Source organism: Pseudomonas fluorescens group sp. (assembly GCF_020093335.1).
GTDB lineage: Bacteria > Pseudomonadota > Gammaproteobacteria > Pseudomonadales > Pseudomonadaceae > Aquipseudomonas > Aquipseudomonas petroselini.
The window spans coordinates 167,836-225,506 of record NZ_JAIOKW010000007.1 but is presented as its reverse complement, the minus strand read 5'-3'; the positions used below and the strand labels follow the sequence as shown (position 1 = coordinate 225,506).

Here is a 57,671-nt window from a genome sequence, read left to right as displayed (position 1 = left end):
GAAAAAGGCGAACGCGGCGAGCCGATCGAATTACCGACCGAGGCCTTCGAACTGAACCCGGCGCGCGGCACCCTCACCTACGATCTCAACCTGTTTCCAGAAAACCCGGCGTATGTGGTGGGTTCGATTCCGCTGTTCCTGGCGACCATCGAGAAAGCCGAGATAGACGTGGCCAAGTTGCCTAAAGGACTGTCGCTCAAGGACAACGCGCTGGTCGTCGACCAAAAGGAATTCCCTGCCGACAGCTGGCGCTTCTACGCCAAGGACGCCAGCGGCAACTACCTCAAGGAAATCCTCGGTGTGAGCCACCGCGCCGAGGAGTACGGTACGGCGATGTTTGACGTGCATTACTTCTACGGCCAGCCGACGACCCTGGAAAGTTACCAGCGCACCGACCTGAGCACCGTGCAATACGGCTTCGAAGTCAAACTGGACAAGCCCGAGAGCAAGTAACCGGCGCCTACAGGGCCAGTTGGTCATGCCCACCGTTGAGTTGGCGCAGATGGGCCTGCATGTGCAGGCACCAGATCTGCGGATCGCCCGCCAGCTCATAGCCGTGCAGGGTCAGGCTGTCCACGATGGATTCGAGAATATTTTCCGCCACGAAAGGCCCTGGAAACGGGCCTTGGGACTTGATGGTGGACGGCTGTTCACCGGTCATTCCGGCGGCAAACAACAAGGTCCACATCCCGTTATCCCCCGCAAGAGGGCGAATGGAACATTCAATACGGGTGACCAGGCCAAAGCACTGGCGGGTGAGGCAGAGGTTGCGCGACATGGCGGCGGCCCTCGGTAGATCGGTGTTCAACCTGCGCCTGGGGCGAGGCTGTTTCTATCCAGCGACTCCTGTGGATATCCCTTGAGCTCAGAATAGAAGAAAACCACGACAAACCAAGGTTGTAGAGACCAACGGGCGTTAGCTCTACAGACCCCAGTCAATTTTTTGGCTAAGACACCCTCCGTAGTGAGCGGGCTTGCCCCGCGCTGGGCTGCGCAGCAGCCCCGAACCCAAACCACGCAACCTGTCGGACACTGAGCAGCGGTCCTATTAGGGCTGCTTTGCAGCCCAGCGCGGGGCAAGCCCGCTCACTACACAGGTCAAGTCGGCTTGGCTTCCGCCAGCGCCTGTTGTGCCAACTCTTTCTCCGCTTCTTTCAAGTCCTCTTCGCTGATCATCTCGGCAATTGCCCGCAGACGCTCTACCACGCGCGCATTGACCGTGCCTTCCGGGAACTGACCTTCTGCATCCGGCTCACCGGCATCCTCGCCCACCAGCAGGCTCAATGCCTCATCCGCCTGGCGCACCGCATAGATATGGAACTGCCCGGCACGCACGGCCTGCAGCACCTTCTCATCGAGCATCAGCGTGGCGACGTTGGCCTGGGGAATGATCGCGCCCTGCTCCCCGGTCAAACCGCGCGCTTCACACAGGCGGAAGAAGCCTTCGATCTTCTCGTTGACCCCGCCCACCGCCTGCACTTCACCAAACTGATTGATGGAACCGGTGATGGCAAAGCACTGCTTGAGCGGGGTTTTCGACAAGGCCGAAATCAAGGTGCACGCCTCGCCGAGGGACGCACTGTCGCCGTCCACGTAGCCGTAGGACTGCTCCAGCGCGATGCTCGCGGAGATCGCCAGCGGGAATTCCTGCGCATAACGGCTGCCCAGATAGCCGGTGAGGATCATCACGCCCTTGGAGTGAATCGGCTGGCCGAGGTTGACCTCACGCTCGATGTCGACAATACCGCTGCCGCCGGGGTACACCGTGGCGGAAATCCGCGCCGGCACGCCAAAGGCCGAGTCACCGACTTCCAGCACCGTCAGCCCGTTGCACTTGCCCACCGCCGCACCGGCGGTGTCGATCAGGATGACCCCGGCGAGCATGTCGTCGAGAATCCGCGCCGAGACTCGCCCAGTGCGCGTGGCCTTGGCCTTGAGTGCGCGCTCGATATGGCCGGCGTCGGTCATCTCGTCACCCGCCAGGTGGCGAATGAAATCCGCCTCGCTGACCAGCTGGAACAAGTCCCCAATGCGCGCCGACAAGCGCCCCTGGTGTTCCGCCAAGCGTGCGCTGTAAGTGGCCAGCCGTGCCACCGCATCCGAGGTCAGCGGCGCCATGCCTTCTTCCGAGGTGCGGGTTTTGAGCAACTGGGCGAACTGCTCCAGGCTTTCGTCGACCATCGGGATGTCTTCGTCGAAGTCCACCAGCACCCGGAACATCTCCTGGAAGTCTGGGTCGGCGTCCTGCAACGCGTAGTACAGCTGGCGGGAGCCGATGATGATGACCTTGACCTGCAACGGGATCATCTGCGGGTTGAGGGTCACGGTGGCCAGGCGGCCCAGCTCGCCCAATGGCGATTCCATCTTCAGCTTGCGCGACTGCAGGGAGCGCTTGAGGGCGTCCCAGACAAACGGCTCACTGAGCATTTTTTCGGCTTCAAGAATCAGGAAACCGCCGTTGGCACGGTGCAGCGCACCTGGGCGCAACTGACGATAAGTGGTGTAGAGCGCGCCCTGGTCGGTGCTGTACTCGATACGGCCGAACAGGTTGTCGTAGGTCGGGTGCGGTTCAAACACCACCGGTGCGCCACCGTTGACCGGATGGCCGACCACCAGGCTCGGGCAGTACTGTTCTTCAAGCAGCTTGCGCGCCTGGGCGTCGGTCTTGGCGTCGTCAACCAGTTGCTCGACCACGGTCTTGAGCAGGTACACCTGCATGGCTTGCAGGTAACCGCAGACAGCCGCATTTTCCGCGTACTTTTCCGACAGCGGTGCGAGCAATGGCTGCAGGGCCAGGGTGATGGTTTCTTCGTTGAACTGGCGCAGTTGGTTGTTGGACTCACGCTTCCACTGCGGCAGGCTGGCCAGTTCTTCGTTGAGGCGCTCTTCCAGCTCGGAAATATCCGTGTGGAAACGCTCACGGTCGGCTTCCGGCAACTGCGAGAACTCGGCCTCGTCCAGCGCCTTGCCGTCGAGCATCGGCGTGAACGCGATGTTGGTGCTGTCACGGTACAGCGCCACGTCCTTTTCCAGGGCCAGGCGTTCGATCACGTCCAGCGCCTTGTCGTAGCGCTGGTTGAACGCACGGTCGATGGCGCTTTTGCGTTGTTGATACGTCGGGTGCTCGAAGACCGCCGGGAAAGTGGCCACCAGGTTGTCGACCAGGCCGTTGATATCGCTGATGAACGCCGCTGCGCCGCCGCCCGGTAATTCCAGGGCACGCGGTTCGCGAGGCTCATCGAAATTGTTCACATAGACCCAGTCCGCCGGGGTCTGCAGGCGCTTGCCTTCGGCCTTCAGGTAGCGTTTGACGAACGAAAAGCGGCCGGTACCCGGCTCGCCCATGACAAACACGTTGTAACCAGGGCGTGGCATGGCCACACCGAACTGCAAGGCTTCAACCGCACGTTCCTGGCCAAGCACACCGCGAAAGGGCTCCAAATCATTGGTGGTCGAGAAGCTGAACTGTTCAGCGGAGAAAGGGCGAGTCAGCGCTTCGGGCGCTAGACGCAAGCTGGCAGCAACAGGATCAGGCATCGGGCTTCCTTACATCAGGCGGGGCAGATGACGGCATTCTGGCTCCCGCTTACGCGCTCTGGCAAGGCGCGCTTGAGGGAAAGCCGTAGACGCGGGATGCGTCCTGCAAAAAAAACACGACATCGCGAATTGTTTTATAAAAACACACGGAACCCTTGGAACGTGCCTAAACTCCAAACTGCGCGGGTTGGACTAATAACCGATCCCTAGGGCGCTATGAAGTGCCTGAACCCTTGTCCATTGGTTTGCACACAATAGAGAACAAAGCTATGAAACGGATCCTTCTCGGTACTCTCTTCACCGTCGTCTCCCTCAATGCAATGGCAGAAGCACCAGGTGGCCCGAACTGCGGTTGGGGCAACATGTTGTTCGAAGGCCAGCGCGGTACTCCAGCTCACTTCCTGGCTTCCACCACCAACGGTACTTCGGGTAACGCCACCTTCGGCATGACCTCGGGCACCAACGGTTGCAGCACCAACAGCGCCCTGACTTACGGCGGCAAATCGTGGATTGCCATGAATGGCATGATGAACGAGCTGTCCGAAGACATGGCCAAGGGTAACGGCGAAGCGCTGACCACCTACGCTGTGGTACTGGGCGTTGCGCCTGAAGATCGCGAGCACTTTGCTGCCGTGACCCACGAGCACTTCCAGCAGATCTTCAGCAAGGCTGACGTGACCGCTGACGACGTGCACAACAACACCATTGCTGTACTGAAAAGCGATGCCCGTCTGGCGAAATACGCTACCCAGGCTTAAGCTCGATCCGCCCGCGTCTTTCGAGGCGCGGGTTTTATTTTTTCGACCTGTCCCCCTTGGGTCTTTTTTTTATTCCGACTTAAGTAGCCCCCATGCTCAAACGCCTCGCTTGCCTGGCTCTCTTCGCCTGCGCCCCGCTGCATGCGGCCCCGCACCTCGATGATCAACGTTTGCAGCAACTGGCCAACGACCCTTTCTGGTTGTCTTTGGGCCACTACGAAGCCGGAAAAATCAGTGGCTGGCGCAGCTATGTCAGCGACAAAAAGTTTTTCCTCGCCGCTGACGGCGCCCACCACCCGGACGCCGAACTCAAGGCCACGGTCGACGCCCTCTACGCCCCGGCCAGCCTGGGTGAAAAACACGCCCAATGCGTTTACCCCGCGCGCACCCGCTGGCTCAAGGACCAGTTGCACCTGGCCGACCTGCCCGCTGTCGACTGCAAAGAATTCAAGCAGTGGTTCAAGGACGTTGCGCCCCACAGCGCGGTGATGATCTTCCCGGCGGCCTACCTCAACAGCCCGTCGTCGATGTTCGGCCATACCCTGCTGCGCATCGACCAGGCCGACGTGCAAAGCAACAACACCGCCTTGCTCAGCTACGCGATCAACTTCGGCGCCTACATCGAAGGCTCCGACAACAGCATCCTCTACGCCTGGAAAGGCCTGATGGGCGGTTATCCCGGCCTGTTCGCGCTGGTGCCTTATCAGGAGAAGTTGTCGGAATACCGCAGCCTCGAAAACCGCGACCTGTGGGAATACCGCCTCAACCTCACCCAGGTCGAGACCGAACGCATGGTCGAACACGTGTGGGAACTCAAGCAGATCCAGTTCGACTACTTCTTCTTCGACGAAAACTGCTCCTATCGCCTGCTGGAACTGCTGCAAGTGGCCCGCCCCGGCCTGCGCCTGACCGAACAATTCCCGCTGACCGCCATCCCCACCGACACGGTAAAAGCCGTGAAGGACGCCGGCCTGGTCGAGAAAATCGACTATCGCCCCTCCCGTGAACGCGAGTTGCTGGAACGCGCCAAGCCGTTGGACAGCGACGAGCAACAATGGGTATTGAAGGTCAGCGACGACCAGAAGCAACTGCAGGAGCCGGCGTTCAAAGCCCTGCCCCGCGAACGCCAGGCCCTGATCATCGACGCCGCCTACCGCCTCGGCCGCTACCGCGCGAATGGCTTGGAACGCGACACCGAACGCTCCCAACGCAGCTTCGAACTGCTGCGCGCCATCAACCAGAACCCCGCGCCTGACCTGAAGATCACGCCCCCAGGCCTGCCGGAAAACGGTCACGAATCGCGCACCTGGCAAGCCGGCATCGGCACCCGTGGCGACAAAGCCTTTGGCGAATACGGCCTGCGCATGGCCTACCATGACCTCAACGACAACGCCGAAGGCTTCCCGCTGGGCGCGCAGATCGAAATCCTGCAAATGGAACTGCGCCAGTACGAAGGCAACCACTGGCAACTGCAGCAACTGGACCTGGCCACCATCCGCTCCCTGACCCCGCGCAACGCCCTGTTGCAGCCGTGGTCATGGCAAGTCACCGGCGGCCTGGAGCGAGTACCGGGCAAGCACGACGACGAAACCCTGGTCGCCCACGTCAACGGCGGCGCCGGCGGCACCTGGCAACTGCGCGACGACATGCTCGGCTTCGCCCTTGGCACCGTACGCGTGGAACACAACAACGACTTCAACGAAGCCATCTCCCCGGCGGCCGGGTTCAACACCGGTGTGCTGTGGAAGAATCCGCTGGGCAACCTGAGCCTGGAAGCCAAAGGGGACTTCTTCACCAACGGCGAAGTGCGGCGCAGCATCAGCCTGAACCAGCAGTGGGAATTGTCCCGCAACCTGGGCCTGCGCCTGAGTGCACAGCGCGAGTACAGCCATTTATCAACGCCGGTGAATGAAGTGATGCTTGAAGTGAAGTGGTATCACTACTGATCGGTAAGACCCGGCGAAGATCCAATGTGGGAGGGGGCTTGCTCCCGATGGCGGTGTGTCAGTTAAGTATCCAGTGACTGACATACCGCTATCGGGAGCAAGCCCCCTCCCACATTTGGTTTGGTGTTGAGCTGAAAGCACTGTGCGGCACGCTCACAACACCTTTCTCACGCGCCTTTCACACCTCCTCGACAAATCCCCTTCTAGACTCTCCCTATCAGCCGTGAAACGGCCAGGGAGTACGCCATGTGGCGGTCTGCGGTATTGCTGTGTGTGTGGGTGGGGCTGTCGGGTTGCCAATCGACCCATCAGGATTTACTGGCCAAAGGTTACCCACCGGCCTTTGCTGATGGTTTTGACGATGGCTGCAGCAGTGGTCGCCAGGCGGCTGGCGTCATCAGCGGGGAGTTTCGCAAGAACGTGCCGCGTTATCTCAAAAACCGCGAATACGCCGAAGGCTGGGAAGATGGTTTTCGCCAGTGCAAAGCCATGCGTGAGAATGAAGAGCTGCGTGACTACAAAGACAATCACTGGGACGACCGCGACCGCGCCTGGCAGCACGAGAAAGACCGCGACGCAGCCCGGGCCTATCGCTCGCAATAGGTCGTTTTCAGACATCCATCGAAACTAAAGCGCGGCGACCATGGCCCAAGCTCCATAGAGGGAGAACGTCATGAGCCGAGCTTTTGTAAACGAAGACAACGCCGCCGCCCAGGCCGACCAGCCGGTGGAGCGCCAGGTCAGTGAGCAGCCCAACCGCCTCACCGCGCAAGGGCTGGCGCAGTTGCAGGCCAAGGTTGCGCAGTTGCAGCACGCATACAGCATCGAATCCGCCAAGGGCGATAAACAGCGCCAGGCTGACCTTGAACGGGATTTGCGTTACTTCAACCAGCGGCTGCAAAGCGCCCAGGTCGTGGCACCGGCCACCTCCACCGACAAGGTGCAGATCGGCAGTTGGGTGACCTTCGCCAACGAACAGGACGAGCAGCAGCGCATCCAGTTGGTTGGCGAAGACCAGGCCGATGCCAACGCCGGCTTGATCAACTGGGGCTCACCCCTGGGCCGCGCATTGCTGGGCGCTCAGGTGGGCGACGAGGTGCTGTGGAAGCGCCCCGTCGGCGATCAGTTGATCGAAGTGCTGCGCATCGAGCCCGAGGTTTAGACGATGCCTTGGGCCAACATCGCGTCGGCGACTTTCACAAAGCCCGCGATGTTCGCGCCTTTGACGTAGTTGACCCGGCCGTTTTCCTCACCGTAGTGCACGCAGGCATGGTGGATCGATTGCATGATGTTGTGCAGCTTGCTGTCCACTTCACCCGCGGTCCATAGCAGGCGCATGGCGTTCTGCGACATTTCCAGGCCACTCACGGCCACGCCGCCGGCGTTGGATGCTTTGCCGGGCGCGAACAGAATGCCCGCGTCGATAAAGATATCCACAGCCTCCAACGTAGTCGGCATGTTGGCGCCTTCGGCCACGCAGACGCAACCGTTGCGCAGCAGGGTGCGGGCGGCTTCGGCGTCGAGTTCGTTCTGGGTGGCGCAAGGCAGCGCGATATCACAGGCCAATTCCCACGGGGTTTTACCGGCGCGGAATTCCAGGCCATAACGCGCGGCCAATTCGCTGATGCGACCACGCTGGACGTTTTTCAACGCCAGCAGGGCTGACCATTGCTCCTCGGTCAAACCGCTTTCGGCGTACAGGGTGCCTTCGGAGTCGGAGAGGGAGATCACTTTGCCACCCAGGTCCATGACCTTACGCGCCGCGTACTGCGCGACGTTGCCGGAGCCGGATACCGCCACGCGCTTGCCTTCCACCCGCTGGCCATTGCGCTTGAGCATTTCTTCGGCGAAGTACACGCAGCCGAAACCCGTGGCTTCGGGCCGAATCAGGCTGCCGCCGTAGGTCATGCCCTTGCCGGTCAGTACGGAGGTGAACTGGTTGCTCAAGCGTTTGTACTGGCCGAACAAAAAGCCGATCTCGCGCGCGCCCACACCGATATCGCCGGCCGGTACGTCCACATCTGCGCCGATATGCCGGTACAGCTCGCTCATGAACGCCTGGCAAAAGCGCATGACTTCGGCGTCGCTCTTGCCCTTGGGGTCGAAGTCGGAGCCGCCTTTGCCGCCGCCCATCGGCAGTGAGGTCAGGGAATTCTTGAAGGTTTGCTCGAAGGCGAGGAACTTCAACACGCCCAGGTTCACCGATGGGTGGAAGCGCAGGCCGCCTTTGTACGGACCAATGGCGCTGTTCATCTGGATACGGAAACCGCGATTGACCTGGACCTTGCCGTGATCATCCACCCAAGACACCCGAAAGGTGATCGCGCGTTCCGGCTCGCAGAGGCGCTCCAGGATGCCCGAGGTCAGGTAGTGGGGGTTGGCTTCAAGAAAAGGCCACAGACTACGTAGGACTTCTTCTACGGCCTGGTGGAATTCTGGCTGGTCAGGGTCGCGTTTCTTGAGGCGGGCAAGGAAAGATTCCACGGATTCGATCATGAAAAGTCTCGGCAGATTGATTGTTTTTAAATGAGATTGAGCCGGACCTTAGCAACTCGAATCGCACCTGAAAAGCGCAAAATGTCGCCTTTGTGAATTTAAATGGTGCATTGGATATAAATAAACGCGCTTACTCGCACCAAAAAAGGGATTTCATCTCAGGATGCGTACCAATAGTTAAACCACCTCGGTCTTCCAGAAAAGACGCAAAAAAAAGCGGAGCCCGAAGGCTCCGCTCTTTCACACCACCCACCCAGATCAGGCGAGTTTTTTGTGGCGTACACGGTGCGGCTGGGCAGCGGCTTCGCCCAAACGCTTTTTACGGTCCGCTTCGTACTCGGTGTAGTTACCTTCGAAGAACACCGCTTGGGAGTCGTCTTCGTACGCCAGGATGTGGGTCGCGACGCGGTCAAGGAACCACCGATCGTGAGAGATCACAATGGCAGCGCCCGGGAAGTCCAGCAGGGCTTCTTCCAGGGAACGCAGGGTTTCAACGTCGAGGTCGTTGGACGGTTCGTCGAGCAGCAGCACGTTGCCGCCCTCTTTCAGGGTCAGGGCCAGGTGCAAGCGACCTCGCTCACCACCGGACAGGTCCTTGACGAACTTCTGCTGGTCGCCGCCCTTGAAGTTGAAACGGCCGACATAGGTACGCGACGGGATTTCATAGTTGCCGATACGGATCTGGTCGGAACCTTCGGAAATCTGCTGGAACACTGTCTTGCTGCCGTCCAGGTCTTCACGGCTCTGGTCCACACAGGCGAGCTGCACGGTTTCGCCGACTTCGATAGTGCCTGAATCCGGCGTTTCCTTACCCATCAGCATGCGGAACAGGGTGGATTTACCCGCACCGTTACCACCAATAACGCCGACGATCGCGCCTTTTGGCATGGAGAACGACAGATTGTCGATCAACACGCGGTCGCCATAGCCTTTGGAAACGTTCTTGAATTCGATGACCTTGTCACCCAGGCGCGGGCCGGCCGGGATGTAGATCTCGTTGGTCTCGCTGCGCTTTTGGAATTCCTGCGATTGCATTTCTTCGAAGCGTTGCAGACGGGCCTTGGATTTGGACTGGCGGGCCTTGGCGCCTTTGCGCACCCACTCCAGTTCTTCCTTCATGGCTTTTTCATGCGCCGATTGTTGCTTGGATTCGGCAGCCAGACGGTCGGACTTGGCTTCCAGCCAACCGGAGTAGTTGCCCTCGTAAGGGATACCGGCGCCGCGGTCGAGCTCGAGGATCCAACCGGCAACGTTGTCCAGGAAGTACCGGTCGTGCGTGATCGCAACCACGGTGCCCGGGAAGTCGTGAAGGAAATGTTCCAGCCAGGCGACGGAATCGGCGTCCAAGTGGTTGGTAGGCTCATCGAGCAGCAGCATGTCGGGAGCCGACAGCAGCAGGCGGCACAGGGCCACACGACGTTTTTCACCCCCCGACAGGAATTCGACCTTGGCGTCCCAGGCCGGCAGGCGCAGCGCGTCGGCGGCGACTTCCAGCTGGCGCTCCAGGTTGTGACCGTCGCCGGCCTGCAGGATGGCTTCAAGCTTGGCCTGTTCCGCTGCCAGCTTGTCGAAGTCGGCATCCGGTTCGGCGTAGGCGGCATAGACTTCATCCAGGCGCGCCTGGGCGTCCTTGATGACGCTGACGGCCTCTTCGACCACTTCACGTACGGTCTTGGTCGGATCCAGGATGGGTTCCTGTGGCAGGTAGCCGATGTTCAGGTCGGGCATCGGGCGGGCTTCGCCTTCGAACTCAGTGTCGACGCCGGCCATGATTTTCAGCAGCGTGGACTTACCCGAACCGTTGAGGCCGAGCACGCCGATCTTGGCGCCTGGGAAAAAGGACAACGAAATATTTTTCAGGATTTCCCGCTTCGGAGGGACAACTTTACCCAGCCGATGCATGGTGAAGACGTATTGAGCCAAAATGTGGACCTCATGAAAAAGTGAGAACAGGCCTACGTAGCGTCATGGCGCGGTACATAGCATTGCGAATCCTCAAGGTTAACCTAAGTGACCGAGCGTATCGAAATCTATCTGTTAGATTAGCCGGCCATCCCCCCCTCAGCGGTTTCAGGAAACAACCTTCATGCTCAGCGTCATGTCTGCACTCGCGTTGCTGCTGTTAATGCCGGGGCCCACCAACACATTGCTATTGCGCTCGGGATTACTCACCGGGTTCAGGCGCGCCTGGCCACTGAGCCTGCTGGAATGCCTGGCGTACCTGGTGCAAATATCCTTTTGGGGCTACCTGCTCAGCCATCTGGGCGACAGCGCGCCATGGGGGCTCAAGCTCGTGCAGTTCGCTTCGGTCTGTTATTTGATCAGGACTTCCTACCTGCTGTGGTGCAATCCCGACGAAACACTCAACTCCGCGCCTGCAGCACGCGTATCCAAACTGCATTTCTTTTTGCTGACGCTGATTAACCCCAAGGGCTTGCTGATCGTCTCGTTCATCGTCCCGATGCAGACGTTTGCCGACGTGAACCTGTATGTGCAGTTCGTCGCACAATTCACGCTGGTGGTGATACCGGTGGGCTGCACCTGGGTACTGTTCGGTGCCCGCATCAAACGAGGCGGATACGCCTGGTTGACGCCCCACACCATCAACCGCGCAGCCTCTGTGGTGATCAGCCTCTTCACGCTGGCGATCCTGACCCGGCTGGCAGACAGCCTGATCCATACCGGCAGCGCGCTTTAGTCCCCGCCAAGCGGGGCTGGCACTTTGCCACAAGTCAAGGCATGCTAGCCGCCCTCCGGGCGTCCGGCTTATAGTGCACGTCGCGCGCCAGTCCAGCCAAACCGCAGGATCACAGCTTGTCCAAAGTCACGCCGCCAACTCCCCTGCGCGCCGCTCATATTGCGCCGGGAGCGCCCCTGCACGGCACCCTCAAAGGCGCATTGGCGACGCTCGTCCTCATGCTGCTCGCTTTATTGTTCTGGCAACTGCTGGACCAGCTGCAGCAAAACCAGAAGAACCAGCAGCAATACACCATCGACTACAGCGCCGACCTGGCGGAACAGATCAGCCTGAACATGGCCCTGAGCGCAAAAATCGCCCTGAACCTGCTGCCGATGATCGAACCACCGCGCGACAGCGAACAGCAACAGGCGTTGATGCGCACCCTGCAGCGCTCGCTGCCGGAGCTGCGCAGCCTCGCCCTGCTCGCCCCCAGCGGCGCGGTGATCAGTGACAGCGCCAGTGACAGCCAGGACAGCGCCTTGCTCGAGGAGTTGGTGCAGCGCAGCCACGGCCAGTCCTACTACCTGAGCAACAGCAACGACGGCACCCTCATCTATTTATTGCTGCACCAGCCCAGCGGTGGCTCGAGGGTTTACTGGGCGCTGCGCCTGTCGCCCAATTACCTGGCAAACCTCACACGCCAGGACGGTCAGGGCCTGCGCCCCATGTGGGCCATCGAGAATCGCCTCAACCACCGCGTCATCAGCCGCGACAGTGGTATGCCGGCGCAGTGGACGTCCGCCCTCACCCCGGACGAATTGAATAAAAGCGTACTGGTCACGCCCCTGAGCAAAAGCGACTGGCAGCTGCGCGGGTTGTTCGACCGCACCGCCGTGCTGGAACAACTGCTGCCGGCGTTCATCGGCAAATGCCTGCTGGGCCTGGCCTTCTCGCTGATCCCGGTAATCGTGCTGCTGAACATGCGCCGTCGCCAGCGCCAGGTGCATGAAGGGCGGCGACGCTACCAGGATATTTTCGAAGGCACCGGCGTGGCCCTTTGCGTGCTTGACCTGTCAGGCCTGAACGCCTTCTTCCAAAGGACCCCACTGGAGACTCGCGAGCAACTGCACACCTGGCTGCAGGACAACCCCGATGAGCGTCAGCAACTGCTCAAGGAACTGCGCATCACCGAGGTCAACCAAGTGGCGGTGCGCTTGCTCAACGTAGGCTCTTGCGAGGAGGCCTGGGAGCGCCTGATCGATGACTGCCCGCGCAACGCCACCTCCATCGGCTACCAGATCCTCGAAGCCGTGCTGACCCAACAGCACCAGTTGGAGCTGGAAATCCAGCTCAAGGACATTGCCGGTAACGAGCAGTACCTGTGGCTGGTGATGCGCCTGCCGGAGCAGCAGGACGACTCCAAGGCCGTGATCCTCAGCATCAGTGATATCACCAGCCGCAAGCTGATCGAATTGTCGTTGGTGGAGCGCGAAAGCTTCTGGTCGGACGTGGTGCGCACCGTCCCCGATCACCTGTACGTGCAGGACGTGATCAGCCAGCGCATGATTTTCAGCAACCACCATTTGGGCCACACCCTCGGCTATAACAAAGCCGAACTGCAGCAAATGGGCGAATACTTCTGGGAAATCCTGCTGCACCCCGAGGACGCCGAGCACTACCACGACTTGCGCCAGCAACAACGCCAGGTCGGCTACACCACCCAATTGCAATGCCAGTTGCGCTTTCGCCATCGCAACAACCAATGGCGGCGTTTTGACATACGCGAACAGGCCCTGGCCCGCGACAAGTCTGCGCAGATCACCCGCATCATCGGCGTGGCCAAGGACATCACCGATCAGATCGAAGCCAGCGAATCCCTGCGCGACAGCGAACAGCGCTACCGCATGCTCGCCGAAAGCATCAGCGACGTGATCTGCTCCACCGACAGCCAGTTGGCCCTCAATTACATCAGCCCTTCGGTCAACGCCGTGCTGGGCTATGACGTGGATTGGGTGTTCAAGAACGGCTGGCAGTCGATCATCGCCAACCCGCAGCAACTGACCGGCATTTATAGCCTGGTGGAACAGGTCAGCCGCGCCTTGGGCGATATCGAAGCACTGAATAAGCTGCGCGATGAGATTCAAACCCAACTGTTCCTGTTCGACTGCCTACGCGCTGACGGTCGCAAAGTGCCGATCGAGTTACGCCTGGTGCTGGTGTGGGACGAACACGGCGCCTTCGAAGGCATCCTTGGCGTGGGCCGCGATATCAGCCAGCAACGCCGTGCCGAGAAAGACCTGCGCATGGCGGCCACGGTCTTCGAACACTCCACCTCGGCGATCCTGATCACCGACCCCGCCGGTTACATCGTGCAAGCCAACGAGGCGTTCAGCCGGGTCAGCGGCTATGAGGTCAGCGATGTACTCGACCAGTTGCCGAACATGCTCACCGTCGACGAACAGCAGGAAGCCCACCTGCGCTACGTGCTCAAACAGTTGCACCAGCACAGCACCTGGGAAGGCGAAGTGTGGCTCAAGCGCCGCAACGGCGAGCATTACCCGGCCTGGGTCGGCATTACCGCCGTGTTCGACGACGAAGGCGACCTGGCCAGCTATGTGTGCTTCTTCAGTGATATCAGCGAGCGCAAGGCCAGCGAGCAGCGCATCCACCGCCTGGCCTACTACGACGCCCTGACCCACCTGCCTAACCGCACGCTGTTCCAGGACCGCCTGCACACTGCGTTGCAGTCGGCCGAACGGCAGAAGTCGTGGGTGGTGTTGATGTTCCTCGACCTCGACCGCTTCAAGCCGATCAACGACTCCCTGGGCCACGCCGCCGGCGACCGCATGCTCAAGGAAATGGCCACGCGCCTGCTGGGCTGCGTGGCCGAAGACGATACCGTGGCGCGCATGGGTGGCGACGAGTTCACCTTGCTCCTGCAACCGCGCATCAGCCGCGAAATGGCGCTCAACCGTGCGATCCATGTGGCCGAGCAGATCCTCGCCAGCCTGGTGAAACCGTTCGTACTGGAAGGCCGCGAGTTCTTTGTGACGGCCAGTATCGGCATCGCCCTCAGCCCGCAGGACGGCAACGAGCTGAGCCAGTTGATGAAAAACGCCGACACCGCGATGTATCACGCCAAGGAACGCGGCAAGAACAATTTCCAGTTTTACCAGGCCGACATGAACGCCAGCGCCCTGGAGCGCCTGGAGCTGGAAAGCGACCTGCGCCACGCCCTGGACCAGAACGAATTCGTGCTCTATTACCAACCGCAGTTCAGCGGCGACGGCAAACGCCTGACCGGCGCCGAAGCCTTGCTGCGCTGGCGTCATCCGCGACGTGGCCTGGTGCCGCCGGGGGATTTCATCCCGGTGCTGGAAGAATTGGGCCTGGTGGTGGACGTGGGCGACTGGGTGATCAGCGAAGCCTGTCGCCAGCTCAAGACCTGGCACCAGAACAAGGTCCGCGTGCCGAAAGTCTCGGTGAACATCTCCGCCCGACAGTTCTCCGACGGGCAGTTAGGCACGCGCATCGCCACCATTCTCAAGGACACCGGCCTGCCGCCGGCGTGCCTGGAGCTGGAGCTGACCGAAAGTATCCTGATGCGCGAAGTCAACGAAGCCCTGCATATCCTCGACAGCCTGAAAAACCTGGGCCTGAGCATTGCGGTCGACGACTTCGGCACGGGTTATTCGTCGCTCAACTACCTCAAGCAATTCCCCATCGATGTGTTGAAGATCGACCGCACCTTCGTCGACGGCCTACCGTCCGGCGAACAGGACGCGCAGATCGCCCGCGCGATTATCGCCATGGCGCACAGCCTGAACCTGGCCGTGATCGCCGAGGGCGTGGAAACCCATGAGCAGCTGGACTTCCTGCGTGAGCATGGGTGTGACGAGGTGCAGGGCTACTTGTTCGGGCGGCCGATGCCGGCGAATCGGTTCGAGGCGCAGTTCAGCAATGATGCGCTGTTCATGTTCGACTGAAATTCTGCGGTGAGGCTACTGGCCTAATCGGGGGCAAGCCCCCTCCCACATTCTGATCTGTGAACACATTCAACTGTGGGAGGGGGCTTGCCCCCGATTAGGCACTCACAGCCACCGCCTATCCCAGATGAGCCCCGCTTGTCCGCGACATGATGTCCTTTCATATGCCATCTAAAACCCATTGGGTTAGAATGCCCTCCTTTTCTGCCCCCGATCCTTGAGGACCGCCATGTTCAGCCGTGATTTGACTATTGCCAAGTACGACGCCGATCTCTTCGCCGCCATGGAGCAAGAAGCCGTGCGCCAGGAAGAGCACATTGAGCTGATCGCTTCGGAAAACTACACCAGCCCTGCGGTGATGGAGGCTCAAGGTTCGGTTCTGACCAACAAGTACGCCGAAGGCTACCCAGGCAAGCGCTACTACGGTGGTTGCGAGTACGTCGACGTGGTTGAGCAGTTGGCCATCGACCGTGCAAAAGAACTGTTCGGCGCCGATTACGCCAACGTCCAGCCGCACGCCGGTTCCCAAGCCAACAGCGCCGTGTACCTGGCCCTGCTGCAAGGCGGCGACACCATCCTGGGCATGAGCCTGGCCCACGGCGGTCACCTGACCCACGGCGCCAGCGTTTCGTCCTCCGGCAAGCTGTACAACGCCGTTCAATACGGTATCGATGCCAACGGCCTGATCGACTACGACGAAGTCGAGCGCCTGGCGGTCGAGCACAAGCCAAAAATGATCGTGGCCGGTTTCTCTGCCTACTCGCAGATCCTGGATTTCCCACGCTTCCGCGCCATCGCCGACAAGGTGGGCGCGTACCTGTTCGTTGACATGGCTCACGTAGCCGGTCTGGTCGCCGCTGGCGTCTACCCGAACCCGGTGCCTTACGCTGACGTAGTGACCACGACTACCCACAAGACCCTGCGCGGTCCACGTGGCGGCCTGATCCTGGCACGCGCCAACGCCGAGATCGAGAAGAAGCTGAACTCCGCCGTATTCCCTGGCGCCCAAGGTGGCCCGCTGGAGCACGTCATCGCCGCCAAAGCGATCTGCTTCAAGGAAGCGCTGCAGCCTGAGTTCAAGACTTACCAGCAACAAGTGGTGAAAAACGCCCAGACCATGGCCAGCGTGTTTATCGAGCGCGGCTTTGACGTGGTGTCCGGCGGTACTGAGAACCACCTGTTCCTGCTGTCGCTGATCAAGCAGGACATTTCCGGTAAAGATGCTGACGCTGCCCTGGGCAAAGCCTTCATCACCGTGAACAAGAACTCTGTGCCGAACGACCCACGTTCGCCGTTCGTGACTTCGGGCCTGCGCTTCGGCACCCCGGCGGTGACCACTCGCGGCTTCAAGGAAGCGGAGTGCAAGGAACTGGCTGGCTGGATCTGCGACATCCTGGCTGACCTGAACAACGAAGCCGTGATCGACGCGGTGCGTGAGAAGGTCAAGGCCATCTGCAAGAAGCTGCCGGTGTACGGCGCTTGATTGCAGTTGCTTGACTAAAAAGCCCGGCGCTTGAGCCGGGCTTTTTTATGCTTGAAAACACTGCATTCTCAACCTGTGCAAGACCCCTCCCCCATTTTTGACTGTGTTTCAGGTCAAGTCAGGGTTGATAGACCTTTGCAAACCCTTCGCGAATCTTGTCTTCCGGCAATTCGTCGGCAATAAACACAATCACACTCTCCCGTGCCTCGCCTTCGGCCCACTCGGTATCCCAATCGAAACCGTAGAGCTTAAGCACACCCTGGAACACCATGCGCCGGTCTTCCCCGGCGATGTTCAACACGCCCTTGTAACGCAGCAATTGCTTGCCATGGTCTTCCAGCAGTTCGTTCATGAACTCACTGAGCCGGTCGATATCCAGCGGTTCCTCGGTACGCAGCACCAGGCTGGAAATACGGTCGACGGACGGCGCGGCGCTCACCGGGCGCAGGCTCATGCCGGCGTTGAGGTTGAAACCGCGCACATCGAGCAGTTCAGCCAGGTCAATGATGCCATGGTCCACCACGCGTATCGGCGCACGGCGGTTGATGCGCGTGAGGCGTTCGCTGAGCGCATCGAAGGTGGCGTCATCCACCAGGTCGCGTTTGCTCACCAGCAGGCGGTCGGCAAAACCGATCTGGGCCTGGGCAATGGTCTGGGTCAGGTGATGTTCAGCGTGGGCGGCGTCCACCAAGGTGATGATGCCATCGAGGATGTAGCGCTCGCGCAGTTCCTCGTCGATGAAAAAGGTCTGGGCCACGGGGGCGGGGTCGGCGAGGCCGGTGCACTCGATCACCAGGCGGTCGAAGGCGATCTCGCCGCTGTCCAGGCGCTCGAGCAGCAGGTACAGGGCTTTGGTCAGGTCGGTGTGGATGGTGCAGCACACGCAGCCGTTGGACAGGGTCATGACTTGCACCGGTTCGGCGCCCAAGAGCTGGGTGTCGATACCGGCGTCACTGAATTCATTTTCGATCACGGCGATTTTAAGGCCATGCTCGGCCTTGAGCAGGTGGCGCAGCAAGGTGGTCTTGCCGGCCCCGAGGAAGCCGCTGAGGATGGTTACTGGAATGGGAGAGGACAAAATATTCTCCTTGGGGGAATACAAAAACAAATGTGGGAGGGGGCTTGCCCCCGATAGCAGTGTGTCAGGCACTGGTATGTCACTGACACATCGCTATCGGGGGCAAGCCCCCTCCCACAACAAACCACTGCTAGCGCGGGTTACCGAGTCAGCAGCACTTGGGCCCACCCTTGCCGCCGTAACGGGCCTCTTGGCGTTCCCGGAAGAACGCCTTGTAGTCCATCATCGGTTTGTCCGGGTGCTTGGTTTGCATATGCTCGACGTAGGTGTCGTAATCGGGCATGCCGACCATCAGGCGCGCGGCCTGACCGAGGTATTTACCGAGGCGACTGATGTCATTGAACATGGTTGCAATCCTCAATCACGCGTCCGGAACAGCCTGGAACGGGGCTTCTTTATCCGTACGTTCTTTGTTGCCCCAGGCGGCGACGCCGACCTTGAGCGCATAGAACAGGATGCTGAATACCACGAACAGGAACAGCGCCGTCAGCGTTGCGTTGGTGTAGGCGTTCCAGATCACGTGCTGCATCTGGTCGATGTTCTTGGCCGGGGCCAGGATCTGACCATTGGCCAACGCATCGCTGTACTTCTTGGCCAGCGACAGGAAGCCGATCGCCGGGTTGGCGTCGAACAGCTTGATAAAGCCCGCGGTGGTGGTGCAGATCAGCAGCCAGACGGCCGGCAGCATGGTCACCCAGATGTAGCGTTGGCGTTTCATTTTGATCAGCACAACGGTCGCCAGCATCAGCGCGATACCCGCCAGCATCTGGTTGGAGATACCGAACAGCGGCCACAAGGTGTTGATGCCGCCCAGTGGGTCGATCACGCCTTGGTACAGCAGGTAACCCCACATGGCCACGCAACCGGCGGTCGCGATCAGGTTGGCGGTCCATGACTCGGTGCGTTTCAGCGCGGGCACGAAGGAGCCCAGCAAGTCCTGCAGCATGAAGCGACCGGCACGGGTACCGGCGTCGACGGCGGTCAGGATGAACAGCGCTTCGAACAGGATCGCAAAGTGGTACCAGAACGCCATGGTGTTTTCACCCGGCAGTACGCTGTGCAGGATCTGCGCGATACCTACCGCCAGGGTCGGTGCACCGCCGGCACGCGCCAGGATGGTGGTTTCACCGATGTCATGGGCCACGGCCGACAGGGCTTCAGGGGTAATTGCAAAACCCCAGCTGCTGACGGTTTGCGCCACGGTCACCACGTCGGTACCGACAATAGCGGCCGGGCTGTTCATGGCGAAGTAAACGCCAGGCTCGATCACCGAAGCGGCAACCATCGCCATGATGGCCACGAACGATTCCATCAACATGCCGCCATAACCGATGTAGCGGGCATGGCTTTCGCTGGCCAACAACTTGGGCGTAGTGCCCGAAGAAATCAGCGCGTGGAAACCCGAGACCGCGCCGCAGGCGATGGTGATGAACAGGAACGGGAACAAGCCGCCCTTCCACACCGGGCCGGTGCCGTCGATGAACTGGGTCAGTGCCGGCATTTTCAGGTCGGGCATGGTCACCAGGATGCCGATGGCCAGGGCGATGATGGTGCCGATTTTCAGGAAGGTGGAAAGGTAGTCACGCGGTGCAAGGATCAGCCACACCGGCAGTACCGCTGCAACGAAACCGTAGCCGATCAGCATCCAGGTGATCTGGATCCCGGTGAAGGTGAAGGCCTTGGCCCACACCGGATCAGCAGCAATCTGCCCACCCAGCCAGATCGAACCCAGCAGCAACAGCACGCCAATGATCGAGATTTCACCGATGCGGCCCGGGCGGATGTAGCGCATGTAGATGCCCATGAACATCGCGATCGGGATGGTCGCCATCACGGTGAAGATGCCCCACGGGCTCTCGGCCAGGGCCTTGACCACGATCAGCGCCAGCACCGCGAGGATGATGATCATGATCAGGAAGCAGCCAAACAGCGCGATGGTGCCGGGGATGCGCCCCATCTCTTCGCGAACCATATCCCCCAGGGAACGGCCGTTACGACGCGTGGACAGGAACAGGATCATGAAGTCCTGCACGGCACCGGCCAGGACCACGCCGGCAATCAGCCAGAGCGTGCCGGGCAGATAGCCCATTTGCGCCGCCAGCACCGGGCCGACCAGCGGGCCTGCACCGGCAATCGCGGCAAAGTGGTGACCGAATAGGATGTGTTTGTTGGTCGGCACATAGTCCAGACCGTCGTTGTTGAGCACTGCGGGGGTGGCCCGCCGTGGGTCGAGTTGCATCACATTGTTAGCGATGAACAGACTGTAGTAACGGTACGCAACCAGGTAGATGGCCACAGCCGCGACCACAATCCACAAGGCGTTGATCGCCTCGCCGCGGCGCAAGGCCACTACGCCTAGGGCGCACGCTCCTACAATTGCCAGCACCAGCCAGGGTAGGTGGCGTAGCAGGCTATTATTATTTTTCATTTTTATATTCCAGCCAGGGTGGACAGAAAGGACAGCCATCCGGAGTTTAGCGCTACTGGCCTTAAAGGCCACCCCCCTACGTTGGTCTAGAGCCTTCTAGGGGCAAAAAAAGCAGAAATAACGGCCCGAAGATGGCGCAGGGCTACAATCCTTCTAACCACAGAGGGTTTCACCATGACCGAGCAGCCGTCTGACCGCCGTCGTTTTCGCCGGATCGCCTTTGATGCCAAGACCGAACTTCGGCAAAACGGGCACGAATGGCCAGTGCAATTAGTAGATTTGTCGCTGAAGGGCCTGTTGGTGCAACGGCCCGAAGACTGGAAGGGCAATAAGGCGCTGCCGTTCGATGTCGACATACGCCTGGATCCCAAGGCGCATATAAAGATGCAAGTGCGACTGACCCATGAGGATCATGGGCAACTGGGTTTTGTGTGCAAAGACATCGATCTGGAGTCGATCAGCCACTTGCGGCGGCTGATCGAGTTGAATCTGGGCGACCAGGAAGAGTTGGAGCGAGAGCTGGGTGCTTTGCTGGAGGTATGAACCGCCATTATGGTTGAGCATGAATGGCTGACAGGCGCTGGGTTGGTGCTGCTGGGTGTTATAACGGGTTTTATCGGAACCAATACGGGAGGCAGCGTATTTCTAACCGTTCCAGTGATGATCTGGCTTGGCATACCTCCTCAGTCTTCGATAGCGACCGCTCGACTGGCTTCGGTAGGCACTATGTTCGCCGGCTTGAGGCACTTTCATAACAGTGGAAAAGTGGATTACAGGCTAGCGGCCCCCGCGGCGGCACTTGGGTTGGCGGGCGCCTTGATCGGTGCAAGTCTGCTCGTGCAAATAGACCCCGCGCTGCTGCATAAAATCATTGGCGGCCTGACGCTACTCTTGGTGGCACTTTCACTCATCAGGAAGCCTCATTCGCCGAAGGCTACACCCTCATCGCTCAGGCGCTTTTGCGGCTATGTACTGTTTGTTCCCGTGGGCATGATTGGCGGTTTATTTGGCGGACAAGCCAAGTTATCAACTTATTTGTATATTATTTTTTTTAAAAAAACGATCAGTGAGTCAATGGGTACTCGGAAAGTCGGAGGTCTCATCCTCTCAGTGGGATCGTTAATAATATTCGGTATCAGCGGCATCATTAATTGGCAGTACGGATGTTGCCTGATCATAGGCACGCTGGTGGGCGCCAATGCGGGCGCCAAGTTTGCTCTACAGAAAGGCGATAAGTGGATGGAGAGCGCTTTCAATGTCGTCGTCGTTGCCTTGGCGTTGAAAATGCTCTTCTGGTAGCGGTTCTCTCACGGGAAAAACGACCGTTCAGGGAAATGCCGTACGCGTGGGGAAGTCGCTTTCCGTGTCCCAGTAACCCGCTTTCTGGCTCACCGCGACCTGCCACTGCCCATCCACAAAACGATAGGTTTGGTAGCGGGTGGCAAAATCATCCTCGCCATCACCGTCCATAAATGAAGAAACTTGCAGCAGCTCATCCGCGCCACCTTTGACCGCCGATGCAACCCGCCACGCGGCCTTGCCGGTCTGGGCCAAGGTCAGCGTTTTGACCTTGCCGTCAGCGTCCTTGTAACTCATAGGCTCAAGTTTTTGCTTGGCCGGCAGCAGCAGTTGAGTCGCCGGGCCACTGTAACTCCCCATTGGCGCGGTCTGATCAATGATCAGAAAATACACCGCGTCCGGCAGGCCTTTGAGCGGGGCTTTCTTGACCTCGGCCAAAGGATAACCGAGGTCGTCGTGCGCGACTAAATCCCCCGACGCCGACAGCAATCGCACCTGGGCTCCGAGCAGCGGGTTTTCTACCAGGTCACCGGGTTCGTCGAACGAATCCTCATCCAGGCCACTGCCCCAACTGTCCTTGTGCATCTGGGCGCTGATGCGTTGATCTTCGAGTACCTGCAAGACGCTGCCGTCTTGCGTCACCAGTTTTTGGGCCAGGCGGTAACCGGCCGGCAGCTTGGCCCCGTCGGCCCATGCCATCGCAGGCAACCCGGCCAAGGCGATAAACAAGGCGATTACGCCCCACCTACTCGATCGTTGCATTGCATCCATCCTTGATCTACTCGAAAAGTGCATCCAACGCCTGCTCCAAGCGCGTCACCCCAATAATCTGTATCCCCGGCGGCGACTCCTTCGGCGCATTACCCTTGGGCACGATGGCGCGCTTGAAGCCGTGCTTGGCTGCTTCCTTGAGGCGCTCCTGGCCGCTTGGCACCGGGCGAACTTCGCCCGACAGCCCGACTTCGCCAAACACCAGCAGGTCGTGAGGCAAAGGCCGATTGCGCAAGCTCGACATCACAGCCGCCATCAACGCCAGGTCGGAGGCGGTTTCCAATACCTTGACCCCGCCCACCACGTTAAGGAACACATCCTGGTCGTGGGTCGGAATACCACCGTGACGGTGCAGCACCGCCAGCAGCATCGCCAACCGGTTCTGATCCAGGCCCAGCGTCACGCGGCGCGGGTTGGCCAGATGGCTGTCATCCACCAACGCCTGCACTTCCACCAGCATCGGGCGAGTACCTTCCCACGTCGCCATCACCACACTGCCTGGGACTTCTTCCTGGGCGCGGGTCAGAAAAATCGCCGACGGGTTGGAGACTTCTTTCAATCCGCGGTCAGTCATGGCGAACACGCCCAACTCATTCACTGCGCCGAACCGGTTCTTTACCGCTCGCAGCAAACGCAGGCGGCCATCGGATTCGCCTTCGAAATACAGCACGGTGTCGACCATATGCTCCAGCACGCGTGGCCCGGCCAATGCGCCCTCTTTGGTCACATGGCCGACCAGGAAGATCGCCGTGCCGCTCTGCTTGGCATACCGCACCAACAGCGCGGCGCTCTCACGCACCTGGGATACACCGCCCGGCGCCGATTGCAGTTGCTCGGTGAAAATCGTCTGGATCGAGTCGATCACCATGACCTTGGGTTTTTCGATCCGGGCCGTGGCGATGATGCTTTCGATGCAGGTTTCGGTCATCACCCGCAGTTGGTCCTGGGGCAAGCCCAGGCGGCGGGCGCGCATAGCGACTTGTTGCTGGGATTCTTCGCCCGTGACATACAGCGCCGGCATGCGGCTGGCGATGCTGCACAGCGTCTGCAACAGGATGGTCGACTTGCCGATACCAGGGTCACCGCCGATCAGCACCACCGAGCCGTCCACCAGGCCGCCGCCCAACACGCGGTCGAGCTCACCGGAGGCTGTGGAGAAGCGCGGGATTTCTTCGACGCTGACTTCGGCCAGGGTCTTGATCTGCGCCTGCTGGCCGGTCCAGCCGGCACGGCCGGTGGGAGCCGCCGCGCCGCCGCTTTCGATCATGGTTTCAGTCAGGGTGTTCCACGCGCCGCATTCGGTGCACTGGCCGGCCCACTTGGGAAAGGTCGCGCCGCACTCCGTGCAGCCGTACATGCGCTTGGCCTTTGCCATTTGAGAACCTCCAACTGAAAAACCGCGATGATAGCTCAGCGCGGCGCCGGGGTCCGGATTTCACCGCTGGCCAATCGTGAAGCACTGTTGCCGATCGGGTCTTCAGCATTGAGGTCCGCGCCCTTGGCTTTGAGTTCGTCCAGCAACTCGACACGCTTGAACAGCCCGGCGTACATGGCCGCAGTCTGCCCGGCGCCGTTGCGCTGGTCGGGGTTGCAGTCGGTGGCGAGCAGGCGCTGGGCAATCTTCAGTTCGCCTTTGAAAATCGCCCCCATCAGTGCGGTGTTACCACGTTTATCCTGCACGCAGGCGTCGGCGCCGGCGCTGAGCAGGCGTTCCACGAACGGGCCCTGCCCGTGGTAGGCGGCGAGGATCAGCGCGGTGTAGCCCTTGTCGTCCTGAGTGTTGAGGCTGTAGCCGGAGTCGATAAAGGTATTGAGCATGTCGATATCGCCCCGCCGGGCAGCGTCGAAATAGTAGTCTTGCAACTGGGCCTTGAGCGCCACCGGGTCAGGGGACTCGGCCTGGGCGACAAAGGCCAGCATGGCCATCAGCAAACCGATAGAGATACGCATGAGGTGTTCTCCTGCAAGGGTCGACGCCCAGGCATGGGCGTCGACCGCAACCAACGGATCAGTCAGTCAGTTTTTCAGCCAGCGCTTTCACGCGCGCCAGGTCACCTTTGGCGACTTTGGTCACGCCAGTGCCGTATTCCGGGTCGGCCTTATAGAGGAACGACAGGATGATGTGCTTGCTTTCGTCATCCGTGGTGGCCAGGGAGCCGCCGAAGTTATCGATCAGGTCCTGACGCTCTTTGGGGCTGTAAGAGCGATACAGGTCACCGGCCTGCTTGAAGTTCTGCTCGCGCTGGATCTTCGCTTGCTGGGTGCTGCCCGACAGCGCCGACTGGCTGTAACGCGCGGTCTGTGGCTCTTCGCGAGGTTCCAGGCGGCTTGGCTGGTAGTTCACGCCGCTGGTGGTCTTGCCAGTATTGAGTGCACCGTCCTGGTTACCGTTGTTGACGGTCACCCGTGGCGCGTTGATCGGCAGTTGCAGGGCGTTGGCGCCCAGGCGGTACATCTGGGTGTCGGCGTAGGAGAACACGCGGCCTTGCAGCAGGCGGTCTTCCGACGGCTCGATGCCCGGCACCAGGTTGGCCGGGGCCATGGCCACCTGCTCGGTTTCCTGGAAGACGTTGGCCGGGTTACGGTTCAACACCATCTGTCCAACTTTGCGCTCGTGCACATTCGGCCAGATCTTGGTGGCGTCCAGCGGGTCGAAGTCGAACTTGGCCAGGTCTTCAGGCTTGAGCACCTGCACGTACAGGTCCCACTTGGGGAAGTCGCCCTTGTTGATATGGGTGACCAGGTCGTTGGTCATGTGGCTGTAGTCACGCCCCTGCACTTCGGTGACTTGCTTGGGATCAAGATTCTTGATGCCTTGCAGGCTCTTCCAGTGGAACTTGACGTAGTGCACCTCGCCCTTGGCGTTGATCAGCTTGTAGGCGTGCACGCCGTTGCCGTCCATCTCCCGGTAGCTGGCCGGGGTGCCGGAGTCGGAGTACAGCTCGGTGAGCGTACGGGTGGACTCAGGTACGTGGGAGAAGAAATCGAAGCGACGGGAATCGTCATCCAGGTTGGTGCGCGGGTCCGGCTTGAAGGCGTGGACCATGTCCGGGAACTTGATGGCATCACGGATAAAGAACGTCGGGAAGTTGTTGCCGACCAGGTCCCAGTTGCCGTCGGCGGTGTAGAACTTGGTGGCGAAACCGCGTGGGTCACGCAGGGTTTCCGGGGAGTGGTTGCCGTGGACTACGGCGGAGAAGCGCACAAACACCGGGGTGGCTTCGCCGGCTGCGAATACCTTGGCCTTGGTCAGGTCGCTGAGGCTGTCAGTGACGGTGAAGGTGCCGTGGGCGCCGGTGCCACGGGCGTGTACCACGCGCTCGGGGATGCGCTCGCGGTCAAAGCGTTGCAGCTTTTGAATAAGCTGCACGTCTTGCAGCAGCACCGGGCCATTAGCGCCGGCGGTCTGCGAGTTCTGGTTGTCGCCGACAGCGGCACCATTATCGCGGGTCAGGTTAGCGGCTTGCACTGAGAGGGAAAGCAGGCTGGCGGTCACCAGTACCAGCGCGGTTCGCGCTGCAACAGGCCCGCGGGTCATTGGGGTTTTCATCAGGGTTTCCTCTGGTTTTTTTAGTGCACATTCAGTTGTGCTTGCCAGAGGCTAGTGACCCGAGCGCCAGAAGATAAATAGAAAAGCCATACCAACCCGATTAATAAAATAATCTGGTAAGCCACTGATGCCACGCGTATTTCGCGCGCGATTGGTGGCACTTTGCAAACTATTTGCGATTTAATGTGTCGATTAAAGCTAACAGTGTTAGCGGTTGTGTCAGGCAAGCCCGCTACGACTGACTTACACTAAGTGCCACCCTTCTCATCTGTAACAAGGAATAACCTATGGGCGTGATCAGTGAGTTCAAGGCCTTCGCGGTCAAAGGTAATGTGGTCGACATGGCCGTCGGTATCATCATCGGCGCAGCCTTCGGCAAAATTGTTTCTTCGTTTGTAGGCGACGTGGTGATGCCGCCCATTGGTCTGTTGATCGGTGGCGTGGACTTCGGCGACCTGGCGATCACGCTCAAGGCGGCGCAGGGCGATGTGCCTGCGGTGGTGCTGGCATACGGCAAGTTCATCCAGAGCGTGATCGACTTTGTGATCGTCGCGTTTGCGATCTTCATGGGGGTCAAGGCGATCAACCGTCTGAAGCGTGAAGAGGCGGTAGCGCCTAGCCTGCCACCAACGCCGACCAAGGAAGAAGTATTGCTGGGTGAGATCCGCGATCTGCTCAAGGCGCAGAATGACAAGCCGCTTCCGTAAGTACAGGCTTGGAAAAAAGGCGCCTGCTTGAGGCTAATGCCAGTCAGTTAAGAAGCAGCAAGAGCGAACAGTAACCTGTGGCGAGGGAGCTTGCTCCCGCTGGACTGCGCAGCAGTCCCAGTCTTTTGAAACAAAGAGCTGGGGCCGCTTCGCGACCCAGCGGGAGCAAGCTCCCTCGCCACAGGTACGGTGCTCACCCTTAACTGACTGGCATTACCTGCTTGAGGCGCCTTTTTTATTACCAGTAGTTTTCCACGGCCACCTGGCCAGGGCGGCGGCTCAAGCTCAGATTCATGTCGCGCTGTTTGAGCAACTGGCGCGTGTCATCGACCATCTGCGGGTTACCGCAAATCAGCACGCGGGAATGTTCCGGGGTCAGTTCGACGCCGGCCGCGCGCTCCAGCTCGCCATTTTCGATCAACGTGGTAATACGCCCATTCAGCGCGCCCGGATGTTGCTCACGGGTGACGATAGGGATGTAGGTGAGCTTATGCGCATGCTCAGCCAGGTACTCGCGCTCGCCCAGTGCCTTGATCAGCGACTGATAAGCCAACTCCCTGGCTTCGCGCGCGCTGTAGACGAGGATGATGCGCTCGAATTTCTCCCAGACTTCGAAGTCCTGCAGGATCGACAGGAACGGCGCCACGCCAGTACCGGTGCCCAACAGCCATAAGTCGCGACCATCGACGAAGCGATTCAAGGTCAGGAACCCCGTGGCCTGGCGCTCCACCATCAAGGTATCGCCCACTCTCAGGCGGCTCAGTTCACTGGTGAACTCACCCTCCGGGACGACGATCGAGAAGAAATCCAGGTGCTCATCAAACGGCGAAGACACCAAGGAATAGGCGCGCCATACGGTGCTGCCATCCGTCTTGGTCACCCCCAGGCGCACGAACTGGCCGGCGGTAAAACGAAAGCCTGGGTCGCGGGTGGTGCGCAGCGTAAACAGGCTGGGGGTCAGCGATTGCACATCGAGCAAGGTCTGGCGGGTAAATTTCTCAGCACTGGCCGTCATGGGGGGCTCCGTTCTACAGGTGCCCTAGTGTCCCTCAAAGTCGCCTGTGGAAACACCTATGGTTGGTAGTGGCATCGTAAACCCACAGAACAGTGGCAATTTAATACCAATCCCAAAACATTTCGCTATTAGCGTGTATCACAACGTCACAAACATACTGTTAGTTGAGCATTACAGCGTGCCCAACCCACTAAAAAACCGTAAGAAACTAAATGACGCCTTTTTGAGGCGTACTAAACATCCAGTGAAAAAACCTTAAACCCTGCCGCGTAAGAACAAAAATTTCCTTTCGCAATGTAGGCCCTGTCCTACACTCACTGGCGTACAGCGTTGGGGGTCCAGGACGTACCCCAAGTCAGAGAAAACCCATGGAGAGTTACCAATGCTTAACTGGCGCAACACTAGACTCCCCAAACTGGAAGGCGAGAACGAGATCACCAGTGTATTTGAGATGGTTATCAACCAAACGTATGAACTCGGCTTCCAATATTGTTCCTTCAAAATGAGCTCGCAGGTATCCGAAAACCAAACCAATCCGATTGAATTCACCAACTATCCGAAAGAATGGACGACCGTGTATAACCAAGCGCGCTACTTCGATGTAGATCCCGTTGTTAAACACTGCAAGCGATGTGTATTACCCGTCGTCTGGGAGGGAACCTTATTTAAAGATGCACCCAGCCTATGGTCCTTGGCCCAAACCTTAAATGTGAACGTGGCATGGACCCAGGCCGTGCATGATTTCCAGGGTGTGTTCAGCATGCTGACCCTGAGCCGTGGCACCGACGATGTAAGCCCGGTAGAGTTGTATGAAAAGGCGGGCCACGTCTTGTGGCTGTGCCATGCCATGCATGCCGTCGTGGCGCAAAAATACGCCGGTAAACCCAGCGCCCTGCCACCGAGTAAGCTGACGCCACGGGAAACTGAAATTCTCAAGTGGTCCGCCATGGGCAAGACAGCGTCGGATATCGCTACCATCCTTTGTCTGTCGGAGCGTACGGTGGGGTTTCACATCAGCAGTACGTTCAAGAAACTCGGGGTCAATAACAAGATTGCCGCCGTGCTCTGTGCCTCCAAAGCGGGGCTGTTCTAACCGTGGCAGAAACACCGCATGTAATCGCTCTGAAAAAAACGTAACATTTACGCCCGGTTCTGAGTGATGAGCAGCCCCCCAGGTGCCGCTCGACGTTCGCTCAGACGGTTCGGCCCATGACTGCCGAACACCCATCGTTTACCCAGAGCCTGTCCCGCCATGCCCCTGCTCGAAAGCCCTTTCGCCCAGCTCGATCTGATCCGCCAGCCAGAGCAACATAACGATCCGCTGCAAGCCTTCGACGCTGCCGACGAATACCTGCTGAGCCATTTGGCCGATCAAACGCCGAACGCCAGCACCCGCGTGTTGGTCCTCAATGACAGCTTTGGCGCCCTGGCCGCCAGTCTCGAAGGCAAGGTGCAGGTCACCTCCAGCGGCGACTCGTTCCTCGCGGCCCAGGGTCTGGAGAAAAACCTGGTGCGCAATGGCAAGACGTTTAACGCCGTGCCGTTCATTCCCGCCAATCAGACCCTGGCCGGGCCTTTCGATCGCGTGCTGATCCGCGTTCCGAAAACCCTGGCCTTGTTGGAAGAACAACTGATTCGCTTGCAGGGCCAACTGGCACCGGGTGCCGAAGTCATCGCCGGGGCGATGATCAAGCATTTGCCACGGGCGGCGGGCGAATTGCTGGAGCGTTACATCGGGCCGATGCAAGCGTCGCTTGCGGTAAAAAAGGCGCGTTTGCTGATCGCCTCCGTTGAAGACCGCCCCGTTGCCGTCTCGCCCTACCCCACCCGCTACACCGTGGACGCACCGGCCATTGAATTGCTGAACCACGCCAATGTGTTCTGTCGCGAAAGCCTGGACATCGGCACCCGGGCGTTCCTGCCACACCTGCCGAAGAACCTGGGCAGTGCCCGCGTGGCAGACCTGGGCTGCGGCAACGGCATACTGGCGATCGCCAGCGCGCTGCAGAACCCCGAGGCGCACTACACCTTGGTGGACGAATCCTACATGGCCGTGCAATCGGCGCAGGAAAACTGGCACGCCGCCCTCGGCCAGCGCGAGGCGGTCATACGCGCCGGCGATGGCCTGGCAGGGCAGGCGCCCGACTCGCTGGACGTGGTGCTGTGCAACCCGCCCTTCCATCAGCAACAGGTGGTCGGTGACTTCCTTGCCTGGCGCATGTTCCAACAGGCACGGGACGCCCTGGTGGTAGGCGGCGCCCTCTATATAGTCGGCAACCGTCATCTGGGTTACCACACCAAGCTTGCGCGCTTGTTCCGGGGTGTCGAGCAAGTCGCCACCACGCCGAAATTCGTGATCCTCAAAGCGCGCAAATAAAAAAACCCTGCTCCTCTTGCGAAAAGCAGGGTTGAAAAGCCGGGCCGCGAGGCCCGGATCGGGATGTCAGTGGGTCGTCAGGCCGGCCGCATTCATGAACATGCGCATCAGGCTGGCCACGACGAACAGGGCCAGCACGCTGCCGGTCCAGATCATCGCCAGCCACCCCAGGCGCCGCCACAGCGGCTGCTTCTCGGCCTGTTCAATCTCGTGCAACGAAGGTTTGCCGGACATGGAACGACCCTCCTAGTGATAACCGTCTTCGTGGGTGACCTTGCCGCGGAACACGTAGTAGCTCCAGAAGGTGTAGCCCAGGATGAACGGAATGATGAATAACGTGCCCACCAGCATGAAGCCCTGGCTTTGCGGCGGCGCGGCAGCGTCCCAGATCGACACTGAGGGCGGAATGATGTTCGGCCACAGGCTGATGCCCAAACCGCTATAGCCCAGGAAAATCAGCACCAGCGTCAGCAGGAACGGTGTGTAGTGCGCATTACGCGCCACGGCGCGGATCAGCCCGTACATGGTCACCAGCACCAGGATCGGCACCGGCAGGAACCAGAACAGGTTCGGCAGCGTGAACCAGCGCGAGGCGATTTCCGGGTGCGTCAGTGGCGTCCAGATACTCACGATGCCGATGACCGCCAGCACCACGAAGGCCAACGGCCGCGCGAGGTTGTGCATCTTTTCCTGAAGCGGGCCTTCGGTCTTCATGATCAGCCAGGTGCAGCCGAGCAACGCATAGGCAACGATCAGCGCCACGCCGCAGAACATCGTGAACGGCGTGGCCCAGTCCAGCGAACCGCCCGCGAACTGACGGTTGACCACCGGGATGCCATCGATAAACGCCCCCAACGCCACGCCCTGGAAGAACGTCGCGGCCAGCGAGCCGCCGATGAACGCCTTGTCCCACAGGTGACGTTTATGGTCCTTGGCCTTGAAGCGGAACTCGAACGCTACGCCACGGAAGATCAAGCCGATCAGCATCAGGATCAACGGCAGGTACAGCGCCGACAACACCACCGAATAGGCCAGCGGGAACGCGCCGAACAACGCCGCGCCGCCGAGTACCAGCCAGGTTTCGTTACCGTCCCAGACCGGCGCCACGGTGTTCATCATCACGTCACGGTCGGTCTTGCCCGGGATAAACGGGAAGAGGATGCCGATACCCAGGTCGAAGCCGTCCATGACCACGTACATCATGATGCCGAAGATGATGATCACGGCCCAGATCAGCGGAAGATCAATACCCATCTCAATTCCCCTTGTGCTGGATGTGCGCGTGATCGTCGTCGGCACCGTCATCGGCTGCAGACAACGGACGAGCCGGCGTGCGTTTCTGGCCAGGGCCACCGTGGGTAGGTTCGCTGCCTTCGTGGGTCTGGGGCCCTTTGCGCACCAGGCGCATCATGTAGCCCAGCCCCGCACCGAACAGCGCGAAGTACACCACCACGAACAACACCAGGGTGATCGTCATCTGCGCCAGGCTATGCCCGGAAGAAGCGTCCGCCGTGCGCATCAGCCCGTAGACCACCCACGGCTGGCGGCCGATCTCGGTGGTGAACCAGCCGGCGAGAATCGCGATCAGGCCGGACGGGCCCATCCACAACGCCAGGTACAGGAACGGTTTGGACGTGTACATTTTGTCGCCCCGGCGCAGCCAGAGGCTGAACAGGCCGGTGAAGATCATCAGGAAGCCCAGGCCGACCATGACCCGGAACGACCAGAACACGATGGTCGAATTTGGGCGGTCCTCAGGCGGGAACTCCTTGAGCGCCGGCACCTGTTTGTCCAGGGAATGGGTCAGGATCAGGCTGCCCAGATAGGGGATTTCCACCGCGTACTTGGTTTTTTCGGCCTTCATGTCGGGCCAGCCAAACAGGATCAGCGGCGTGGGTTCGTTGCCGATGTTTTCCCAGTGACCTTCAATCGCAGCGATTTTCGCCGGCTGGTGCTTCAAGGTGTTAAGGCCATGGAAGTCGCCGATCACCGCCTGGATAGGCGCGACGATCAAGGCCATCCACATCGCCATCGAGAGCATTTTACGGATCGCCGGGTTGTCCTTGCCGCGCAACAAGTGCCAGGCCGCCGAGGAGCCGACGAAGAACGCGGTGGCCACAAAGGCTGCGGTGGCCATGTGCGCCAGGCGATAGGGGAACGACGGGTTGAAGACGACGGCAAACCAATCGGTCGGAATCACCCGGCCATCAATGATTTCAAAGCCCTGGGGCGTCTGCATCCAGCTGTTGGACGAGAGGATCCAGAACGTGGAAATCAGCGTCCCGACGGCCACCATCACGGTGGAGAAGAAGTGCAGGTTGCGCCCGACCTTATTCCAGCCGAACAGCATTACGCCGAGGAAACCGGCCTCAAGGAAGAAGGCCGTGAGCACTTCATACGTCAGAAGCGGCCCGGTGACCGCGCCGGCGAAGTCCGAGAAGCGGCTCCAGTTGGTGCCGAACTGGTAAGCCATGACCAGGCCGGAGACCACACCCATGCCGAAGTTGACGGCAAAGATCTTCGACCAGAAATGGTAGAGGTCACGGTAGGTGTCGTTACGGGTCTTGAGCCACAAGCCTTCCAGCACCGCGAGGTAACTGGCCAGGCCGATGGTGATCGCCGGGAACAGGATGTGGAAAGAGATGGTGAACGCAAATTGAATTCGGGCGAGATCTAGCGCCTCCAAACCGAACATAAGTCTTCCTCTGTCAGGTAATACCGGCTGCTGGCGGAAGCCTGCACCCACTGCCCCCACGGATATGGAGTCTGGCGAATTTCAATTCGTTTCTTTTTTTAACCATCGCGTAGGGAATCTGGCCCTGAGGCCGCCAGGTCAATGCCCGGGCGGGCATTGATCTGGATCAAGCATTGCTAAAAGAGTAGTCCCATTTTCAGGAATGAACTGTGTGGTCTTTTGCCGCGTGACAGACTGCCTCAGCTCAGTTGTTGCAACTATCTGTTACAACTTAATGATAATCTCGGCCCTCCTCCAGCCCTGACCTGAAGCCCCGATGCCTAGTGAACCCGCGTTGCTGTTGCGTCATCACCGCCCTTTCATCGCGTTCTGGCTGGCGCGCATCTTTACTGCCAGCGGTTTCCAGATGCTCACCGTGGCCATCGGCTGGAACCTCTACCAACTGACCGGCAATGTGCTGGACCTGGGATTGGTTGGCCTGGTGGAATTCGTGCCGCGCGTGCTGTTCATGTTGCACACCGGGCACGTGGCCGATCGCTATGAGCGGCGCAAGGTCGCGGCCATCTGCCAGACCGTGCAGGCGCTGATAGCCCTGAGCCTGGCGATTGGCGGCCTGACCGGCAACGTGACCCGCGAGATGATCTTTATCCTCGCCTTTCTGCTCGGCGCCGCGCGCTCGTTTGAAATGCCCACCACCCAGGCCATGTTGCCAAGCATCGTGCCCAGCGCGTTGTTCCCACGGGCCGTGGCGTCGTCGCAGTCGGCCCAGCAGTTGGCAACCATCGTCGCGCCGGCGCTCGGCGGTTTGCTCTACGCGTTTGGCAGCGTGTGGGTGTATGGCCCCACGGTGGTGCTGTACCTCATTGCCTGCGTGCTGACCCTCAACCTGCCCGCACGCCAGACGCCGCTCAACAAAGGCAAGGCCACCCTGGACTCGTTGTTGGCCGGCATCCGTTTTATCCGCAGTCGCCCGGACATCCTCGGCGCCATCTCCCTGGACCTGTTTGCCGTGCTGCTGGGCGGCGCCACCGCGTTGCTGCCGGTGTTCGCCAAGGACATCCTGCTGACGGGTGCCTGGGGCCTGGGCCTGCTGCGGTCGGCGCCGGCCGTGGGAGCGTTGTTGATGTCGCTGTGGTTGGCGCGGTTCTCGGTGGACCGCCATGTAGGCCGTGTGATGTTCACTGCCGTGGGCGTGTTCGGCGTGGCGACCATCGCCTTCGGCCTCTCCACGTCCTTCTGGTTTTCCCTGGCGGTGCTGGTGGTGCTCGGGGCGGCGGACATGATCAGCATGGTGATCCGCGCGTCGTTTGTGCAGTTGGAGACACCGGATGAAATGCGCGGGCGAGTCAGTGCCGTCAACGGCCTGTTCATCGGCGCGTCCAACCAATTGGGCGAGTTCGAATCCGGGATTACCGCCCACTGGTTCGGCACCGTGCCCGCCGTGGTCATGGGCGGGATCGGTACGCTGGTGGTGACTGGGGTGTGGATCAAGCTGTTCCCGACCCTGGCGAATCGGGATCGCATGCATGTGCCGGTGGAAGAGCCCATTCAAAAAACCAGCGTATAACCCATGTGGGAGGGGGCTTGCCCCCGATAGCGCCATGTCAGTCACAGCATCGTTGACTGACACCCCCCATCGGGGGCAAGCCCCCTCCCACCTTTAGATAATCAGTGCTTGCCAGAGCATGTCAGAGCACCTTATCCAAGGTGATCGGGAACTCCCGAACCCGTTTGCCGGTGGCGTGATAAATCGCATTCGCCACCGCCGCTGCCACGCCGACAATACCGATTTCACCAACCCCCTTGGACCCCAGGGCGTTGACGATCTCGTCATGCTCCTCGACAAACACCACGTCGATCTCGCCAATATCCGCGTTTACCGGGAGGTGGTACTCGGCCAGGCTGTGGTTCATGTAGCGCCCCAGTTGATGGTCGATCTGGGTTTCTTCGTGCAGGGCCATGCCGATACCCCACACCACACCGCCAAGGATCTGGCTGCGCGCCATCTTCGGGTTGACCACACGCCCGGCGGCAATCGCGCTGACCACCCGACGGACCTTGATGGTGCCCAGGTCTTCATCCACCTGCACCTCGACAAATACCGCCGAATGGGTGGCGGTGCTGTAGCCCTCGCGTTTTTTGTCGGGCTCGCTGTCGACCTGCACGTCCAGCGCGTCTTCGCCACTGTCCTTGACCAACTGCGCCAGCGAAACGCTCACGTCGCCCGTATGCAACTGGCCGTCTTCGAAGCGTACGGATTCGGCGTCCTTGAAGACCGGGTAAGTCTGGCGGGCAATCTCCAGCAACTTGGCATTCAGCGCCTCGCAGGCTTGCTGTACGGCGGTCCCCACAGAAGACACGGTAAACGATCCGCCCTGCAGCGGCGCGGTGGGCAATGACGAATCGCCCAGCATAAACACTACGTCCTCGACCGCCACACCACTGGCCTGGGCCGCGATCTGGGTCATCACCGTGTAAGTGCCGGTGCCGATATCGGTGGTGGCGCTGCTGACCGTCAGCTTGCCCTGCGCGTCGATCCGCGCCTTGGCGCTGGCCTTCATCTGCATGGCCTCCCATACCCCGCCGGCCATGCCCCAGCCGATCAACTGGCGGCCGTCGCGCATACTGCGCGGTTCCGGGTTGCGCTGGCTCCAGCCGAAACGCTCGGCACCTTCGCTGTAGCATTCGCGCAGGGCCTTGCTCGACCAGGGTTTGTCTTCGTTCTGGTTGCGCTCGGCGTAGTTGATCAGCCGCAGTTGCACCGGGTCGATCCCCAGCGCGCAGGCCACTTCGTCCATGGCGCACTCCAGTCCGATCACGCCAAGGGCGGCACCGGGAGCGCGCATGTCCAACGGCGTGAACACATCCAGGGGCACCAGTTTGTAGGTCAGTTGCACGTTGTCGCAGTGGTAGAGCATGCCGCTCCACTCCACCACATGTTCGCTGAAATCCTCGAAGCGCGAGGTCTGGCCGATAGCGGTGTGTCCCAGTGCCAGCAGGCGTCCGTTGGCGGCGGCGCCCATTTGCAAGCGCTGCAAGGTGCGCGGGCGGTAGCCGAAAGTGAACATCTGTTGGCGTGTCAGGGTGACGCGCACCGAGCGCTTGAGCGCCAGCGAGGCCATCACGGCCAACGGCAACTGGTACTGCGGGCGCAAGCCGGAGCCAAAAGCGCCGCCGACGAACGCGGCGAAGATGCGCACCTGGCTTTTATCCAGGCCAAAGACTTTTTGCACATAGGCCTGGCAATTCTGTGGGCCCTGGGTCTTGTCATGGATATGCAAGGTGCCATCGGGTTGATACAGCACGGTGCTGGCGTGGGGTTCCATCGGGTTGTGGTGTTCGATGGGCGTGCTGTAGTGCAGATCCAGGCTGACGGCGGCGCCGCTCCACTCGGCCTGGAAGTTGCCACGCGGCGCGGGCGGGGTTTGCGGCGAAGCATGGGCCTGTTCCTGCAAGGCCAGCAGGTCGGTTTCGAAGGCTTCGGTTTCGTACTCGATGTCCACCAGGGAACCGGCATGCCGCGCCAGCTCCAGGTTATCGGCGATCACCAAGGCCAGGGGCTGGCCGCTGTACAGCACGCGGTCGTTGTACAGCGGGCGGAACGGCGAGCCATCGGCGGCGTCGTCGTCCTGGAAAGCGTCGTCGTAGCTGGCGATCCTCGGCCGGTTGAGGTGATGGATAACCTCCACCACGCCCGGCAGGGCCAGCGCCCTGGAAGCGTCGATGCGCAGCACACGGCCCTTGGCGACGGTGCTGGACACCACGCTGCCGTGCAGCAGGCCATGCTCGGGAAACTCCCCGGCATAACGTGCCTGGCCGGTGACTTTGAGCAGACCGTCCACCCGGTCCAAGGGTTTGCCGATAGCGGTCATGGCTGTTCTCCTGCGACAGCAGCGTCGCTCAGGGCGCGAATGATCGCCCGGCGCGCCAGCTTGATCTTGAAGCCGTTGTGCGCCAGCGGCTCGGCGTCTTGCAGCAGGGCGTCGGCGGCGTGGCTGAAGGTTTCGCGGCTGACGACCTGGCCGATCAGGCCGGCTTCCACGGCGCGGTCACGCCAGGGTTTGTGGGCCACGCCGCCGAGGGCCAGGCGTGCATCAACGATGAGGTCGCCGTCCAGTTCAAGCGCTGCGGCAACGGACACCAGGGCGAAGGCATAAGACGCGCGGTCGCGGATTTTCAGGTAGTGACTGTGGCTGGCCAGGTTATCGGCGGGCAGCTCGATCGCGGTGATCAGCTCATCGTCAGCCAATTGGTTGTCCCGTTGCGGCGCGTCACCGGGCAGGCGATGGAAATCGGCAAACTCGATGATCCGCGCACCACCACGCCCTTCCACATGCACCCGCGCCTCCAGCGCAGCCAGCGCGACGCACATGTCGGACGGATGGGTCGCGACACACTCTTCACTGGCGCCGAGGATCGCATGGATGCGATTCAAGCCGGTTCGCGCCGGGCAACCGCTGCCGGGTTCACGTTTGTTGCAGGGCACGGTGGCGTCATAGAAGTAGTAGCAACGGGTGCGCTGCAACAGGTTGCCGCCGGTACTGGCCATGTTGCGCAGTTGCGGCGAGGCGCCCGCGAGGATGGCTTGCGACAACAATGGATAACGCTGTTCGATCAGCGGGTGCCAGGCCAGGTCGGCGTTGCTCACCAGGGCGCCGATCAGCAGTCCGCCTTCGGCCGTTTGCTGAATGTCATGCAACGGCAGGCCGGTGATGTCGATGAGGTGCTCGGGGCGGCTGATGTTTTCCTTCATCAAGTCCAGCAAGTTGGTGCCACCGGCAATAAAGCGCGATGCCGCGCTGCTGAGGTGGACCGCCTCCTGTACATCCGCCGGCTTGCTGTAATGGAAGGGGTTCATTGCTCACCTCCCACGACGTCCACGATGGCATCGCGGATATTGCTGTAGGCACCACAGCGGCACAGGTTGCCGCTCATCAGCTCTTGGATCTGCGCGGTGTCGTGGGCACGGCCTTCATTGACCAGGCCGACGGCGGAACAGATCTGGCCGGGGGTGCAGTAACCGCACTGGAAGGCGTCGTGCTTGATAAAGGCTTGCTGCATCGGGTGGAGCACGTCGCCGTCGGCCAGGCCTTCGATGGTGGTCAATTCGGCGCCGTCGCACATGACGGCGAGGGTCAGGCAGGCGTTGACGCGTTTGCCGTCGCGCAAGACGGTGCAGGCGCCGCATTGGCCGTGGTCGCAGCCTTTTTTGCTGCCGACCAGGTCCAGTTGCTCGCGCAGCAGGTCCAACAGCGTGGTCCAGGGCAACACGTCCAACTGGCGGTCCTGGCCGTTGAGGCGCAGGCGTATCGGGTGGCTGACGAACGGCTGGGCCGCCGCGCCATTGGGGGTCGCGCTCATAAACACCTCACGGGTTGGTGTACATCCGCGGCGTTAGAAAAGTCGCCGTCTCAGGGGTACGACTTCTCGTGGTTTTGAGCGTTCAAGAAGATTGATCAGCGGATATTGAGCAGGGTTTTCAGGGTGTTTCGCGGGGGGTTGATCGAGGCGTTGCTGTATTCGAACCAGCCCTGGGCCTCCACATTCAGGTCAAACACATAGATGTAGCCCATCAAAGTGCCGGCCCCGCTGCAGGCCTCGCTGATGTTGCCGACCTGGCATACCGGCGTGCGCTGGCCGTTCAACACCGCGCCATTAAAGAGGCCAACCGGGTTATTGCCCAGGCCGACTTCCATGACAGAAACCTTAGTCGGCCCACGGTGCGTACACATCTGGGTCGTGCTCACACGCTCAGGAATGGTTTCCGTACAACGCGCCGACTCAACCTTGAACACACGCACTTCGCTCAACGGCGGTGCAGTCGCGCCCCACGCCGGTGCTGCACCGAGCAACAGGCTGATACAGGGGATCAGGGCTAGACTCCACGGGCTGGTGTTTTTCATGCGGCGGATGACCTTCGTTTAAACGTCGGCGCAGTATGCCTCAAGGCCTCGGCTGCTGGTATGATGCGCCGCTTTTTCCGATCCTCTCTGAAACCACAGGCGCTTGGCGCAGTTTGTGCTTTGACTTAGAGGTCAACAAATCACGACGCCACAGAGCGTCACTGGGAGCAGGCATGCTGGAAAAGCTGTTTCAACTCAAGGCACACAACACCAACGTGCGCACCGAGATCCTCGCGGGCATCACGACATTCCTGGCCATGGCCTACATCCTGTTCGTGAACCCGAGCATCCTCGGCGAGACCGGCATGGACAAAGGCGCGGTATTCGTCGCCACCTGCCTGGCCGCCGCCATCGGTTCGACCGTGATGGGCCTGATCGCCAACTACCCGATCGCCCTTGCGCCGGGCATGGGCCTCAACGCCTTCTTTACCTACACCGTGGTCCTGCACATGGGCCACACCTGGCAGGTTGCGCTGGGGGCGGTGTTTATCTCGGCGGTGCTGTTCTTCCTGCTGTCGATCTTTCGCATTCGTGAGTGGATCATCAACGCCATCCCCCTGCCCCTGCGCTCGGCGATTGCCGCCGGTATCGGCCTGTTCCTGGCGCTGATCGCCCTGCATAACGCCGGGATCGTGGTGAGCAACCCGGCCACCATGGTGGGCCTGGGCGACCTGAAACAACCCGCGCCGATCCTGGCCACCCTGGGTTTCGTGCTGATCGTCGCGCTGGAAGCCCTGGCCGTACGCGGCGCGGTGCTGATCGGCATCCTGGCGGTGACCATCGCCTCGATCGTATTGGGCTTCACCCCGTTCATCGGTATCACCTCGGCACCACCGTCCCTGGCCCCGACCTTCCTGCAGTTGGATATCAAGGGCGCCCTGGATATCGGCCTGGTCAGCGTGATCTTCGCCTTCCTGTTCGTGGACCTGTTCGATAACTCCGGCACCTTGATCGGCGTGGCCAAGCGCGCCGGCCTGATGGGCAAGGACGGTCACATGCCGAAAATGGGCCGTGCGCTGATCGCCGACAGTACCGCCGCCATGGCGGGCTCCCTGCTGGGCACTTCGACCACCACCAGCTACATCGAGTCCGCTGCGGGCGTGAGCGCCGGTGGCCGTACCGGCCTGACCGCCATCGTGGTCGCGATCCTGTTCCTGCTGGCGTTGTTCTTCTCGCCACTGGCCGCCAGCGTGCCGGCCTACGCCACCGCGCCGGCACTGCTGTTCGTGGCTGTGTTGATGACCCAGGGCCTGGCCGAGATCGACTGGGACGACATCACGGTTGCAGCGCCGGTGGTGGTCACCGCCCTGGCGATGCCTTTCACTTACTCCATCGCCAACGGCATCGCCTTCGGTTTCATCGCCTGGACCGCCATCAAGCTGCTTTCGGGCCGCTACCGTGAGCTGAACCCGGCATTGGTGATTCTGTCGATTCTGTTTGTAATCAAGCTGGGCTGGTTCAACGCATGACTTTTGACGCCGCACGCTACACCGCTCAACTGCAAGACAAGGTCACGCGCTTGCGTGACCTGCTGGCACCGTTTGACGCGCCAGAGCCACAGGTCTTCGACTCGCCGCTGCAGAACTTCCGCCTGCGCGCCGAGTTCCGCCTGTGGCGCGAAGGCGGTGAGCGCCACTACGCGATGTTTTCCCAGGACGACAAGCGCACGCCGATCCTGATCGAAGAGTTCCCCATCGCCAGCCAACGCATCAACCAATTGATGCCGCAGCTCAAGGCCGCCTGGCAAGCCAGCGCCGCCCTGAGCCACAAGCTGTTCCAGGTGGAGTTCCTGACCACCCTGGCCGGCGATGCGATGATCACCCTGTGCTATCACCGCCCACTGGACGAGCATTGGCACACCGCCGCGAATAAGCTCGCCACCGACTTGAACGTCAGCATCATCGGCCGCTCCAAGGGCAAGCGCGATGTGATCGGCCACGACTATGTGGTGGAAAAACTCGAGGTCGGTGGCCGCACGTTCAGCTATCGCCAACCCGAAGGCGCCTTCACCCAGCCCAACGGCACGGTGAACCAGAAGATGCTCAACTGGGCCTATGACGCCCTGGGCGATCGCCCGGACGATTTGCTCGAGTTGTATTGCGGCAACGGCAACTTCACCCTGCCCCTGGCAACACGTGTACGCAAGGTGCTGGCGACCGAGATCAGCAAGACCTCGGTGAATGCGGCCTTGAGCAACCTCGATGAAAACGCGGTGGGTAACGTCACCCTGGTGCGCCTCTCCGCCGAAGAACTCACCGAAGCGCTGAATGAAGTGCGCCCGTTCCGCCGCCTTCACGGTATCGACTTGAAGCGCTATGAGTTCAGCAGCGTGTTCGTCGACCCGCCGCGCGCCGGCATGGACCCGGACACCTGCGAACTGACCCGGCGCTTCGACAACATCCTGTACATTTCCTGCAACCCGGAGACGTTGGCGGCGAACATCGCGCAATTGCATGACACGCACCGGATTACGAAGTGCGCAATGTTTGACCAGTTCCCGTGGACGCACCATATGGAATCCGGTGTGTTACTGACTCGGCGGTAGTTCAACGTCCTCAGGTTCCTTCTTGCGTGGCCGCCCGCCCTTCTTGCCATTGGCTCGGGCGGCGGCGGATTTGGCGGCGCTGCTTTTGCGACCGTTGCGCGACGCAACCAAACTGGTGGCTAGGTCCATGAGCGGTTTGCTGGTGGCGATCAGGCCCGTGACCGAAACATCCAAATCCCGGGCCTCACAGCACAGCGCCTTGCCGCCAAAGCCAACTTCCAGTTGCTCAAAGTCCTCCAAGGAAAACCCCTCGAACTCGGGCAGGCCAGCCACCGGCAGTACAACGCGACTGCCGTCGCTGAAGCCGATGGAAAGGCAGTTGTCTTCATAACGCACAGAGCTGGCGCGGGCATAAAGGTGCCGTGTCTTGCGCCCTCGGGCTATCGCCTTTTCGACGTCCGCTTCAGTGAGCGGTTTGTAGGGTACAACCTTGGCTTTTACGATTTTCATAAATCAATCCCCACACAGTCTGGTGCTCTTACCAGATTCAGAATTGTCCGTTGCGCAACGACATCGTGCCGGGCGCTTGCGATGACATGGACTCCATGTCGAATAACTAACCCTGGCACCAATTCACCGGCCTCCCAATCCCAAGAATGATTCTCCAGGCAGACCGTTTGCAGGTATTCCCACCAGATCCTGCGTGCCCGCGCCAGGTAATGCCGCTGCATGATCGCCCCGCGTATTTCTTTCAAAACCGCCATGGGTGGCTGCCGACGCTCAGGCTCTACGTCCCACAATTCCACGTCTCCATCCAGAAAACTGAAACGAAAACGCGCATCCCACTCCTTCCCCCTGACATGCACATGGGGCGGGCAATGCTCATCCCTGATAAACACCGAAATCACATATCCCTTGTAAGCGCCTACTCTCATCGTAACCCATCCGTTAGGTTATTTTCCGCCAGGTAACAATTTTCCCCTGTCACCCGACAACCGGCTCCATTTTCCCGAAGCTGTTTCACAGACTAGTAAGCACAAAAAACCCGGCGAATGCCGGGTTGTAACCACTCATGCCGAGGGCTGGAAATACCCCGCCAAGGCCCGCAAGTCCTGCTCGCTCAGCAACCCCGCGTAATACTTCAACTGAATCCGAGCCAGCAGATACGCATGCCGCGCATTCGCCAGGTCGCGGCGGGCGGTGAAGAGTTGTTGTTCGGCGTCGAGCACGTCGAGGTTGACGCGCTCACCGCCGGTGACGCTTTTCTGGGTCGCGGCGACCAAGGCAGTGGCCGAGCTGACGGCCATTTCATAGGCGCGCACTTTGGCGGCGCCGCTGGTGTTGAGGTTGAACTGCTTGCGCAACTCCACCAGCGTGGCCGAGGTTTGCGCGTCCAACTCGTACTGGGCCTGGGACAGCTGGTTCGCCGCCTGGCGGGTGGAGGCCGACACCCCGCCGCCGGCAAACAGTGGCAGGCTGACCTGAATGCCGACACTGTTGGTGTCGTACTGTTGGTTGTAGCTGCTTTCCGAGTCAGAGCGAGTCTGGCGACTGGTGGCGTACAGGCTGACCTTGGGCAGGTGGCCTGCACGTTTGCGCTCCACTTCGTAGGACGCTACGTCCAGGGCGTGGTGCTGGGATTTAAGCTCCGGGTTATTGGCCATGGCCATGTCGCGCCAGGTCTCGAAACGGTTGGGCTGCAGGGGCGGGATGTCGAATTGGCGCGTCAATGGTGCCAATTCTTCGATCTGCAGCGGCTGGCCGACGATGGCTTCCAACTCGCGCAGGGCACTGTCCTGAGCGTCCAGGGATTCGATTTCTTCTGCCTGGGCCAAGCTCAGGCGCGCCTGGGTTTCCAGCACATCGGTGCGCGTGCCCTCACCGCCCTTGAGCAGGCGATCATTGAGTTGCAGGCGCTCGGCATACGCGCGTTTCTGCGCACGGCTCAGCTCGATACGTTCTTGCGCCAGCAAGGCCTGGCTGTAGGCATTGAGCACCCGCACCGCCAGTTCCTGGCTCTTGCCGCGAAAGCGCTCGTCGGCCATCAACGCCTGGGCGGTGCCCTGGCGAAACCGCGCATAGGCTTCGTAATCCAGCAACGGTTGCTGCAAGGTCAGGGTCGAAGCATAGCTGCGGTAGTCACGGTCGCTGGTGACCTCACCCGCCGTCACTTCAGACGCGTTGCGCGAGTTGTTATAGCTCCATGACAGGTTCGGCAACAACGCCGCACGCCCGATCACGCGATGTTCTTCACCGGCTTCACGCTCCTGGATAGCGGCCTGAAAAGTCGGATCATTGCGCAGGGCCAAGTCGTAGGCATCCAGCAAACCCAAGGCGTGCGCCGCCGAGGTACAACCGAAAAACAGGGTAAACAGCAGCGCCTTCATTCTTCCACCAGGGCCATATGGGTGCGATCCAGCAGGGGTTTGAACAGGTAGTTGAGCATCGAGCGCTCACCGGTCTTGATGAAGGTTTCCACCGGCATGCCGGGACGTATCTGCACGCCGTCCAGTTGTTGCATGCCGGCCGCGCTGACCTGGGCGCGCAGCGTGTAGTAAGGCTCGTCGGTGCGTTCATCGACCTGGCGATCGGCCGAGACCAGTGTGACCTCACCGGCCACCCGTGGCGTGGTGGCCTGGTTGAAGGCCGAGAACAGCAACTCCACCGGCAAGCCCGGATGCACCTTGTCGACCATCTGCACCGGCACGCGCGCCTCCACCAGCAAGGGTTCGCCCTGGGGCACGATGTCCATCAACGCCTGGCCGGGCTTGATTACGCCGCCCTCGGTGTACACATCCAGCCCCACCACCACACCGGACGCCGGGGCGCGCACCAGGCTGTTGGCCAATTCGAACTCGGCCGAGGCCAGTCGATTGCGCAGGTCGTCGCTGCGGGTACGGGTCTCGGCCAACTGGCCGCGCAGGTCTTTCTGGAAGTCTTCGCCGAGATGACGGATGCGTAGCCGCAGTTCGAGCACCTGGCGCTGCAACTGACCGATACGGCCATAGTCCTCGGCGATGGCGCCATCGACCTGCGAGTACAGGCGCTCGCTGTCGAGCAGGCGGTTGCGTGGGATGTACCCGTCACGCGCCAACGCGCGCAGGCCTTGCAGTTGCTCACTCAACGCCGCGCGTTGCTGGACTTTGCTGGCTTGCGAATCCCGCGTACCGCGCAGCTGCGCCTCGGCGCCGGCGATGGTTTCGCGCAGGCCTTGTTGCTCGGTAGCCAGGGCCTGGGCACGGCTATTGAACAGCTGCCGTTGCAGGTTCAGGGTGGCCGCTGCTTCAGGATCGTCGAGCAGTTCGGGAGCAAAAGTGATTGCCGACAACCCTTCACTTTCGGCACTCAAGCGCGCTTCGCTGGCCAGGGACGCCACGTACTGGCTGCGCAGGGACTGCATCTGCCCGCGCAATGGGGTTTCCTTCAAGCGCAGCAGCACCTGGCCGGCACTGACCACCTCACCGTCGCGCACGTCAATGCGCTCGACGATACCTCCCGCCGGGTGTTGCACGGTCTTGCGATGGCCCGAGACCATGACCTTGCCCGACACCGCCACGCCCTTGTCCAACGGCGCCAACGCCGCCCAACCGAGGAAACCGGCAAAACCACCGAGCACCAACAGCCAGCCAATGCGCGAGTATTTTTTGTCATCCAGCGCCAGCACGTTGTTCGGCGCCTCGCAGACCAACACAGGTTTGCTCTGGCTCATGCCTGTTTTCCTTCACCGAGGCGGTAACTCATGCTCAGGGTCGACACCGGCTTGCTCGCCGCGGGCTTCTGCCGTGCCTCCAACACACGCGCCGTAGGGCCGAACGCCTGCAATTGACCGTCCTTGAGGATCAGCAACTGGTCAGTCAGGCTCAGCACGTTGGGTTTGTGGGTGATCAGGATCACGGTACGGCGCTGTTGCTTGAGCTGGCCGATGGCTTGGAGCAGGGCGTGTTCGCCCACCTCGTCGAGGTTGGCGTTGGGTTCATCCAGCACGATCAACGCAGGCAGGCCGTACAGCGCACGGGCCAGCGCAACGCGTTGCTTCTGGCCGCCGGACAAGCCGGCGCCGCCCTCCCCCAATGGCGTGTCGTAGCCTTGGGGCAGTTGCAGGATCAATTCATGCACGCCAGCCATTTGCGCAGCAGCTAGGACTTTATCCGCGTCGACCTCGGCAAAGCGTGCGATGTTTTCCGCAATGCTGCCGGCGAACAATTGAATGTCTTGCGGCAGGTAACCGATGTGCGGACCTAACTGCTGCTTGTCCCACAGGGCCAGGTCGGCACCGTCCAACCGCACCTTGCCGGCCAGGGGCGCCCATGCGCCCACCAGTATTCGCGCCAGGGTGGATTTGCCGCAGCCCGACGGCCCGATCACGCCCAGCACGTCGCCTGCCGCCAGGTTAAAACCGAGGTTGGCCAGCGCCGGCCGACGGCTGCCGGGGGCACAGGCGCTGATGTGCTCGACGCTCAGTTGGCCTTTAGGCACCGGCAGGCTCATAGGGACTGGTCGCGCCGGGTTGGCCTCCAGCATCTGCGACAAGCGTTCGTACGCCAGCCGCGCCGAGCCCCATTGCTTCCACACGCCGATCAGTTGGTCGATGGGGGTCAACACCCGGCCCATCAGGATCGAGCCGGCAATCATCATCCCCGGCGTAATATCGCCCTGCACCGCCAGCAACGCGCCCAAACCCAGGACCAGGGATTGCAACGCGAGGCGCACGCCCTTGGACCAGGCGCTGACGGCTGCGGTCTTTTCACTGGCCAGGTTTTGCTGGGCCAAAAACGCTTGATGCTGGCCGAACCAGCGTGCGCGCAACGTGCCGAGCATGCCCATGGCTTCGATGGTGTCGGCATTGCGCAGGTTGGCCGTGGCCTGCTGGCTGGCGCTGATGGACAGTTGGCTGGCCAGGGCCATCGGAGCCTGACTGACGTGGTGGTTAACCCACGCCAGCGCCATCAACAGCAGCGCGCCGACCAGTGCCAGCAGGCCGAGCCAGGGGTGAAACAGGAAAATCACCAACAGGTACACCGGAAACCACGGCGCATCGAAAAACGCGAACAACGCCTGGCCGGTGGCGAACTGGCGCAGCGTGGTCAGGTCATGCAGCGCCTGGCCGGCCGCCTGGGTGCCGCCCTTGAGTTGCGCTTCGAACGCCGCGTCGTACACCCGCTGGTTCAAGCGCATGTCCATCTGCGTGCCGAGGCGAATCACCACCTGGCTGCGCACCCACTCCAATGCGCCCATCAGGCCGAACAGGCCGAGGATCATCAGCGTCAGCATCAACAGGGTCATCTGATTGCCCGAGGCTAGCACCCGGTCGTACACCTGCAGCATGTACAGCGCCGGGGCGAGCATCAGCAGGTTGATCACCGCCGAGAACAGGCCGATGTTGAAGAAGCCACTTTTATAGGCCGTGAGGGCGGCCAGGGTTTCGTTGCCGGCGTGGCGCATCTGGGGATTCTCAAAGGGTTGAGCGGTCAGCGTCGTCGCGTTGACAGGCCATGCGACGCTGCGCAGAATTCGGCACCGCCGTCGCCTGAAGAGTTAGAAGGCTTGGGCAACGGCGGTGTGTCATGCGGCGAATGGGAGAGCGATCTTCCATTCGCTTTTTTCATGCAGCGGATTTAGGCCGCGAGTGCCCAGTCCTGGGCCACGTCCTGCACGCCCACCAGTGCAACGTCGGTGGTGGTCGAGGACGCCGCGTGGGCCGCGAGGCCGGCGGAGATCTCGTCGAAGGTGTTGGCCGTCGACAGGCTCGGGTCGATAGCGCCCAGCAGCTCGTTGAGTGCCGATTCCAGTGCACTGGTGTTGCCCTGGATCAAGCCGTAGATCACGCTCTGCACATCGTTGCCGACGCGGCCTGCACCTTCGGCGGCGGACAGGTCGAGGCCATTGAAGGCGACTTTGTAGGCACTCAGGTCGAAGTCGCTGCCACTGCCGCCGGTCAGGCCGGTGCCCAGCTCGACGTTATCCAGTTCGCCCCACAGGTAGTGGTTCAAGTTGCTGCTGGCCGGCAGTGTTGGATTGAACACGTAGTGCAGGCCGTTGCTGGTGTCGCTGTCGGCGATGAACGCGTAGTCGGAGTTGTTGGCGCCATGGGACGCGTATTGGTCACCGGCGAAGGTCCCGTTGCTGAAACCACCGTTGTTGCCGCCAGTGCCATGACCTGCCGTGGCAAAACCAAGAGCCCAGTCCGACAGGTAGTCAGACAGCGAAGTAGTGCCCAGGTACGACTCGTAGCTAACAGAAATAGTCATCACTAAACCTCATAATTACAGCGCTATTGATCAATGCGCAGCTGCGCACTTTTTACCCAACCCTGGGCAAAACCGTGGTTGATGCGGTGCCGTGGCACCGGTATCAGAATTTGTATTCGAGCATTCCGCTCAAGGTCCGGCCGCGAGCCAGGCTGAGGTTGTTGGCATCGCCCATGGCGACGAAATACGCTTCGTCCGTGGCGTTTTCCAACGCCAACGCGATGTTCAATTGATCGGTCATCCAGTAACTGGCGTAAACGTCATACACGGTGTATTTGGGCCACATGGCCTGGTCGATCAGGTTGTAGCCCTGGTTGTCCAGGTTTTCCCCGTTACCCGAGCTGTAGCGAACACGCACACCGGTATCCAGGCGCTTGTCCAAAAAGCGCGCGCCCAACGTCAACGACGCGCGATCAGCAGGGGTGTAGGTGGCGTTGCCCATGATCTTGCCGCAGCTTTCCTTGGCATTGGCGGCCTCGTCATCCAACAATTCGTAGCGGGTCACAGGACGGAAACCGATGGTGCCGTTGGGCCGGGTAAACCGTTCGATAACGGTAGTGCTGGGACCGGCCTTCTTGGCCCCGCCCAGGTAGTAGTTCTTCGAACAGAACTCGTTGCTGCCGATCATGTGCGTGTAACTGAGGTTGGTATACGCACGCCCCATGTCGTAGTTGAGTTGGTACTCAAGGCCCCTGAACCGCGTGTCATTGAGGTTGTTGGTATACGCCATGATCCCGTTGAAACCCCCAACGGACGTCTCCGGCAAACTCACACTGGTATTGAGGAAGGTGAAATTCTTAATCTTGGTGTCGAAGTACGCCACCTTGATGCCCAGTCGGTCGTCATTGAAAAAGAGCGACTCCTTGAACACGTTCATCCCCACTTCCCAATCGCGAGACTCCTCTGGCTTCAGGTAAGGATTGGGGAATACCCGTTCATTCGAACCACCCCCGTGGGGGCGGCCGCTCATAAAGGTTTCAGTGACAGCCGGCGGGCGCCAGCCCTTGCCCCAGCGGGTATACAGTTGCAGCCAGTCGACCCCAGGCTTGATGCCGATACCGAAGGTCGGCGAAAACCGTCCGTCTTCACGGTCGATATCAAAAATGTCCTCGACACGCTTCGCGCCCGTCGTACTGGTGTAAAACCGGTCGCGCTTCCACAGCGTCATCCCGGTGACACCCTCCAGCCGATAACGGTCGTAACGCAGCCCGGCATCCACGGTCAGCCAGTCGTCATATTCGTATTGCAGGTTGTTGAACACACTGGCGATGGTGCGCTTGCCTTCCGGGTCGGCACTGGGGGTGTAAGGCAGTGATCCGGAGTTGATCGTGTTGGTGGACTCGATCTTGTTGGTACTGGGCTTGAAGGTGTCCTGATACATCTCCAGGCCATAGTTCCAGCTCAGATGCCCCACGTGGCCCAGGTCGAAGCGCGCCGTGTTTTCGCCCTGCAGGCCCCAGGTATCGGTCTGGAAATGGTCGGTGTATGCCGGCGTATAGTTGCCGGAACTCAGGGACGCGAGGTTGCCGGCGTTGGAACGATCCAGTTGGGTGGTGACGTAATAGAGCTTGGCCTTGAAATCGATCAGCGCGTTATCCGGGCTGTAGCTGTAGTCCAGCGCCGCGTTTTTCGCGTTGAGGTTGTTCTTGCCGGTGCGTACGTAATAGCTGCTCTGAAGATCATCACTGATGTAGCCCCAGGCATCATTGCTGTCGGTATCGCTTTCCAGGTAGCTCAATTGCACGCGCTGATCGTTGGGCAGGTTCAGGCCGAACTTGACGATCTGCGACCGGGTCACGCTGCCGGTATCACCGACTTCGCTGTTCAACCAGTCGTCGAAGGCGACCGGGGCATACTTCCTGGCCCGCAGATTGGTGCCCAGGTTCTGGTCATTGTGGGTGCCGGCCCGGTAGTTGCCGAAATGGCGCTCGCTGTAGCCGAGCAGCACATCGCCGCGCTCATCACCAAAGGCAAACACGCCACTGCCATTGAAGTAGGTACCGTTGCCCAGCTCACCGATACCGCTGCCCGCGCGAAAACGTCCGCCGATCTCTTTACCGTCCTTGAGGAACTCGCTGGCCTCCAGGGTCTTGAACGAGGCGATCCCGCCGAGTACGGCCGCCCCACCCTGCCCCGACTGGCTGCCCTTGTCGATCTCGATGCTGGAAATGAACTCCGGGTCAATCAGCAGGGTGCCATTGCGCTGCTGGTGCCCATTCACGTTGAAGTTCTGGCGCATGCCGTCGATGTTCATGTTCACACGGCCATAGTCCTGAACGCCGCGAATGTTCACGGAAAGACCAGGGTCGCGTTGGTCAACGGCGGTGTAGACCCCCGCAGTTTCCTCCAGCATGTCGGCCGCGTGACGGGGTGGGCGCTTGTCGATCATGTCACGGCTGATGACTGCCACGGACTTTGGGGTCTGGTACACCCAATCGCTGGCCTGGCCATTGGTGTTACCGGTAATGGTGGTAGTGCCCACGGTCATGGCGCCGTCGTGATCGTCACTGACGCGGTTGAGCGTGACCTGGCGCTCGCCGGTAAAGCGATACTCCACCGGCGCGGCACCGAGCAAACGGCCCAGGCCTTCCTGCACGCTGAAACTGCCCTTGATCGCCGTACTGCTCAAACCTTGCAGGCGCTGGCTGTCAAACAACACCTGCAAGCCAGCCTGGTCGGCAAAGGCCAGCACGGCACTGCCGAGAGATTGCACGGGAATATCGAACGTCAACACAGCAGGTTGGGTAGCGCCCGATTGAGGCTGCGCGGCATACACCGGCGCCACTGCGGCGAACAGGCCCAAGTGAATGGAAAGGGCTAACCGGCTACCGGTGATACGCCCCTTGTTGAGTGCTGACATTTCGATTGTTCCCTGCGCTAAGCGTTTTTGTTTATGCGAATGCTTCTCACCTAGCAAGACGTGCGACGCGCAGGAAGTCAGTAAGACTTTTTCAAAAGTTTTTTAACGAAGGGATTCAAGCAGGAAACTGAGCCGGCTCGCCGGCGATAGCCATAGATAAAGACACACCGTTGTAGCAACCGAGACTAACCACGATGCGAAGCGAGCCGCTCTTGATCGTGATCTTGATCTTGATCTAGCTTTTGATCTCAGGCGCCCCGTCAAACACGCTGGCCGGAATTCGACAGGGATTTGGGGGGTAAACCGGCAGGGATGCCGGTTTAGCCGCCCCGCGCCATGGATGGCGCGTGGCGGCGGCCCCCCAAATACCTGTCGGATTACGGGCACACCGAGCCTAGGCGAGGTGCCGAGTGTTGGGGCGAAGCGTTTTTGGTTACTTTTGGCGCTCTTCCAAAAGTGACCCGCCGTAAGGGCGGAACCCATAGTGGCCGTGACCTAAATAACGGATATGTACCCGGTCTGATCCAACATCCTGGTCGTCTGCCAGCCCGCCAGCGGGAGCAAGCTCCCTCGCCACAGGTCCAGCGCCATAGCCAGAATTGTGTAGATACCGAGGCCCCGATGGCGCTGAATCAGTCACCTGATGAATTGACTGACACACCGCTATCGGGGGCAAGCCCCCTCCCACATTTGGATCGCGGGGTAACCGTTAGATTATGGTCAGCTGCCAGGCCGCCAGCGAGAGCAAGCTCCCTCCCCACAGGTCCAGCGCCATACCCAGAATTGTGTAGATACCGAGGCCTCGATGGCGCTGAATCAGTCACCTGATGAATTGACTGACACACCGCTATCGGGGGCAAGCCCCCTCCCACATTTGGATCGCGGGGTAACCGTTAGATTATGGTCAGCTGTCAGGCCGCCAGCGGGAGCAAGCTCCCTCGCCACAGGTCCAGCGCCATAGCCAGAATTGTGTAGATACCGAGGCCCCGATGGCGCTGAATCAGTCACCTGATGAATTGACTGACACACCGCTATCGGGGGCAAGCCCCCTCCCACATTTGGATCGCGGTCAGCTGTCAGGCCGCCAGCGGGAGCAGGCCTAACTCACCACAGGTCCAGCCCACACCTACAGGACAATCAATAGATCAAGCTGAGGCCCGCCAGATCCAAACGCTGCACGTGCAGCTCCTGGGTGAGAATGCCAAGGGCAGTGTCGAGCATATCAAGCCGAAACACCCCGCTGACCTCGCGATCTCCCAGCGCCGAATCCGCCAGCACCACACGCCCAGGACGGTAGCGGTTAAGTTGCTCGATGACCTTGGCCAGCGGCTGGCGATCAAAGATCAACACACCGCGGCGCCAACTGGTGGCCCGCTCTACATCGAGCTGGTCGATGGGCACGATGCCCTCCTGGAGGTTGTAGCGTGCAGCCAGGCCCTCCTTAAGCACCCTGTCGGCCGGACCTTTTTTCGGGATAGCTTGCAGGGAAACCTCGACACTGTGCTCCAGCACCCCAACCCACGCCTGGCTATCGCCCTCGCGCGCCACCACAAACCGCGTGCCCAGCGCACGGGTTTGCCCCCCCGCGCTCTGCACCACAAACGGCCGGGTTTCCTGGCCCACCCTCGGCGCCACATCAAAGATCGCCGAGCCCTGGAGCAGACTGATACGGCGTTGCACACCGTCGTAGTCCAGGCGGATGGCACTGCCGGAATCCAGCTCTACGGTACTGCCATCGGCCAGGTGCACAGTGCGCACCTCGCCTTTCTGGGTGATGTAGTCGGCTTGCAGGCGCAACAACACGTCCGGCCCGCGCACCCAGCCAACACCGGCCACCACCACGACCAGCGCGACAGCCGCCGCACGTTGCCATGGCCTGCGTCGCTTGGACCGGCGCACCGGCAGCGTCGCCGCCGGCGGGCGTTGACGCTGCAGCGGTTCATCCTTGTACACCTCACCCAATGCCGCCCACGTCTGTTCGGCAAAGCGCAAGGCCGCTTCGTGGCGGCTGTCGCAGGCGATCCAATGCTGCAGCTCGGCCTGCTCCTGGTCGGTCAGGGCACCGGCGTGCAAGCGCACCGCCCACTCGGCGGCTGCCTCGGTAATGCTGTGCTGTTGCGGACCCTGGCTATTCACGTGTGAATCTCGAATTTTTCGTTATGTAACGCTGTGACGACTGACCTGGCATTTTTCGGTAATTCATTCGTCGGATGGCGCCACCTCGCCTTCCTGCAAGCGCTGCATCACGTAGGCCAACGCCTTGGCCAAGTGCTTTTGCACGGAACTGTCAGAAATGTCCAGGTGCCGGGCAACTTGGGCGTGGGTCATGCCTTCGATGCGGTTGAGACGGAAAATCTGCTGGGTACGTTCCGGCAACTCCGCCAGTGCCTGCTTCAATGCCTGTCGCTGTTGCTGCGCCATTGCCTGAGCCTCCAACCCGGCCACGTCATCTTCAATCTCGGCCAGCGCCTCATGGGGCACGGAGTCTGTCTTGCGCCGTGCTTCCTGGCGAATATGGTCGATCAGCAGATTGCTCGCCGTTCGATAGAGATAGCCCTGGGAGTTGTCGATGCGCTCGCCGGCCGGTTTTTCCGCCAGGCGCAGGAAGCTCTCCTGCACCAGGTCTGCGGCCAACTGCGGGTCCCGTACCTTGCGCGCCAGATACCCGCGCAGGGTATCGGCGTGCTTGAGAAACAGGCCTTTGAGATCCACGTCCGACAAACCGACTCCCTGGAATGTTAAGGAAACAGGCGGGCATCTTAAGCGTTGTCGAGAATGATTTTCAATTGATATCTAATCTGATTCCAGCGCGTGAAGGGTCTGATTAACAGTTCGATAATCGAACAGATCCGCTGCCATCAATTGACCAAATTAACTAACCAGTACATTTTATCCCCACAACGAACAATAACTGTGGAGACCCTCCCTATGCCGCCCATCGTGCTGGTGCTCAACGGCCCCAACCTCAACCTGCTCGGCACCCGTGAGCCCGCCACCTATGGCCATGAAACCCTGGCCGATGTCGCTGCCCTGTGTGGCCGCAGCGCCGAACAGCTCGGGCTGAAAATCGAATTTCGCCAGACCAACCACGAAGGCGAATTACTCGACTGGATCCACGGCGCCCGCGCCCGTTGCGCCGGTATTGTGATCAACCCGGCAGCCTGGACGCACACGTCGGTGGCGATTCGCGATGCGCTGGTCGCCAGCGAAGTGCCGGTGATCGAAGTGCACCTGTCCAACGTGCATGCCCGTGAGGCGTTCCGTCATCACTCTTTCGTATCGCCCATCGCCAAGTCGGTGCTCGCCGGGTTCGGCAGCCATGGCTACCACCTGGCCCTGGAACATTTCAGCCACCTGCTCAAAGGGGCGGCCCGATGAAACCGCGCATTCTCGCCGGCTTGATCGGCAGCGGCATCCAGGCCTCGCGCACCCCTGCCCTGCATGAACAGGAAGGCGATGCCCAAGGTTTGCGCTACCTGTATCGCCTGATCGACCTTGAACCGCTGCGCCTGGACATCAATGCCCTGCCCGACTTGCTGGAGGCCGCCGAGCTCATGCACTTTACCGGGCTGAACATCACCTACCCGTGCAAGCAGGCAATCCTGCCATTGCTCGATGAATTGTCCGACGAAGCCCGGGGCATTGGCGCGGTTAACACGGTGGTGTTCAAGGACGGCAAACGCATCGGCCACAACACCGATTGCCTTGGGTTCGCCGAAGGGTTTCGGCGCAACTTGAACGACGTCGCCCGCCAACGCGTGGTGCAGATGGGCGCCGGCGGTGCAGGTGCAGCAGTGGCCCATGCGCTGCTGGCGGAAGGCGTGGAGCACTTGAGTATTTTCGATGTGGACGCCAGCCGAGCGCGCGACCTTGTGGATAACCTGGCTCAGCGCTTCGGCACGGGGCGTGCGCAAGTCGGCACACACTTGGAAAATGCGATGGCCGAGGCCGATGGTTTGGTCAACACCACACCGATGGGCATGGCCAAGTTGCCCGGCACGCCGGTGCCTGCGTCCTTGTTGCGGGCTGAATTATGGGTCGCCGAAATCGTGTACTTCCCGCTGGAAACCCAACTGCTGCGCGACGCCCGCGTCTTGGGTTGCCGCACGCTGGATGGCGGCAACATGGCGGTGTTTCAGGCGGTGAAGGCGTTTGAGTTGTTCAGTGGAGAAGCGCCGGATGCACAGCGGATGCTGCTGCACTTCCAAAGCATGAATACCTGACGGTAGAAACCGGAGCAAAATGTGGGAGGGGGCTTGCCCCCGATGGCGGTGGATCAGCCACCTTATCAGGAACTGGCCTGCCGCAATCGGGGGCAAGCCCCCTCCCACATTTGATTGCCTTCCAACCTGACTACTCAGGCCTGCAGGTACCGCATCACCGACTCACAAATCATCTCGCGGTGCCGCTGCTTGATCGCCTCATCCGACAGTTCGATCTGAAAGATCTCACTGAACGTATGGCGGTTGGACACCCGGTAAAAGCTGAACGAATTGATCAGCAAGTGAACATCCAGCGGCTCCAACCCTTCCCGAAACACGCCCATCTCGGCCCCACGACGCAACGTCGCACCCAGCGCCTCGAGGATGTTGCTGTTCATCGCCTTGATCGAATCCGAACGCTTTACGTATTCGGCATTGTGGATATTTTCGATGCTGACGATGCGCACGAAATCCACGTTCTGGTCGTGATGATCAAACGTGAACTCCACCAGCCGCCGAATAGCATCGCGCGGTTCCAGGGCGGTGAGGTTCATGCGGGTTTCGGTGTTGCGGATGTCACCGTAGAGCTTCTCCAGCACCTCGACGTACAACTGCTCCTTACTGCCGAAGTAGTAATAGATCATGCGTTTGGAGGTGTGGATGCGCTCGGCGATCGCATCCACGCGAGCGCCGGAAAGGCCCTGCTGGACAAACTCGACAATGGCTTCCTGGAGTATGTTTTCGCGGGTCTTTTCCGGGTTGTTCTTCCGGCTCTTGCGGGGTGCCTCGGAGGTCATGGTGCGCTCACGGCCAGTGTTATGCAGGCGCTGATTATGGGCCGCGAGGCCTCCCGAAGGAAGCACCCGGCCAGCCGTTATAAACGCGCCTGGCGCACCGCACCGCTGCGCGATTTGGCCATCGCCGCCAGGCGCACCGCCACGTTGGCCGCGCCGTAGCCGGCATAACCGTTCTTGCGCTGGATGATCTCGAAGAAAAACCGCCCTTCAAACGGCTCGGTGTACACGTGAAATAACTCACCGCCTTGGGCGTCGCGGTCGTACAGCACGTTGTAGTACGCCAGCTCGCTGAGGAATTCGTCGTCGAAATCGAAACGCGCCGCCAGGTCATCGTAATAGTTGAGCGGAATATCCAGCAGCGGCACACCCGCGTCTTTGGCGCGGCGCACTTCGGCGAAAATATCCGCGCAGTCGAAGGCAATGTGGTGCACGCCCGAGCCGCGATAGCTCGACAGTGCGTGGGAAATGGCCGTGTTGCGGTTCTCGGAGATATTCAGCGGCAGGCGGATCGAACTGCAGCGGCTGCGCAGGGCGCGGCTTTTCACCAAGCCGTAAGGGTCAGGCAGCACCACTTCGTCGTCGGCTTCGAAATCCAGCAGGCTCTTGTAGAACAGCACCCAACTGTCGAGGCTGTCGGCCGGCAACGCCATGGCCATGTGGTCGATGCGCAACAAGCCGCCGCTGGTTGAAGCGGCGGGCTGCAGGTTGAAGTCGGTGTCGTACAGCCCGCCTTCGCTCGGGTCCACCAGGTAAATCAGGCTGCCATCCGGCGCGCGCACCGCCGCCAGCTCCAACTCGTTGGGCCCGACCAGGCCGCGATACGGCTGGCCCTTGTACGCCACAGCCCGCTCCAGCGCCTTCGCGCTGTCCTTGACCCGAATCGCGGTGGCGCACAACGACGGCCCGTGGGCTTCGAAAAAGTTGTGGGCAAACGAATAGGGTTCACAGTTGAGAATCAGGTTGATATCGCCCTGGCGCAACAGGCTCACGCTCTTGGAGCGATGCTGCCCAGCCTTGACGAACCCCAGGCGTTCCAACCAATGAGTGAGCTTGGCGCCGAGGCTTTCGTCCACGGCAAACTCGAGGAACTCGATGCCGTCGTATTCGCTGGCCGCCGGGGTATCAAACAGAATCTCGGCAGGTTGCGCGGGCGCTTCCTGTTTCAGGCGCTCGCGGGTTTTCTCTTCCAGGTACAGCAAGGAGCGCAGGCCATCCGCTGCGTTCGCCCGAGTTGGCGCGGCGCGGAAGCCGTCGTTGAAAATCTCCAGGGACAGTGGCCCGGTGTAGCCACTCTTGATGATCGGCGCGAGGAAACCCGCCAGGTCGAATTCGCCTTGGCCGGGGAAGCAGCGAAAATGCCGGCTCCACTCCAGGACGTCCATGGCCAGGACCGGCGCGTCGGCCATTTGCACGAAGAAAATCTTGTCGCCGGGGATGTCGGCAATGGCGCTCGGGTCGCCCTTGAGCGACAGGGTGTGAAAGCTGTCGAGCAACACGCCCAGGCTGGGGTGATCGACCTGACGCACCAGGTTCCACACCTGTTGCCAGGTGTTCACATGCTTGCCCCAGGCCAAGGCTTCATAGCCGATACGCAGGCCACGGCGGCCAGCATGTTCGGCCAGCAGGCTCAAGTCATCCAGTAGAATGCGTTCATCGCCCACGCAATCGGCCGAGGCATTGCTGCACACCAGCACCAAGTCGGTGCCCAATTCCTGCATCAGGTCGAACTTGCGCTCGGCACGCTCGAGGTTGCGCGCCAGGCGGTCACGGCGGCAACCTTCAAAGTCGCGGAACGGCTGGAACAACGTGATAGCAATGCCGAGGTCGGCGCACATCTGCCTAACTTCACGCGGGCTGCCATCGTAATACAGCAGATCGTTTTCGAAGATTTCGACGCCATCAAACCCGGCGGCCGCGATGGCTTCGAGTTTTTCCGGCAGGGTTCCGCTCAAGGAAACGGTGGCAATAGAGCGTTGCATGGGCGACTCCCGGCATTTGAGGCTGGTCTTATTTACGGCAAATTATTGGCCGCTAAACAGTCGACAGCAATTAAAATGTACGAACCGGTTAGTTTTTGGTGCGATTATCGAACACTATGCCTGTTTGGCGAATTGACGATTTTTTAAGCGCTGCGCACCATCGATCCAGTAACAAAGACCCAGAACACACCATAAAAATTTCAAAAAACGGGTACAACCACATGCCTCTGCAAAACTCCGTCCTGGCCGACCGCCCGGGCAACCCGCACGCCGGCATCGGCGACAAGATCCGCGGCGCCCTGGCCGTGGGCAAAACGCGCTGGGGCATGCTGGCCCTGGTGTTTTTCGCCACCACCCTCAACTACATCGACCGCGCCGCACTGGGCGTGAT

49 protein-coding genes (2 of these 49 only partly in view) are annotated in these 57,671 nt (G+C 60.6%); 19 read left to right on the top strand and 30 right to left on the bottom strand.

From position 1 onward, the window contains the following. Positions 1-453, top strand: the final stretch of a protein-coding gene (locus K7431_RS11100) for a hypothetical protein (protein WP_015885971.1). The gene continues 1,371 nt to the left of window position 1, outside the view; the window shows 453 of its 1,824 coding nt (coding positions 1,372-1,824); the start codon falls outside the window, past its left edge; its stop codon occupies positions 451-453. A 7-nt stretch (positions 454-460) separates the two neighbouring features. Here the strand turns inward: K7431_RS11100 and K7431_RS11095 are convergent, their stop codons facing one another. Together K7431_RS11095 and K7431_RS11090 are read right to left on the bottom strand one after the other, a co-directional pair. Then, positions 461-778: a PA4575 family protein gene (locus K7431_RS11095; protein ID WP_015885972.1), complete on the bottom strand. Its 318-nt coding sequence runs from the start codon at positions 776-778 to the stop codon at positions 461-463. 320 nt (positions 779-1,098) lie between these two features. Further along, positions 1,099-3,537 carry a Lon protease family protein gene (locus tag K7431_RS11090; RefSeq protein WP_015885973.1) on the bottom strand — a complete coding sequence of 813 codons (2,439 nt, stop codon included), beginning with the start codon at positions 3,535-3,537 and terminating at the stop codon, positions 1,099-1,101. A gap of 269 nt (positions 3,538-3,806) precedes the next feature. Between K7431_RS11090 and K7431_RS11085 the strand changes: the two genes are divergently transcribed. The 4 genes from K7431_RS11085 to K7431_RS11070 all read left to right on the top strand — a co-directional run bounded on the left by K7431_RS11085 (position 3,807) and on the right by K7431_RS11070 (position 7,403). Then, a complete protein-coding gene (locus K7431_RS11085) occupies positions 3,807-4,295 on the top strand; it encodes a DUF3015 domain-containing protein (RefSeq protein WP_015885974.1) in 489 nt (162 codons plus the stop codon). A gap of 92 nt (positions 4,296-4,387) precedes the next feature. Then, on the top strand, positions 4,388-6,241 hold the full coding sequence (locus K7431_RS11080; RefSeq protein WP_015885975.1) for an Lnb N-terminal periplasmic domain-containing protein: 1,854 nt from the start codon (positions 4,388-4,390) through the stop codon (positions 6,239-6,241). A gap of 246 nt (positions 6,242-6,487) precedes the next feature. Next, positions 6,488-6,844: a hypothetical protein gene (locus K7431_RS11075; protein WP_015885976.1), complete on the top strand. Its 357-nt coding sequence runs from the start codon at positions 6,488-6,490 to the stop codon at positions 6,842-6,844. 70 nt (positions 6,845-6,914) lie between these two features. Further along, positions 6,915-7,403 (top strand): GreA/GreB family elongation factor, encoded by a 489-nt coding sequence (locus K7431_RS11070; protein WP_015885977.1) that lies wholly within the window; start codon positions 6,915-6,917, stop codon positions 7,401-7,403. Here K7431_RS11070 and gdhA read toward each other — a convergent pair. Both gdhA and ettA read right to left on the bottom strand, forming a co-directional pair. Further along, positions 7,400-8,737, bottom strand: a complete 1,338-nt coding sequence (gdhA, locus tag K7431_RS11065) for an NADP-specific glutamate dehydrogenase (RefSeq protein ID WP_015885978.1) — start codon at positions 8,735-8,737, stop codon at positions 7,400-7,402. The genes K7431_RS11070 and gdhA overlap by 4 nt on opposite strands. Before the next feature lie 258 nt (positions 8,738-8,995). Beyond that, positions 8,996-10,660, bottom strand: a complete 1,665-nt coding sequence (gene ettA / locus K7431_RS11060) for an energy-dependent translational throttle protein EttA (protein ID WP_015885979.1) — start codon at positions 10,658-10,660, stop codon at positions 8,996-8,998. Between the two features lie 163 nt (positions 10,661-10,823). On the opposite strand from ettA, the gene K7431_RS11055 reads away from it, so the two are divergent. From K7431_RS11055 to glyA, 3 genes are all read left to right on the top strand, one after another. Then, positions 10,824-11,435: a LysE family translocator gene (locus K7431_RS11055; protein WP_015885980.1), complete on the top strand. Its 612-nt coding sequence runs from the start codon at positions 10,824-10,826 to the stop codon at positions 11,433-11,435. Positions 11,436-11,551: 116 nt separating this feature from the next. Next, complete coding sequence (locus K7431_RS11050; RefSeq protein WP_015885981.1) at positions 11,552-15,403, top strand: sensor domain-containing protein; 3,852 nt, start codon at positions 11,552-11,554, stop codon at positions 15,401-15,403. A 229-nt stretch (positions 15,404-15,632) separates the two neighbouring features. Beyond that, positions 15,633-16,886, top strand: a complete 1,254-nt coding sequence (glyA, locus tag K7431_RS11045) for a serine hydroxymethyltransferase (RefSeq protein WP_015885982.1) — start codon at positions 15,633-15,635, stop codon at positions 16,884-16,886. 118 nt (positions 16,887-17,004) lie between these two features. Here glyA and yjiA read toward each other — a convergent pair whose 3' ends face one another. The 3 genes from yjiA to K7431_RS11030 all read right to left on the bottom strand — a co-directional run bounded on the left by yjiA (position 17,005) and on the right by K7431_RS11030 (position 20,392). Continuing rightward, the gene (yjiA, locus tag K7431_RS11040; protein ID WP_015885983.1) at positions 17,005-17,964 is read right to left on the bottom strand and encodes a GTPase; all 960 of its coding nucleotides are present in this window, start codon (positions 17,962-17,964) and stop codon (positions 17,005-17,007) included. A gap of 148 nt (positions 17,965-18,112) precedes the next feature. After that, the gene (locus K7431_RS11035; protein ID WP_003176208.1) at positions 18,113-18,310 is read right to left on the bottom strand and encodes a YbdD/YjiX family protein; all 198 of its coding nucleotides are present in this window, start codon (positions 18,308-18,310) and stop codon (positions 18,113-18,115) included. 15 nt (positions 18,311-18,325) lie between these two features. Further along, complete coding sequence (locus tag K7431_RS11030; protein ID WP_015885984.1) at positions 18,326-20,392, bottom strand: carbon starvation CstA family protein; 2,067 nt, start codon at positions 20,390-20,392, stop codon at positions 18,326-18,328. A 174-nt stretch (positions 20,393-20,566) separates the two neighbouring features. Between K7431_RS11030 and K7431_RS11025 the strand changes: the two genes are divergently transcribed. Both K7431_RS11025 and K7431_RS11020 read left to right on the top strand, forming a co-directional pair. Next, positions 20,567-20,935 (top strand): PilZ domain-containing protein, encoded by a 369-nt coding sequence (locus tag K7431_RS11025; protein WP_015885985.1) that lies wholly within the window; start codon positions 20,567-20,569, stop codon positions 20,933-20,935. A gap of 9 nt (positions 20,936-20,944) precedes the next feature. Continuing rightward, complete coding sequence (locus K7431_RS11020; RefSeq protein WP_015885986.1) at positions 20,945-21,691, top strand: sulfite exporter TauE/SafE family protein; 747 nt, start codon at positions 20,945-20,947, stop codon at positions 21,689-21,691. A 27-nt stretch (positions 21,692-21,718) separates the two neighbouring features. On the opposite strand, the gene K7431_RS11015 is transcribed toward K7431_RS11020, so the two are convergent. The 4 genes from K7431_RS11015 to katB are packed head-to-tail and all read right to left on the bottom strand — an operon-like array spanning position 21,719 to position 26,012. After that, positions 21,719-22,453 carry a hypothetical protein gene (locus tag K7431_RS11015; protein WP_043205937.1) on the bottom strand — a complete coding sequence of 245 codons (735 nt, stop codon included), beginning with the start codon at positions 22,451-22,453 and terminating at the stop codon, positions 21,719-21,721. Between the two features lie 16 nt (positions 22,454-22,469). Beyond that, entirely contained in the window at positions 22,470-23,837 is a 1,368-nt protein-coding gene (gene radA, locus K7431_RS11010) for a DNA repair protein RadA (RefSeq protein WP_003235145.1), read from the bottom strand. A 35-nt stretch (positions 23,838-23,872) separates the two neighbouring features. Next, entirely contained in the window at positions 23,873-24,412 is a 540-nt protein-coding gene (locus K7431_RS11005) for an ankyrin repeat domain-containing protein (RefSeq protein ID WP_015885988.1), read from the bottom strand. Positions 24,413-24,470: 58 nt separating this feature from the next. Continuing rightward, entirely contained in the window at positions 24,471-26,012 is a 1,542-nt protein-coding gene (katB, locus tag K7431_RS11000; protein ID WP_015885989.1) for a catalase KatB, read from the bottom strand. Between the two features lie 287 nt (positions 26,013-26,299). On the opposite strand from katB, the gene mscL reads away from it, so the two are divergent. Next, the gene (gene mscL, locus K7431_RS10995; protein WP_015885990.1) at positions 26,300-26,719 is read left to right on the top strand and encodes a large-conductance mechanosensitive channel protein MscL; all 420 of its coding nucleotides are present in this window, start codon (positions 26,300-26,302) and stop codon (positions 26,717-26,719) included. Between the two features lie 238 nt (positions 26,720-26,957). On the opposite strand, the gene K7431_RS10990 is transcribed toward mscL, so the two are convergent. After that, the gene (locus K7431_RS10990) at positions 26,958-27,734 is read right to left on the bottom strand and encodes a ferredoxin--NADP reductase (protein WP_015885991.1); all 777 of its coding nucleotides are present in this window, start codon (positions 27,732-27,734) and stop codon (positions 26,958-26,960) included. A gap of 382 nt (positions 27,735-28,116) precedes the next feature. Between K7431_RS10990 and K7431_RS10985 the strand changes: the two genes are divergently transcribed. Together K7431_RS10985 and K7431_RS10980 are read left to right on the top strand one after the other, a co-directional pair. After that, positions 28,117-28,827 carry a helix-turn-helix transcriptional regulator gene (locus tag K7431_RS10985; RefSeq protein ID WP_015885992.1) on the top strand — a complete coding sequence of 237 codons (711 nt, stop codon included), beginning with the start codon at positions 28,117-28,119 and terminating at the stop codon, positions 28,825-28,827. A gap of 159 nt (positions 28,828-28,986) precedes the next feature. Next, entirely contained in the window at positions 28,987-30,111 is a 1,125-nt protein-coding gene (locus tag K7431_RS10980) for a methyltransferase (protein ID WP_015885993.1), read from the top strand. Positions 30,112-30,177: 66 nt separating this feature from the next. On the opposite strand, the gene K7431_RS10975 is transcribed toward K7431_RS10980, so the two are convergent. The 3 genes from K7431_RS10975 to K7431_RS10965 are packed head-to-tail and all read right to left on the bottom strand — an operon-like array spanning position 30,178 to position 32,806. Beyond that, entirely contained in the window at positions 30,178-30,345 is a 168-nt protein-coding gene (locus tag K7431_RS10975) for a DUF2474 domain-containing protein (RefSeq protein ID WP_010206690.1), read from the bottom strand. Between the two features lie 12 nt (positions 30,346-30,357). After that, entirely contained in the window at positions 30,358-31,365 is a 1,008-nt protein-coding gene (gene cydB / locus K7431_RS10970) for a cytochrome d ubiquinol oxidase subunit II (RefSeq protein ID WP_015885994.1), read from the bottom strand. A 1-nt stretch (position 31,366) separates the two neighbouring features. Beyond that, positions 31,367-32,806, bottom strand: a complete 1,440-nt coding sequence (locus K7431_RS10965) for a cytochrome ubiquinol oxidase subunit I (RefSeq protein ID WP_015885995.1) — start codon at positions 32,804-32,806, stop codon at positions 31,367-31,369. A gap of 316 nt (positions 32,807-33,122) precedes the next feature. Here K7431_RS10965 and K7431_RS10960 point away from each other — a divergent pair, with 316 nt between their 5' ends. Then, positions 33,123-34,373, top strand: a complete 1,251-nt coding sequence (locus K7431_RS10960; RefSeq protein WP_015885996.1) for an MFS transporter — start codon at positions 33,123-33,125, stop codon at positions 34,371-34,373. 121 nt (positions 34,374-34,494) lie between these two features. Here K7431_RS10960 and K7431_RS10955 read toward each other — a convergent pair whose 3' ends face one another. The 4 genes from K7431_RS10955 to K7431_RS10940 all read right to left on the bottom strand — a co-directional run bounded on the left by K7431_RS10955 (position 34,495) and on the right by K7431_RS10940 (position 38,709). Then, a complete protein-coding gene (locus tag K7431_RS10955; RefSeq protein ID WP_015885997.1) occupies positions 34,495-36,678 on the bottom strand; it encodes a xanthine dehydrogenase family protein molybdopterin-binding subunit in 2,184 nt (727 codons plus the stop codon). Beyond that, a complete protein-coding gene (locus tag K7431_RS10950; protein ID WP_015885998.1) occupies positions 36,675-37,664 on the bottom strand; it encodes an FAD binding domain-containing protein in 990 nt (329 codons plus the stop codon). Before K7431_RS10950 ends, K7431_RS10955 begins: the two co-directional genes overlap by 4 nt. Then, the gene (locus tag K7431_RS10945) at positions 37,661-38,167 is read right to left on the bottom strand and encodes a (2Fe-2S)-binding protein (protein WP_015885999.1); all 507 of its coding nucleotides are present in this window, start codon (positions 38,165-38,167) and stop codon (positions 37,661-37,663) included. Before K7431_RS10945 ends, K7431_RS10950 begins: the two co-directional genes overlap by 4 nt. A 95-nt stretch (positions 38,168-38,262) precedes the next feature. Continuing rightward, the gene (locus K7431_RS10940) at positions 38,263-38,709 is read right to left on the bottom strand and encodes a DUF4879 domain-containing protein (RefSeq protein ID WP_015886000.1); all 447 of its coding nucleotides are present in this window, start codon (positions 38,707-38,709) and stop codon (positions 38,263-38,265) included. Positions 38,710-38,882: 173 nt separating this feature from the next. Here K7431_RS10940 and K7431_RS10935 point away from each other — a divergent pair, with 173 nt between their 5' ends. Further along, on the top strand, positions 38,883-40,178 hold the full coding sequence (locus tag K7431_RS10935) for an NCS2 family permease (RefSeq protein ID WP_015886001.1): 1,296 nt from the start codon (positions 38,883-38,885) through the stop codon (positions 40,176-40,178). Further along, complete coding sequence (gene trmA, locus K7431_RS10930) at positions 40,175-41,254, top strand: tRNA (uridine(54)-C5)-methyltransferase TrmA (RefSeq protein WP_015886002.1); 1,080 nt, start codon at positions 40,175-40,177, stop codon at positions 41,252-41,254. Before K7431_RS10935 ends, trmA begins: the two co-directional genes overlap by 4 nt. Here trmA and K7431_RS10925 read toward each other — a convergent pair. The 9 genes from K7431_RS10925 to K7431_RS10885 form a co-directional block, all read right to left on the bottom strand. After that, complete coding sequence (locus K7431_RS10925; protein ID WP_015886003.1) at positions 41,237-41,704, bottom strand: DUF2442 domain-containing protein; 468 nt, start codon at positions 41,702-41,704, stop codon at positions 41,237-41,239. The two genes, trmA and K7431_RS10925, sit on opposite strands and share 18 nt — an antisense overlap. Then, on the bottom strand, positions 41,701-42,129 hold the full coding sequence (locus tag K7431_RS10920) for a DUF4160 domain-containing protein (protein WP_015886004.1): 429 nt from the start codon (positions 42,127-42,129) through the stop codon (positions 41,701-41,703). The genes K7431_RS10925 and K7431_RS10920 overlap by 4 nt, the downstream gene beginning before the upstream one ends. Before the next feature lie 135 nt (positions 42,130-42,264). Beyond that, a complete protein-coding gene (locus tag K7431_RS10915; RefSeq protein WP_015886005.1) occupies positions 42,265-43,581 on the bottom strand; it encodes a TolC family outer membrane protein in 1,317 nt (438 codons plus the stop codon). After that, the gene (locus K7431_RS10910; RefSeq protein WP_015886006.1) at positions 43,578-44,903 is read right to left on the bottom strand and encodes an HlyD family type I secretion periplasmic adaptor subunit; all 1,326 of its coding nucleotides are present in this window, start codon (positions 44,901-44,903) and stop codon (positions 43,578-43,580) included. Before K7431_RS10910 ends, K7431_RS10915 begins: the two co-directional genes overlap by 4 nt. Then, on the bottom strand, positions 44,900-46,636 hold the full coding sequence (locus tag K7431_RS10905; protein ID WP_015886007.1) for a type I secretion system permease/ATPase: 1,737 nt from the start codon (positions 46,634-46,636) through the stop codon (positions 44,900-44,902). Before K7431_RS10905 ends, K7431_RS10910 begins: the two co-directional genes overlap by 4 nt. Positions 46,637-46,809: 173 nt before the next feature. After that, entirely contained in the window at positions 46,810-47,442 is a 633-nt protein-coding gene (locus K7431_RS10900; RefSeq protein ID WP_015886008.1) for a heme acquisition protein HasA, read from the bottom strand. A 103-nt stretch (positions 47,443-47,545) separates the two neighbouring features. After that, positions 47,546-50,302, bottom strand: a complete 2,757-nt coding sequence (locus K7431_RS10895) for a TonB-dependent receptor (RefSeq protein ID WP_015886009.1) — start codon at positions 50,300-50,302, stop codon at positions 47,546-47,548. Between the two features lie 1,137 nt (positions 50,303-51,439). Further along, positions 51,440-52,438, bottom strand: a complete 999-nt coding sequence (locus K7431_RS10890; RefSeq protein ID WP_015886010.1) for a FecR family protein — start codon at positions 52,436-52,438, stop codon at positions 51,440-51,442. A gap of 63 nt (positions 52,439-52,501) precedes the next feature. Then, positions 52,502-53,023 carry an RNA polymerase sigma factor gene (locus tag K7431_RS10885; RefSeq protein WP_015886011.1) on the bottom strand — a complete coding sequence of 174 codons (522 nt, stop codon included), beginning with the start codon at positions 53,021-53,023 and terminating at the stop codon, positions 52,502-52,504. A 207-nt stretch (positions 53,024-53,230) separates the two neighbouring features. Between K7431_RS10885 and aroQ the strand changes: the two genes are divergently transcribed. Both aroQ and K7431_RS10875 read left to right on the top strand, forming a co-directional pair. Next, positions 53,231-53,680, top strand: coding sequence for a type II 3-dehydroquinate dehydratase (gene aroQ, locus K7431_RS10880; protein ID WP_015886012.1), 450 nt, complete (start codon positions 53,231-53,233; stop codon positions 53,678-53,680). Beyond that, on the top strand, positions 53,677-54,525 hold the full coding sequence (locus tag K7431_RS10875) for a shikimate dehydrogenase (protein ID WP_015886013.1): 849 nt from the start codon (positions 53,677-53,679) through the stop codon (positions 54,523-54,525). The genes aroQ and K7431_RS10875 overlap by 4 nt, the downstream gene beginning before the upstream one ends. Positions 54,526-54,659: 134 nt before the next feature. On the opposite strand, the gene K7431_RS10870 is transcribed toward K7431_RS10875, so the two are convergent. Continuing rightward, the gene (locus tag K7431_RS10870) at positions 54,660-55,301 is read right to left on the bottom strand and encodes a TetR/AcrR family transcriptional regulator (protein ID WP_043205941.1); all 642 of its coding nucleotides are present in this window, start codon (positions 55,299-55,301) and stop codon (positions 54,660-54,662) included. Between the two features lie 77 nt (positions 55,302-55,378). Continuing rightward, complete coding sequence (quiC, locus tag K7431_RS10865) at positions 55,379-57,280, bottom strand: 3-dehydroshikimate dehydratase QuiC (RefSeq protein ID WP_015886015.1); 1,902 nt, start codon at positions 57,278-57,280, stop codon at positions 55,379-55,381. Between the two features lie 221 nt (positions 57,281-57,501). Between quiC and K7431_RS10860 the strand changes: the two genes are divergently transcribed. After that, on the top strand, positions 57,502-57,671 hold the 5' end (the start) of the coding sequence (locus K7431_RS10860; RefSeq protein WP_015886016.1) for an MFS transporter. It continues 1,165 nt past the right edge of the window; only the first 170 of its 1,335 coding nucleotides appear in the window; its start codon is at positions 57,502-57,504; the stop codon falls past the right edge of the window.

Coding starts and splice junctions, on each gene's coding strand:
- K7431_RS11005 (WP_015885988.1), bottom strand. CDS start 24,412: ATGCGTATCTCTATCGGTTTGCTGATGGCCATGCTGGCCTTTGTCGCC.
- K7431_RS10900 (WP_015886008.1), bottom strand. CDS start 47,442: ATGACTATTTCTGTTAGCTACGAGTCGTACCTGGGCACTACTTCGCTG.
- mscL (WP_015885990.1), top strand. CDS start 26,300: ATGGGCGTGATCAGTGAGTTCAAGGCCTTCGCGGTCAAAGGTAATGTG.
- K7431_RS10965 (WP_015885995.1), bottom strand. CDS start 32,806: ATGTTCGGTTTGGAGGCGCTAGATCTCGCCCGAATTCAATTTGCGTTC.
- K7431_RS10980 (WP_015885993.1), top strand. CDS start 28,987: ATGCCCCTGCTCGAAAGCCCTTTCGCCCAGCTCGATCTGATCCGCCAG.
- K7431_RS10870 (WP_043205941.1), bottom strand. CDS start 55,301: ATGACCTCCGAGGCACCCCGCAAGAGCCGGAAGAACAACCCGGAAAAG.
- K7431_RS10895 (WP_015886009.1), bottom strand. CDS start 50,302: ATGTCAGCACTCAACAAGGGGCGTATCACCGGTAGCCGGTTAGCCCTT.
- K7431_RS10975 (WP_010206690.1), bottom strand. CDS start 30,345: ATGTCCGGCAAACCTTCGTTGCACGAGATTGAACAGGCCGAGAAGCAG.
- trmA (WP_015886002.1), top strand. CDS start 40,175: ATGACTTTTGACGCCGCACGCTACACCGCTCAACTGCAAGACAAGGTC.
- aroQ (WP_015886012.1), top strand. CDS start 53,231: ATGCCGCCCATCGTGCTGGTGCTCAACGGCCCCAACCTCAACCTGCTC.
- K7431_RS10935 (WP_015886001.1), top strand. CDS start 38,883: ATGCTGGAAAAGCTGTTTCAACTCAAGGCACACAACACCAACGTGCGC.
- K7431_RS10905 (WP_015886007.1), bottom strand. CDS start 46,636: ATGCGCCACGCCGGCAACGAAACCCTGGCCGCCCTCACGGCCTATAAA.
- K7431_RS10950 (WP_015885998.1), bottom strand. CDS start 37,664: ATGAACCCCTTCCATTACAGCAAGCCGGCGGATGTACAGGAGGCGGTC.
- K7431_RS11090 (WP_015885973.1), bottom strand. CDS start 3,537: ATGCCTGATCCTGTTGCTGCCAGCTTGCGTCTAGCGCCCGAAGCGCTG.
- K7431_RS11020 (WP_015885986.1), top strand. CDS start 20,945: ATGGTTGAGCATGAATGGCTGACAGGCGCTGGGTTGGTGCTGCTGGGT.
- glyA (WP_015885982.1), top strand. CDS start 15,633: ATGTTCAGCCGTGATTTGACTATTGCCAAGTACGACGCCGATCTCTTC.
- K7431_RS10915 (WP_015886005.1), bottom strand. CDS start 43,581: ATGAAGGCGCTGCTGTTTACCCTGTTTTTCGGTTGTACCTCGGCGGCG.
- K7431_RS11055 (WP_015885980.1), top strand. CDS start 10,824: ATGCTCAGCGTCATGTCTGCACTCGCGTTGCTGCTGTTAATGCCGGGG.
- K7431_RS10920 (WP_015886004.1), bottom strand. CDS start 42,129: ATGAGAGTAGGCGCTTACAAGGGATATGTGATTTCGGTGTTTATCAGG.
- K7431_RS11075 (WP_015885976.1), top strand. CDS start 6,488: ATGTGGCGGTCTGCGGTATTGCTGTGTGTGTGGGTGGGGCTGTCGGGT.
- K7431_RS10960 (WP_015885996.1), top strand. CDS start 33,123: ATGCCTAGTGAACCCGCGTTGCTGTTGCGTCATCACCGCCCTTTCATC.
- cydB (WP_015885994.1), bottom strand. CDS start 31,365: ATGGGTATTGATCTTCCGCTGATCTGGGCCGTGATCATCATCTTCGGC.
- K7431_RS10925 (WP_015886003.1), bottom strand. CDS start 41,704: ATGAAAATCGTAAAAGCCAAGGTTGTACCCTACAAACCGCTCACTGAA.
- K7431_RS10990 (WP_015885991.1), bottom strand. CDS start 27,734: ATGACGGCCAGTGCTGAGAAATTTACCCGCCAGACCTTGCTCGATGTG.
- K7431_RS11095 (WP_015885972.1), bottom strand. CDS start 778: ATGTCGCGCAACCTCTGCCTCACCCGCCAGTGCTTTGGCCTGGTCACC.
- K7431_RS10945 (WP_015885999.1), bottom strand. CDS start 38,167: ATGAGCGCGACCCCCAATGGCGCGGCGGCCCAGCCGTTCGTCAGCCAC.
- radA (WP_003235145.1), bottom strand. CDS start 23,837: ATGGCAAAGGCCAAGCGCATGTACGGCTGCACGGAGTGCGGCGCGACC.
- K7431_RS10910 (WP_015886006.1), bottom strand. CDS start 44,903: ATGAGCCAGAGCAAACCTGTGTTGGTCTGCGAGGCGCCGAACAACGTG.
- K7431_RS11015 (WP_043205937.1), bottom strand. CDS start 22,453: ATGCAACGATCGAGTAGGTGGGGCGTAATCGCCTTGTTTATCGCCTTG.
- K7431_RS11085 (WP_015885974.1), top strand. CDS start 3,807: ATGAAACGGATCCTTCTCGGTACTCTCTTCACCGTCGTCTCCCTCAAT.
- K7431_RS11080 (WP_015885975.1), top strand. CDS start 4,388: ATGCTCAAACGCCTCGCTTGCCTGGCTCTCTTCGCCTGCGCCCCGCTG.
- K7431_RS11025 (WP_015885985.1), top strand. CDS start 20,567: ATGACCGAGCAGCCGTCTGACCGCCGTCGTTTTCGCCGGATCGCCTTT.
- katB (WP_015885989.1), bottom strand. CDS start 26,012: ATGAAAACCCCAATGACCCGCGGGCCTGTTGCAGCGCGAACCGCGCTG.
- quiC (WP_015886015.1), bottom strand. CDS start 57,280: ATGCAACGCTCTATTGCCACCGTTTCCTTGAGCGGAACCCTGCCGGAA.
- K7431_RS10985 (WP_015885992.1), top strand. CDS start 28,117: ATGCTTAACTGGCGCAACACTAGACTCCCCAAACTGGAAGGCGAGAAC.
- gdhA (WP_015885978.1), bottom strand. CDS start 8,737: ATGATCGAATCCGTGGAATCTTTCCTTGCCCGCCTCAAGAAACGCGAC.
- K7431_RS11035 (WP_003176208.1), bottom strand. CDS start 18,310: ATGTTCAATGACATCAGTCGCCTCGGTAAATACCTCGGTCAGGCCGCG.
- K7431_RS11070 (WP_015885977.1), top strand. CDS start 6,915: ATGAGCCGAGCTTTTGTAAACGAAGACAACGCCGCCGCCCAGGCCGAC.
- K7431_RS10955 (WP_015885997.1), bottom strand. CDS start 36,678: ATGACCGCTATCGGCAAACCCTTGGACCGGGTGGACGGTCTGCTCAAA.
- K7431_RS11030 (WP_015885984.1), bottom strand. CDS start 20,392: ATGAAAAATAATAATAGCCTGCTACGCCACCTACCCTGGCTGGTGCTG.
- K7431_RS10875 (WP_015886013.1), top strand. CDS start 53,677: ATGAAACCGCGCATTCTCGCCGGCTTGATCGGCAGCGGCATCCAGGCC.
- K7431_RS10940 (WP_015886000.1), bottom strand. CDS start 38,709: ATGAAAAACACCAGCCCGTGGAGTCTAGCCCTGATCCCCTGTATCAGC.